This window comes from Marinitoga arctica (assembly GCF_054657315.1).
In genome coordinates this window covers 1-51,296 of the sequence record NZ_BAAHYY010000014.1, presented here as the reverse complement: position 1 = coordinate 51,296, position 51,296 = coordinate 1, and the positions used below count along the sequence as shown (strand labels likewise).

The following is a 51,296-nucleotide window of genomic DNA, read 5'->3' as shown; positions in this document are numbered from 1 at the left end:
AAAAAATATATATATTATTATATAAAATATTATTTAAAAAGTCAACAAATCGAAAAGCAAATTTAAATATATTTTTATTAAAAAATATCCACTATTAATAAATATAAATTTTTCAAATCATTGTTGCTTTTAATATCATCAAAGTATTTATAATTATCAATATGTACAAAATCTTTTCCATCATGAAATACAAGTTTCCATTCTTCAGGATAAGCATAATTACCATTTTCATATCTTTTCATATTTTCTTTTAATTGATTTAAAATAAAATCATCTTCAGAGACTTTATTTTCAAACCGATTTATCATATTTTTAGATGCTTCTTTTAAATTTTCATACATAATTATCAAATCATTGACAGTATCTTCAAACATCTTTTTTTCTTCTAAATAATTAATACATGAAGATATATTATGATTTCCATAACGTTTTGCATATTTTGAAGCTAATTCATAAGCTTGATCAGTGTCATTAGCAACAAGAATTAATCCGTAGGTATACATAAAACTCCTCCTTTATAAAAGTATAAATAAAAGCGGGGTATCCCCGCTTTTATTATATCACAACCATTCTCTTTCAAAGTACTCTGTATGCAATAAGTGATGAGCTTTTTCACTATTAGGTTTTCCAAGGAACTCATCGTATATTCTCTTAATAGATGGATTTTCATGTGATTTTCTAATTGGTTTATTTCTATCGATTTTATTTATTGCTTCTGTTCTTCTTTTGATCACATTAAAATCACCATGATGATAAGGTTGTCCGCCACCACCGACACAACCTCCTGGACATGCCATAACTTCAATCATGTGAACTTCAGTTTTTCCAGCTCTTATATCTTCTAATAATTTTCTAACATTACCTAATCCGTGAGCTACACCTACTTTTATTTTTGTTCCTTTTATATCAACTTCAGCAATTCTAACCCCTTCATATCCTCTTACTGCTTCAAAATCAACATTCCCTAATTCTTCACCAGTAATCCATTCATATGCAGTCCTCAAAGCAGCTTCAGCAACACCACCAGTTCTACCGAAAATATCAGCAGCACCAGTTGATTCTCCCAAAGGATTATCATATTCACCATCTGGAAGGTTTTGGAAATTAATCCCAGATTCTCTAATCATATCAGCTAACTCTCTTGTTGTAATAACATAATCAACATCTTGGTATCCAGAATCTCTTAATTCTTCTCTATTTGCTTCATACTTTTTAGCCAAACAAGGCATTATTGATACAACAACAATATCTTTAGGATCAATTCCAGCTTTTTGAGCATAATATGTTTTTGCTACAGCACCAAACATTTGTTGTGGTGATTTAGCTGAAGAAGGCATTTCTAAAAGTTCAGGGAATTGATGTTCTAGAAATTTTACCCAACCAGGGCAACAACTAGTTAACATTGGCATATATCCACCATTTTCTAATCTTTCTTTAAATTCATATGCTTCTTCCATAATAGTTAAGTCTGCTGCAAAATTTGTATCAAATATTTTATCAAATCCCAATACTCTTAAAGCTGAAACTAATTTGCCTGTGGATATTGTTCCAGGTTCATAGCCAAACTCTTCACCTATTGCAACCCTTACTGCAGGTGCTGTTTGGACAACAACGTGTTTTTTAGGATCTTCAATTGCATCCCATACTTGATCAATATAGGATCTTTCAACTAATGCTCCTGTAGGACATACTGCAACACATTGACCACAAAATGTACATGCTGTACTTTCCAATGTCCAGTCAAATGTTGGTTTTACTACAGCATTAAATCCTCTATCTACAGCTGATAAAACACCTACAGTTTGGAATTCATTACACATAGTTTCACATCTTCTACACATAACACATTTATTTGGATCTCTAATTATAGCTGCAGAAATATCTTTTTTATGTAAAGACATTTTTCCAAAATATGGATTATTATGAATATTTAATTCAGAAGCTAAATCTTGTAATTCGCATTCTCCATTTTTTGGACATTTCAAACAATCTTGTGGATGATCAGATAACAATAATTGTACTGCAGTTCTTCTAGCTTGAATAGCTCTTCTGGAATGAGTTTTAACAACTAATCCTTCTGAAACTGGGGTAGCACATGCTGGAGCCAAATTTCTTCTTCCTTCTACTTCAACCATACAAACTCTACATGAAGCAGGTTTATTTTCAATTCCTATATCATCTAATTTCATATAACATAAAGTTGGTACATATCCACCTATAGATTTTACAGCATCTAAAATAGTGTAATTTTCAGGCACTTCAACTTCTTTACAATTTATAGTAATTTTTGGCATATTCCTTCCTCCTCCCTATATCTTTTCTATAGCGCCAAATCTACATGTAGCATAACAAGCGCCACATTTAATACATACTTCTTGATCAATTTCGTGAGGATTTTTAATTGAACCACTAATTGCTTCAACTGGACATACTCTTGCACAAGCAGTACATCCTACACATTTTTCCTTATCTATTTTATAAGTAATTAAATTCTTACATACTCCAGCAGGACATGTTTTATCGAGTACGTGTGCTTCATATTCATCTTTAAAATAATGCATTGTAGATAAAATAGGATTAGGTGATGTTTGTCCTAAACCACATAGCGCAGAATCTTTTATAGTTTTTCCTAATGTTTGCATCCTTTCTAAATCTTCTAATGTTGCTCTACCTGAAGTTATTTTATCTAGTATTTCCAAAAGTCTAACATTACCAATTCTACATGGTGTACATTTTCCACAAGATTCTTCAACAGAAAACTCTAAATAAAATTTAGCAACATCAGGCATACAAGTGTTCTCATCCATTACTATCATTCCACCAGATCCCATCATAGAACCCAATGCTGTTAATGTATCAAAATCTATTGGAGTATCCAAATACTCTGCAGGAATACACCCACCTGAAGGACCCCCGGTTTGTACAGCTTTAAATTTTTTATTACCTCTTATTCCACCACCAATATCAAAAATTACTTCTCTTAATGTTGTTCCCATAGGAACTTCTACGAGACCAACATTATTAATTTTACCTGCTAAAGCGAACACTTTAGTTCCAGGGGATTTTTCAGTTCCTAAGCTTCTAAACCATTTTGCTCCTTTTAATATAATAGGTGCAACATTAGCAAAAGTTTCTACGTTATTAATAATTGTAGGTTTCCCCCATAATCCTTTATTTGCTGGGAAAGGAGGTTTCGTTCTAGGCTCTCCCCTATATCCTTCAATTGAAGCTAATAAAGCTGTTTCTTCACCACAAACAAATGCACCTGCACCCAATCTTATTTCTAAATCAAATGAAAAATCTGTTCCAAAAATATTATTACCTAATAATCCATATTCTTTAGCTTGTTTTATAGCGTTTTGCAACCTTTTAACAGCTAAAGGATATTCTGCTCTTATGTATACATATCCTTGATTTGCTCCAATAGCATATGCTGCAATTGCCATTCCTTCTATAACTGAATGCGGATCACCTTCTAATACTGATCTATCCATAAATGCACCTGGATCACCTTCATCAGCATTACATACAACGTATTTAGTATCACCAACTGCTTTTTGTGCAAAAGCCCATTTTAAGCCTGTAGGAAATCCTCCACCACCTCTTCCTCTTAGACCGGATTCTTTCATTTCTTCAACAACTTTTTCAGGAGTCATTGATAATGCTTTTGCCAATGCTTGGTATCCATCATTAGCTATATATTCATCTATATCATCAGGGTTAATTAAACCTGCATTTCTTAATGCAACCCTGATTTGCTTTTTATAAAAAGGCATTTTTTTAGATTCACCAATCTTTTCTTTTTCTGTTGGTTCAATATATAATAATCTTTCAACTTTTCTACCTTTTATAATATGTTCATTCACTAATTCTTCAACATCTTCTGGTGTTACTTTTACATAAAATGTATTATCTGGCAAGAATTTGACAATTGGTCCTTGTTCACAAAATCCAAAACAACCTGTTCTTACTACTTGAACTTCGTTATCCAAACCTTTTTCTTTTAAACTATGTTCTAAATTCTCTTTAATCAACTCACTTTTTGAAGAGGTACAACCTGTACCACCACATATCAAAACATGATATTTATATGATGACATTTCAATTCCCTCCTTAATCATTAATTGATTTATGTGTTTCTCCAATAATCGAATCTTGTAATAATTCACCATTTAAAATATGTTTTTCTATCAATTCTATAGCTTTTTCGCCATTAATTTTCCCATATAAAACTGGCTCTTTTCCAGGTTCAACAACTTCAACAGTTGGTTCAGCATGACAATATCCCATACATCCAGTTTGAATTACTCTAATATTTTCAATCCCTTTTTCTTCTATTGATTCTAATAATCTGTCGAATGTTTCTTTTGCACCTGCAGCTATTCCACAAGTTCCCATAGCTACTCTTAAGGTGATTATATTATCATTTTCAGCAATTTTTCTTAAGGATAATTTACTTTTAGCAGCCTCTTTTTGTTTTAATAAATCTTCTAAACTTCTAATTTTAGGCATAGTACCCCTCCTTAATCATTTTCCTTTTCTCTATATTCTTTTATCAATCTCTTTACATCTTTTGATGTTAACCTTCCATGTACTTCTTCACCTATCATAACAACTGGTGCTAATCCACATGCTCCAACACATCTTACAGCATGAATACTAAATAAACCATCTTCTGTTGTTTCATTTTCTTTTATTCCTAATTGTTTTTTGAATTCTTCTAATATATCCCCTGATCCTCTAACATAACATGCTGTACCTAAACAAACATTAATAGGATATTTTCCTTTAGGTTTCATAGTAAAAAAGTTATAAAATGTTACAACACCATAAACATCTGAAGCATGAACATCTAATTTTTTAGCTATTACTTTTTGAACCTCAATAGGCAAATAACCTATTATATCTTGTGCCTTATGCAAAACATGAATTAAATAACTTCTTTTAGTTATTTTGTCTTTATCTTTCAAGTTCAAGGAATCAATATATTCTTCTACCTGCTTGATTTTACTTTCAAGTTCTACGGACATTCCATTCCCTCCTTAAAAAAATTATATATATACATTTTTTATATATATTAAATATATAGATATTTTTTTTACAAATTGAAAATTTAAAAAGGATAATTTTTGTCCAAATTAGACACTTTTTTCACAAATTAACAAAGAAAATAAACAAATTTAACTTCATATAGATTATACAATAACTTAATTTAAGTTAAGATATGAAATATAACATTCTAGAAAAAAGATTATTAACTTTATATGAAATAACTTTTTTAAATAACCTTTAAGTTAATAAAAAATTAATAATCGGATATAGAAATTTACATATTAAAAAAAATTTTTTCAGGTTCTGTTATATATCCCATAAATATTATATCATAATAATTTGAATCTATATATGCAGCCTCTTTTCTTGTTCCTTCTTTTATGAATCCTAATTTTTCATATAAAGATATTGCATGAGGATTATTAGAAAATACCTCCAACTCCAATCTATGAATGACTGGAGTTTCAATACACCATGAAATATGGTTTTTTATCAAAGTTGTGGCAATCCCTTTGTTTCTAAAATCTTCCAAAACACTAACTCCTAGTTTAGCAGTTTTTTTAAGTCTTTCTCTGTGAATATTCCAATGTATGTCACAATTACCTATAATTTTATTTTCATATTTAGCTACTAAAATTCTTAACCCAAATAAATTTTTAGATAAATTAATAATACTTTCGAAATCTTTTACCGTTCTATTAAATTCTTTTAATTGAGTAGCTAATGTATTTGAATTTTCAAAAATTTCTTCATAAAAATTTACTAAATCAGAGGAATCATTTTTTTGAGGTTCTGTTATATATATTCCATAACCATTCAATTTATAAATATTAAATTTTTTCATTTTTATAAATTTATTATTTAATAAAAAATTAAATACATTCTTTTGATCTGAGAATACATTTATCATATAATCTTCATTAACAAAAAAAGATATATCATTAAGTAATTGAGATATTAAATTTAAATTTTCATTCTCAAGAAAAACAAATTCTACTATGTTATTTTTTAATATATATAAAGCTAAAATTTCATTGTTTTGCTTCAAATATCTTATAGTATAATTTTTTTTATAAAAATTTAGTAAATCCCAGATTGTAAAAGGTATAAGGGCTTTTTTTATTAATTTTAAAATCTTATATATCAATAAATTATTTATATTAAAATTTAAAAATGTTTTCTTCGGAGATTTATTTTTTTTCCCCTGCATTATATACAAACTACCTATATCATTCATATAAAACATTTCATTTTTCACTTCCGAAAAGAAATAAACATATCTTTTCGGAAGCATTTTTATCTGATTTAATATCATCACAAAATCTTCTTCTGTTGAGATTTTAAAAAATAAATCACCATAACTATTTTTATAAATATGTATCCCCCCTGAATTGAAATGCTTCAGCAATATCTTCAATTTCAATTTTAGAATGAGCTTTCAAATCAGCTATTGTTCTTGAAACTTTTAAAATTCTATTAATACCCCGACCTGTCATTTTAAATTTTTTCGCACCAGTTTTTAAAAATTCTTCAACTTTTTCATCTAAAAAGATATATTTTTTCACTTCTTTTTGCGAAAGTTTACCATTTAATTTACCTTGCCTTTTTATTTGTAATAAACTTGCACCTTTTACTCTTTCTTTTATTTTTTCAGATTTTTCTCCCTGAACATTATCAAACATTTCATCTAATTTTACTCTAGGTACATTTATTTTTATATCTATTCGATCACTAATCGGACCAGATATTTTTTTATTATAATTGGAAATTTGATTTAAAGAGCATGTACACTCATGTTCAGAATCACCATAAAACCCACACGGACAAGGATTTTGAGCTGCAATCAACATAAATTTTGCTGGATAAGTAGCTATTAATTTTGCCCTTGATATTGTGACTATACCATCTTCCATAGGTTGTCTTAACGCTTCTATTACATCTGTTCTAAATTCCGGAAATTCATCTAAAAATAAAACACCATTATTTGCTAAACTTACTTCACCTGGTTTAGAATCACTTCCACCACCTATTATAGAAGCTGTAGAAGCCGAATGATGAGGAGATCTAAATGGTCTTTTATTAATAATTTTATTTAAATAACCATATATAGAATAAATTTTTGTAGATTCTATAATTTCTTCACGAGTCATTTCTGGAAGAATTGATGGTATTCTTCTTGCTATCATTGTTTTCCCAGAACCAGGAGTTCCAGTCATTAATAAATTATGAAAACCCGCTGCTGCAATTTCTGCTGCCCTTTTGGCAAAAAACTGACCTTTTATTTCTGAAAAATCTAATTGATCTTCTTTTTCTTCATAAAAGTCTTTATTAGGATTTGCTTTATAATTTTTGTTTTCTTCAAAATTAAAAATTTTAATAATTTCTTTTAATTTTTCTATTACAAATACTTCATTATTTTCTATAAATATTGCTTCCTCTTCATTTTCTTTTGGTATTATAAATTTTGCATTTTTATTTTTATTAGCTATATCAAGTAATAGTAAAGTTATTCCAGGAATTCCCCTTATTTCCCCATTTAATCCTATTTCACCAAAAATATAATAATCATCTACTCTATAAGATATTTGTTTAGACGCAATTAAGATGGAAATAGCTATTGGTAAATCAAAATGTGTTCCTTGTTTTTTTATATTACTTGGTGCTAAATTTACAGTTACATTACCATTTGGAAAAGAAAAACCCGAATTTCTAATAGCACTGTAAACTCTTTTTTGACTTTCTAAAATAGCTGTATTAGGCATACCTACTATTTTAAAAATTTGTTGCGTAGCTTTTGAATTTATATCAACTTCAACAATTATAGGTTTTACTTCAAAACCTGATACATATGCACTGTTTACTTTTGAATATTTCACCACAATCCCCCTTATCAATCTTTGAATTAAGTGTTAAAATACTTTCTTATTATTTCTATAGTTTTATCAATATCGGATTTTTTTATCCAATAATGAGTAACAAATCTATATACATTATCATCAGGCGGATTAATTTTAATTCCGTTTTTTTCCAAAAACAAAACAAAGTCCTCATCATTAAAATCCTTATTTATCCTAAAAAAAACCATGTTTATCTCTACATTTTCAACAATTTCTATAAAATCAAATTCTAATAATCTTTTTTCTAAATACTTGGCATTTTCATGATCATCTTTTAATCTAAACCTCATCTTTTCTAAAGCAATAATACCAGCTGCTGCTAAAATACCAGCTTGTCTTAATCCTCCACCCATTATTTTTCTTTTTTTTCTTGCATTTTTAATAAAATCATTTGTTCCAACTAAAACTGATCCAACAGGGGCACATAATCCTTTCGATAAACAAAAACTTATTGAATCCGCATATTTAGCAATTTCTTTTGGATCCACACCTAATGCAACAGATGCATTAAAAATTCTAGCTCCGTCTAGATGAATAGGTACATTATACTTATCAGATATTTTTTTAATTTTTTCAAAATTATTTAAAGGAATAGCTCGTCCATTTGAATGAGCATTTTCCAATGCAATTAATCCAGTTTTTGGATAATGTATATCTTCAAATTTTCTAATCTTTTTTTCAACTTCAATTGGATCAAGTTTATCATGATCAGAATTAATAGTTCTTAACTGAACACCCGCAATTACCGAAGCTGCTCCTGCTTCATGTTGAACTATATGTGAATCATCACCTAAAATAACTTCGTCTCCCTTATTACAATGAGTAAAAAGGGCTAATTGATTACCAAAAGTTCCACTAGGTACAAATAAAGCATCCTCTTTACCTAAAATATTAGCAGCCAGTATTTCGAGTTTCCTTACTGTTGGATCATCACCATATACATCATCCCCAACCTCAGCTTCACACATAGCTTTACGCATTTCTTCTGTTGGTTGTGTTACTGTATCACTTCTTAAATCAATAAATTTCATAATAATCCCCCATTCATATAATTAATATTCTAAAATCAAATATTTTTTAATAGATTTTTTAACTTTATCAAATGTTTCTTCATCTTTTACCTCTATAGTATGAATATGAATGCCATCAGACAATTCTAATAATGGTGTTGCATTTGTAGTTTTTAATAAACTTATAAATTTAATAATATCTTCTTCTGTTTTAACATCTATTCTTCCTTTAATTTCACCATAAATTGGATGTTCAACAATTACATCCAATACTTTTCCACCAGCTTTTACAATTGAAATCAATTCATCCTCAATTTCATTTGAATTATGCTTGACTGCTATCATTTTTTGCAAACCTTCTTTTTTTTCTAATATATATCCATCTCTTGTGGAAATTATTTTATAACCTTCAGATTTTAATTTTGATATATATTGAATAATCATTTGACGACTTACACCAATTCTTTTTGCTAAATCTTTCCCTTTTATAGGATAATTAGATTGTTCTAAAATTTTAAAAATTTTATCTTTTTTCTCCATAATATCCCTCAATTTCTTCTTTTAATCCGTTAAGAAAACTTGTTACAATTTTATGTTTTTCGATAGCTATTTTTTTCCCTGTTTTGGTATGCATAAAATCTTTTAATTTAAGAATTTTTTTATGGAAATGAGCAATTCTTTCTTCAATTCCACCCCCACTTTTATGCATAAAAACCCTTGCTATTCCTATATAACCTAAAGCGTCTAATCTATCCGCATCTTGAAGAATTTTAGCTTCTAATGTTTTTGGTATAATTCCCTTACTAAATCTATGATTTTTAATACAATATGAAACTTCTTTATACTTTGGAAATCCGATACTAATTAAATATCTTTCTGCTATCTTTGCTCCTTCTAAAGCATGATCATCAATTTTACCTATTAATTCATCATGTCTTGCAATATCATGTAATAATGCAGATATTACAACAACTTCTATATCAGCATTTTCTTCTATAGCTATTTTTTCAGCATAATTTGTTACTCTTAAAATATGTCCCAAATCATGGGTTTCATCAAATACATTTGCTATTACATAGTTATAAATTATATTTATATATTCAGTAGTTTTTATCATTTTTAATCCTCCACTAATTGAATTAATGTAATTATATCATTTTACATAAATCAAATCAATTAAATATAGTAATAAAATTTATAATATTAATTTTTATTATCAAATTTAAAAATTATTATTTATTAAAGATTACAATTAAATAATTCGTAAAATTTACTTTTTTTATAATATATTTATGTTTCATTTTATTAAAGAAAGTTGTATAATGTTAATGAAACTTTTTTTCATGGGGGGGATAATTTGAGAATTCAAAAACATCCTATTTTAGAGTTTAAAAAAGGTAAAAAAGTAAAATTTTTATTTGAGAATGAAGAAGTATGGGGATATGAAGGCGAAACTATCGCAGCTGCTTTACATGCTCTTGGAATTTGGAATTATAGAAACGGATTAAAAACCGGTCGTCCAAGAGGGATATTTTGTGCAATAGGACATTGTTCATCTTGTTTAATGACTGTAAACGGCATACCTAACGTAAGAATCTGTGTAACACCTTTAAAAGCAGGAATGATAGTTAAAAAACAAAATCCAAAGGGTGATTTGATTGAAAAAGTATGATATTTTAATAATAGGTGGTGGACCTGCTGGTATAAGTGCTGCTTTAGCTGCTTCCAAACACAACTTAAATATCTCTCTGTTTGAAGAAAAAGAGAGTTTAGGAGGTCAGTTGATTAAACAAACTCATAAATTTTTTGGATCAAAAGATGAGTCAGCTGGCATAAGAGGAATATATATTGCAAATAAACTAATTAATGAAGTCAAAAATAATAAAAATATTGATTTATACTTAAATTCTATGGTTATGGGTTATTATGAAGATGGTGTAGTAACAGCATTAGTTAATGGAAAAATGAAAAAATTTTCCCCTAAAAAAATAATTATTGCTACTGGAGCTTTTGAAAAATCTTTATCTTTTGAAAATAATGACTTACCTGGAATATTTGGGGCAGGGGCTGTTCAAACACTAATGAATGTATATGGAATACTACCTGCTAAGGAAATATTAATGATAGGTTCTGGAAATATAGGGTTAATAGTTTCTTATCAATTAGCTCAAGCTGGCGTAAAAGTTAAAGGAATAGTAGAAATCTCTGAAAAAATAGGAGGATATTTAGTACATGCATCTAAAGTTAGAAGATTAGGAATTCCTATATATACACATCATGCTATAACAAAAGCTATAGGGACTAAAAAAGTTGAAGGTGCAATTATAGAAAATATTATAACTCATGAAAAGAAAGAAATAACTTGTGATGCTATATGTCTAGCTACAGGCTTAATGCCTCTCTCGGATATTATCAACCAAACAAAATGTGAAATGAAATATATTTCCGAACTAGGAGGACTTGTTCCTATCAGAAATGAAAATCTAAAAACTACTGTTGATAATATCTTTGTAGCAGGTGATGTTGCAGGAATAGAAGAAGCAACTGCAGCGATGTTAGAGGGCGAATTAGCAGGTTTATACGCCTCATACGAAATAACAAATAAATTCGATAATAAAATAAACTATATTAAAGAGAAATTGAATGAATTAAGGAAAACATCTTCAAAAGTGGTAAATGGATTAAAAAAATTAAATTTATATAAAAATTTAATTGTTGATAAACCAGAAGAATTAGGTCAATTACATAAAACAGGTGTACCTGAAGATGAAAAAATTGACAATTTATATAATACTAAAAAAAATAAATTTGCTGTCATTGAATGTTTTCAAAAAATTCCTTGCAATCCTTGTGTTTCAAGTTGCCCTACGAAAGCAATTACAATGGATAATTTAAACACTATTCCAAAACTGGATTATGATAAATGTATAGGATGTGGCAACTGTGTTGCTGTATGCCCTGGATTAGCTATTTTTGTTGTAGATAAAGAAAAAGAGAGTATTTTACTTCCATATGAATTTTATCCAATTCCAGAAAAAAATGAGTTTGTTGAAATACTTGACAGAAAAGGTAATGTATTAGAAAAAAATATAGTATTAAATGTTAAAAAAATGAAAGATAAAACAAATTTAGTAGAGATTAAAGTTTCAAATAAAAATCTTAAGCATTCACGCCACATAAAGGTGGTGAGATAATGGATGAAAGTAAAATTATTGTATGTAGATGTGAAGACATAACTTTGAAAGAAATTAAAGACTTAATAAAGCAAGGATTTACTTCAGTTGAAGAAATAAAAAGATTAACTAGAGCTGGTATGGGACCTTGTCAAGGAAAAACTTGTGGCCCACTAATCGCAAGAGAAATATCTAAAATAACAGGGAAAAACATTGACAAAGTATATTATCCTCATAATAGACCCCCCTTTGGTGGAATTTTTTTCAAGGAAATTGTAGGTGAAAAGGATGAAAAATAAAGCATCTGTTGTTATTATAGGCGGAGGAATAACAGGAGTTTCGATAGCATATAATCTTGCAAAAGCAGGAGTTAAAAATATAGTATTATTAGAGAAAAAATACTTAACTTATGGTGCTACAGGTAGATGCGGTGCAGGAGTTAGACAACAATGGGGAACAAGACAAAATTGCATTTTAGCAAAAGAAAGTGTAAAAATTTTTGAAAACATAAAAGATGAGTTAAGTGTTGATATTGATATTGAATTTAAGCAAAAAGGGTATCTTTTACTAGCGTTTACAGAAAAAGAATTGTCTCAATTCAAAAAAAATGTTAAATTGCAGAATTCTTTAGGTATAAAATCAAAGTTATTAACATCTAAGGAAGCCAAAAAAATTGTCCCGTTTTTAAATACCGAAAAATTATTGGGAGCTACATATTATGAGAAAGATGGACACGCTAATCCATTTTTAACTACTTTGGCTTATGCAAAGGCCGCAGAAAATTTGGGTGTTGAAATAAATAAAGGTGTTGAAGTTTTAGACATACTTCTAAAAGGGGGGAAAATAAAAGGAGTATATACTAATCGCGGATTTATAGAAACAGAAAAAGTAGTCAATGCTGCTGGAGGTTGGTCCGGCAAAATAGGTAAAATGATAGGTATTAATTTGCCTGTTTTTTCCGAAAGACATGAAATACTTGCAACTGAACCAGTTAATGAAATACTTGGTCCAATGGTGATGTCTTTTTCATATAATATATATTGTCAACAAACTCCTCATGGTTCATTTATTATGGGATATGGTCCTAAAGATCATTCAACAAGCACTAATAGCACATGGCAATTTTTAGAAAACATGGCTAAAAAAGTTACTAATTTATTACCGCCAACAAGAAATTTAAGAGTTATTAGGCAATGGGCTGGTTATTATAATATGTCTCCTGATCATCAACCTATAGTTAGTGCTTGTAACTTAATTGAAGGCTTTTATATGGCAATTGGTTTTAGTGGGCATGGATTTATGCTAGCTCCTGCAGTAGGTATTTTAATGAAAGATATTATATTAGGAAATAAATTAACATGGAATGTTATCCTTGATATAGGTAGATTTGAACGTAACGAGATTATAAAAGAACCATCAGTTGTTTAAAAGGAGGGAATTTTGATATGTTTAATAGTATTTTTATAATGGAAAGACCAAAAAATGAACCAATATTATCTTATGCTCCAGGTACAATAGAAAGAGAAGAATTAAAAGAAAAATTAAATGAATTATCTTCAAAAGAATTAGAAATTCCACTAATTATAGGAGGAAAAGAAATAAAAACAGGAAATTTAGGAAAATGTATAATACCACATGATCATAATCATGTATTGGCTCATTATCACATAGCTGGTGAAAAAGAAATTGAAATGGCTATTGAAAGTGCTTTAAAAGCAAAAAAAATATGGGAAAACTATTCATATATTGATAGAATATCAATATTTTTAAAAGCTGCAGAATTATTATCTACTACTTGGAGAAGTACATTAAACGCTGCAGCTATGCTTGATTTAGGAAAAAATGTATTTCAAGCTGAAATAGATTCTGCATGTGAATTAATTGATTTCTTTAGATTTAATTCATATTATGCCACTAAAATTTATACAGAACAACCTCAATCTTCAAAAGGGGTTTTAAATAGAATGGAATATAGATCTTTAGATGGATTTATATTTGCTGTTCCACCCTTTAATTTTGCTTCAATCTCTGGAAATTTACCTACTGCTCCTGCAATAATGGGTAATGTAGTGCTATGGAAACCAGCATCTTCAGCAGTTTATACTGCTTATCATATAATGAAATTATTGCAAGAAGCCGGATTACCAGATGGAGTTATAAACTTTATTCCAGGTCCAGGATCAAAAGTAGGAGAAATTATTTTTTCAAATCCTAATTTTGGTGGAGTACATTTTACTGGGTCAGTCAACACTTTTAATTCTATGTGGAAAAGTATTGGAAAAAATATAGATAATTATAATTCATATCCTAGAATTGTAGGTGAAACAGGAGGAAAGGATTTTGTTATAGCTCATTCAACAGCAAATAGAAATGCACTTATAACTGCTTTAATCAGAGGTGCTTTTGAATATCAAGGTCAAAAATGCTCTGCTGCTTCCAGAGCATACATTTCAAAAATAGTTTGGGAAGATATTAAAGAAGATCTTATAGAAACTACTAATAATTTAAAAATGGGAAGCCCGATTGATTTTTCCAATTTTATTAATGCTGTTATTGATAAACCTGCTTATAAAAAAATTACTGGATATATTGAATATGCTAGAGAAAATGCTCAAATATTAGCTGGTGGAGAATACGATGATTCTGTTGGTTATTTTATAAAACCAACAATAATATTAACTGACGACCCTCATTTTAAAACTATGGAAGAAGAAATATTTGGTCCTGTTTTAACAATATATATTTATGATGATGATAAATATGATCATATTTTAAAATTATGTGACTCTACATCTCCATATGGATTAACAGGAGCTATATTTGCTCAAGATAGAGAAGCCATTAGAAAAGCAGAAAAAATTCTTGTACATGCTGCAGGAAATTTTTATATTAATGACAAACCTACTGGAGCGGTTGTTGATCAACAACCATTTGGCGGTTCAAGAGGCTCAGGGACAAATGATAAAGCTGGCAGTTATTTAAATTTACTAAGATGGACATCAGCAAGATCTATTAAAGAGAATTTCAATCCACCAGAAAATTATACCTATCCATTTATGGAATAACTCCAGGGTTACCTGGAGTTATTTTATGAAAAATAAAATAGATATATTTATTTTAAAATATTGTAATATTGAAATTTTGTAATATACAAACTACCTATATAGGGAGGATCTGGATGGATAAAAATAATATGGATAACCGAATGTCTAAAATGAGAATGATACAAGAAAAACTATCAAATTTACCCCAAGGAATGATTTCTAATTCAGGAAGATATTGGTGTGCTACATGTAAAAAATTTTTTAGATTGGACGAACCAAAATGTCCTTATATGACAAATATGTGTATTAATACACCTATTGCTATTGAAAACTTGTCTGCAGAATTTCCAGAAGCAATTGAAAAGTTTGGATTGTATTATCCAAAATTACCACAAAAATTTATGGTAAATGTGATAACGTCATCAAATGATTTAGGAGAAAAATTTGCAAAATCATTTTTAGAATTTTTAAATGATTGGAACATAAATTATTTAAATCAACCTATACAAACTTTAAAAAGTTTTATATTATTATTATCCGGTTGTGAAACAGCTCAAAGAATAAATGAAAATGATATAGCATTTATTATAATGGATCCAGAAAAAATTTGGCATGATAAAATAATTTTAAAAAATATAGCAAATGATGGAATTAATTATTTAAAGAAAATCCTAAAAATAAGAAAAAACATAATAATAGATTTTATTAATATTTTTGGAGAAATGAATATAGGAAAATATTACTGTCAAAAATGTAATATGATGTTTGAATTTGGTAAGGAACGTGAAAAGATCGTATGCCCATTAATGCCTCAAAAATGTATGTTTGACCCAATAAATATTAAAAATACTTCTTTCAAATTTGAAGACTTAGAAAGAATGTAAAAAATTACTCCTGAAATATATAAAAAATTTATTGAAAACCTTGAATTTGAAAATGGAAAAGCTATTTTTGAAAAAATTTTAGAAAAGGATTGGGGATTAAAACTAGAGAATGAAAAAATATTAAAATATTTAGGAATAAAATAACGGGATGACCCCCGTTATTTTTAATTCTTCTACTAAGTAATTTTTATATATTCTAAATTTGTTCATATTAATTATATATATTGAATTATATCTTAATTACTATAAACTCCTAAAAAAGTTATAGAAATATTTCTTATTAAATATTTTTAAATATATAACATATGGTATAATTTTCATATGTCCTACAGTTTATATAAAATTTTTTAGGAGGTAAATATGATGAATGCACCCCCCATAGAAATTATTGAAATTATAAAAAACCCAATAAGAAAGGTTTGGAATACTTTTATTAATGAAAAAGGTTGGGATCCATGGTTTACTGATGGTATGAATATGGAATTAAAAAAAAATGGGAAAATTTATTTCAGATGGGAAAGATTGACATTTGGAGAAGTTGTTGAAGACAATGGTTATATTATAGAATTAATTGAAAAAAAGAAAATTTCATTTTGGTGGTATGAATATGAAAATGGATATAGAAGTAAAGTAGAAATGGATTTTTCTGAAGGTGAAAATGGAACATGGATAAAAATATTAGATTATACTCAAATATTTTCAATGGATGAATTAACAATAAAATATGCATGTGCCAAAGGCTGGGGTGAAATGATTACTTTGGCTAAAGCGTATATAGAAAAAAATTTAATTCTTATTTAAACATTATTGGAAGCTTCTTTTTATAAATAATAAAATTGTTTTCGTACGAAAATAATAAAGGAAATATTTTTACACCCTTTTGGTATGCTTCCTCCAATTTTAGCGAAAATTCTATATCAGTTTCGTAATTAGGAGAAAAATATTTTGCTTTTGAAAATATTAAAAAATATATATGTGATTTATATCCTTCTTCTTTTAATTCAATTAACTCATGTAAATGTTTTAAACCTCTTTTAGTAGGAGCATCAGGGAATTTTGCTACATTATTTTCCGATAAAGTGCAACCTTTTATTTCTATCCAAAGGTTATCATCTATCAAAAAATCTATTCTGCTGTTTTTGTATTTAACTTCTGCTCTTATGTTCTTATATTTTTTCTTTAATATTTTTTCAGCAATATATCTATGATACATAGAATTTATAAGAACGTAATCATCATTTTTTTTAGCTGCAATTAAATCATATTTTGTTTTTCTTTTTAAATTATTAACTTTTTTAATTAGTACCTCATTATTTTTATATAATAATTCTTTTAACCTTCCTGGATCATGAATATGCACATCTTCTATTTGATTATTAATTTTTATTTTTGCCAAGTATCTGTTTGTTCTTTCTAAGAATATACCTTTTTGTGTATCATTAATTTCAATAATTTTCATATTATCACCATAAATTATTTTTTTAGAACAAATATAAAAAAATTCTAAATTTAAATTATATCAAGTAATTATATCATATCCAATCCCTTTTAAAAAGGGATTGGATATGATAGTTATTTTAGATGATTTTCAATATATGTTTTAATATCCCCCATATATATTTCATATTTCTCAGTTAAATCTTTTAATTCAATATTCAAGTTTTCATTTTCAGAAATATTGAATTCTTTTAAAAATGCATTAAAGTCATCAATATTATCTTTTATTTCTTTCAAAGTAGTTTTGCCTCTAACAACAAATTCTGTAGTATTATGATCCTCTTCATTAATAGTTTCTTCATGAATTTCCGTAGCTATATTTGAAATATTTGAACTTTCAGTTGATTCATTCTGAGTTGGCCAATACCCACTAATCATATATGCTATAAATCCAGGTTTTGATTGTTTTACTATATCTCTAACAGTCATTTTCTCTATTCCTTCAATAGTTTTTAATTCTTCAATTGCTTCAAAATCCTTTCCTAAATAATTGACAAATTCTAAAATATTTCTGTCTATATATTCTATAAATATTCTGATACTTTCCGGTGAAACTACCTCTAATTCTTCATCCAGCCCTATCATCTCAGATAAATCTTTTAATTTTGCGGTTGTTATTATTGTTCTTGGTATATCAAAGGCTTTGTATAACTCTTCTTTAGAAACAGGATAATTATCTATAATTTCTTGTAATGTTGAAGAACCTCTTATATCACTTATACTATTATATGTTTTTATTCTTTCTGTAATAAAATTACCAGTAACATTTGCAACTAATATTACACCTAAAAATATTACAAGTACAGTAAATACATATACCCAATTATTAATTGTTTTTTTGCTTTTTTCAGGTTTTGATATTATTGGTCTTACTTTTAATGTTAATTTTCCAGGATCATTTACTGGGCATGCCTCAACACATTTCATACATCTTATACATTGCGGACTATTTATTGCATTTTTTCTGATACAACTATACCTAAAGGACATGATCTATCACATAAAGAACAATTTATACATGTATCTTTTCTTCTTTTAATATTTAATATACTAAAAGAATTAAATAATCCATTTATAGCACCTAAAGGACATGCATATCTACAAAATGGTCTTTCAATAAATAAGGAAAATCCAAGGGTTAATAGAACTGATATATAACCTGTAATAGCAATTTCATCAGTCCATATATTAAAAAGATTATAGTATGGATCATAAGGTTCAAAAATCAATTTACTCGTTCTTGCAGTTTGTATAATTATTACTGCTAAAACAAAATATTTTAAATATCTTAAAACCCTATCAACTTTAACTGGAACTTTATTATATTTATCTTTAAATAGTTTCTTTCCTAATTTTCCAAACCATTCTTGAACAGATCCCAAAGGACATATCCATCCACAAAAAGAAGATCCTGTAAATAATAACAATCCAAATAAGGCAAACAACATAATAAACACAGATTGATGTAATTTACTTACATAATCACCTGTTGAGAAAAACGTATAAAGATTCACAACTCCACCATATGGGCACAATGTATGTAGACTTGCAACTCCAAATAGCTCTAATCCAGGATTGTTTTCAACAAGATAATGTCCTATACTTACATAAATAACAAACGCTACAAAAATTATTTGTACAAAAAGCCAAAATTTTTGCAAAGAACGCACTTTCTTCATTTTACCACCTCCTTATCGTAATTGAGTAGATTATACATTGCATTCCTTAAAAAATACTTAAAAATATACTGTATATCTAAAAATTTATGCATATGAGAAGCAAAAAAATATTTTTTATAAAAATTTTTTAATTAAATTATGTTATAATTATGTATTTATAGTATAAATTTAACATTATAAAGAAAAATAAGGAGGGTTTTCATGGCTGATATAATTGACTACAAAATTATAGGAGATGACATGCAACTAGTAGAAATTAAACTTGATCCTGGCGAAGGAGTTAGAGCAGAGGCTGGCGCGATGATGTATATGGAAAATGATATTGAAATGCAAACACACACAGGTGGAGGTTTTTTCAAAGGTTTAAAAAGAATGTTTGTTGGAGAAAGTTTTTTTATAACAAATTTTATTAATACTGGTCATAATAAAAAACATGTAGCTTTTGGAGCTCCATATCCTGGAAAGGTTATCCCTATAGATTTAAAAAAATTTGGTGGGGAATTTATTTGTCAAAAAGATAGTTATTTATGTTCCGCTGTAGGGATTGAAATTGAAATAGCATTTACTAAAAAAATTGGCGCAGGTTTATTTGGTGGTGAAGGATTTATTTTAGAAAGACTTGTAGGAGATGGTTTAGCCTTTATCCATGCAGGAGGTATGATTATAGAAAAACAACTTTTACCCGGAGAATCTTTAAAAGTTGATACAGGATGTATTGTTGGGTTTTCTAACACAGTTGATTATGATATTCAATTCATTGGTGGATTTAAAAATGCTCTTTTTGGTGGTGAAGGAATGTTTTTAACTAAAGTTACAGGACCAGGTATCGTTTACTTACAAAGTCTTCCATTTTCTAGATTAGCTGATAGGATATATTCAGCATCCAGATTTTCAAATAAGGGTGAAACAAAAGGGATTGATGGTATTGGAGGAAATATTTTAGGTGGATTATTAGGCGGAGATAACAAATGGTAAAGATATTACTATTTTAAAAAAAGAACACCTATAGAACAATTATCTATAGGTGTTCTTTATCTCATCAACTATTTCATCATTTACCATACCATATATATTTAAATTCTTTTTTATTCTGTTTCTTATTTCTGTTGAGGATATTTCTATTAATGGTGAATTTAAAAATATATGTGGTAAGTTATAATTTTCGAATTTTAGTTTTTCTGAATATCTTTTATATACTACTAATGTAACTTCCTCCAATAATTCTTTCCATTTATACCATGTATGAAAATTAATAAGAGAATCTTCCCCTATTAACAAATATATTTCTTCATTATACTTACTTTTTATAAATTTTATTGTTTGATAAGTGTACGAAGGAATGGGTAATTTTTTTTCTATGTCAGAAACAATAAATCTTTCTTTAGGAAATGTTTTTTTACACCATTTTAATCTTAATTCATATTCAGCAATATCTTTTTCCTCCAACTTATGAGGAGGAATTACTGCAGGAATAATTAAAAACTTTGATGGTTTTAAATATTCATACGCATATTCAGCAATTATTCTATGTCCTATATGCGGAGGGTTAAATGAGCCACCAAAAATTACTATCATAATATCATCACTCCATATATTCAAATGCAAAATTCCCTAAATAAACCGTATCTCCTTCTTTTATTCCTATATTTTTTAACGTTTTTTCTAATCCGTTTTTTTCCAGAATTCCTAATACTTTTAATCTAGCATCTTTTTGGTCAATTGGATACCTTTTTAAAAGTAAATCAACATCTTTACCAGTTATTTCATACACACCTTCATCCCATTTAATAATTTCAAATCTTATTTTATTTGGTATTTCGACTTCAACTGGAGTAACTTTTATTTTTAACTTTTCAGGAGCATTTCTTAATGAGTTCATTATTTCTTTTTGTCTATCAATTCTCATTTCTTTAATATTATTCCATATTTCATTTAATAACAAATCAATATTATATTTAGTAGCAGCTGATATAGGTATTATTTTTTTATTTAATTTTTCCGATAATTTTTTTACTCTATTTTCTAATTCACCTTTTTCCAATAAATCGGCCTTATTTACAGCTATTATTTCCAATTTTTTTGATAATTCTGGTGAAAATTTATCTAATTCATTTCTAATGGTATGATAATCATCCAGAACACTTCTTCCCTCACTTTCAGAAATATCTAGCATATGTACTAAGCAATAACATCTTTCCACATGTTTTAAAAATTTATCCCCTAATCCTATACCTTCATGGGCACCTGGAACTAATCCTGGTATATCTGCTACAACAAAAGAATTTCCGTCTCCCATATTTACTACGCCAAGATTTGGAATTAATGTCGTAAAATGATAATTAGCAATTTTAGGCCTAGCATTTGATATTACAGAAATCAAAGTAGATTTTCCTACATTAGGATATCCTATAATCCCAACATCAGCCAATACTTTTAATTCTAATTTTAAAACTTTCGTTTCACCTTCTACACCTTTTTCTGCAATTGTAGGAGCTTGTACTCTAGAATTAACAAAGTGTATATTACCTCTTCCACCTTTTCCACCTCTAGCAACAACTACATATTGATTTGGATATTTTAAATCAGCTATTAATTCATTAGTTTCATTGTCATATACTAAAGTACCGACAGGAACTTTAATTATTAAATTTTTTCCATTTCTACCATGCATTTTTTTACCCTGACCATTTTTTCCATTTTCTGCTCTAAATTTTTTCTTAAATCTAAAATTTGTTAAAGTATTTAAATCCATTGTAGAAACTAATATAACATTACCACCATCTCCTCCATCTCCGCCATCTGGTCCTCCTTTAGGAACAAATTTTTCGCGTCTAAAACTTACTACTCCATCTCCACCTTTACCAGCAGATACGGTTATTATAGCTTCATCTATAAATATATTTTCACTCATTTTATCGCCTCCGTTTTGATTTTTTAATATTTTCGGTGTATAATATAATTCATGGAGGTGAAAATATGGCTATCATAAATGTAACAAAAAACTCCTTTTTAGTTGCCGAAAGGATACATTCTATTATACCAGAAAAATTCTCTCATTTTAAAAGGTTAAAAAAAGAACATCAAAATACAACAAGTTTAATTGATTTGACTTATGGAAAAAGTGTAAAATCAATAATATTTACTGATAGTGGCCATATGTTTTTATTAGCTCTTCCAGTTGAAAAACTATTTGAGAAATTAAGGAAGGTGAATGAACAGTGAGTATGCCTATACCTGTTGTAGTTGAGTCTACAGGGAGATATGAAAGAGCTTATGACATTTATTCAAGATTGTTAAAAGATAGGATTATATTTTTAGGATCAGATGTTAACGATTATGTATCAAATTTAGTAGTTGCACAACTTTTATTCCTAGAAGCACAAGATCCAGAAAAAGACATATATCTTTATATTAACAGTCCTGGCGGGTCTGTTACTGCTGGATTAGCAATGTATGACACTATGCAATATATAAAACCTGACGTCGCAACTATTTGTATTGGTCAAGCTGCTTCCATGGGCGCTGTATTATTAGCAGCCGGTGCTAAAGGAAAAAGATTTGCCTTACCAAACTCTAGGATTATGATTCATCAACCATGGGGTGGAGCACAAGGTACTGCTAAAGATGTTGAGATTCAGGTTCAAGAATTATTAAGAATCAAAAGGATGTTAAATAAAATTTTGAGTGACCATACTGGTCAAGATATAAAAATTATTGAAAAAGATACAGATAGAGACTATTTTATGTCAGCTGAAGAAGCATTAGAATATGGACTAATTGATAAAGTTATTACGAGTAGAAAAGAAATTAAATAATCAGGGCGCTAAGCGCCCTGATATATATATTTTTAATATTTTCATAATCAGGGTGCGAAAGCACCCTGATGTACTGGGAAGGTGATATTATCAAAAATGTTACTCCTATGATGAAACAATATTTAGAAATAAAAAATGAGTATAAAGATTGTTTATTATTATTTAGATTAGGAGACTTTTATGAAACATTTTTTGATGACGCAAAAATTACTAGTGAAGCACTCCAAATTACATTAACTCAAAGGAATGGTCATCCAATGGCCGGAATCCCCCATCACGCTTTAGATAATTATTTAAGAAAACTTTTAGAACAAGGATTTAAAGTCGCTATATGTGAACAGATTGAAGATCCCTCAACTGCTAAAGGTATAGTAAAAAGAGAAGTAACAAAAATCTATACTCCTGGTACTGTTGTAGAGGAAAATATGATCGATGAAAACAATAGATATTCATTATTAATATACTATATTAACAGTGCCTATATTTTTATTATATTTGATTTTAGTACAGGAGAATTATATATTGATACTTTTAAATTTTCAGATAATGAAATCTTAGATTTCATTTCTTCTTATTCTTTTGTACAAATTCTATTATCAAAAAATTTAAAAGAAATAAAAAATAAAATAAAAAACATTAATACTAATATTTATATAGAAGAACTTGATGAGTGGTATTTTAATAAAAATTTTGAAGATATTATTAAAGAAAGCTATGAAATCATAGATATTGACATTTTAAATCTGACCAATGATGAATTATCAGCATTAGGAGCTGTTTTTAAATATTTAGAAATTACCCAAAAACAAAAAATTACCCATTTTTCTTTCCCAAAAAGATTTAAAAATTCTAATAATATGATTTTAGACTCTACAACTATACTAAATTTGGGTTTATTACCAAACAAGGAAAATAAAGGAAAAACATTATATGATATTTTAAAATTCACAAAAACTTCTATGGGTTCAAGATTATTACAACAATGGATTGCAAAACCATTAACAGACAAAAATCTGATTGAAAAAAGACTTGATATTGTAGAAACTTTTAGAAACGATCTATTAATTATGGAAGAATTAAAAGAGTATTTAAGCTCAATAAGAGATATTGAAAGAATTTCCTCTAGAATTTCTCTCTTAAGAGCTACTCCAAAAGATTTAGTTGCATTAAGATTTTCTTTAGGAATTTTACCATATATTAATGAGTTACTCAATATGTTAGGAATTGACTTACTAGAGGAATTCCATGAATTAAAAGAATTATTAAATATTTCTATTACTGAAGAGCCTTCCGCGCAAGTCGGAACAGGAAGAGTTATAAAAAAAGGATTTAATAATGAATTGGATCAATATAGAGAAATATTTGAAAATTCTTCTATGTTTTTAAAAGAAATTGAAAAAAAAGAAAAGGAAAGAACTGGTATTCAAAAGTTAAAAGTAGCAAGAAATAAAATATATGGATTTTATATTGAAGTTACAAAAGCAAATATTGATAAAATACCTCAAAATTACATTAGAAAACAAACTCTAGTAAATTCTGAAAGATTTATAACTGAGGAATTAAAAGATTTAGAAGAAAAATATTCTATTGCCGAGAAAAAAATAGAAGAACTTGAAAAGAATATATATAATGTTTTGATACTTGAATTACAAAAGTATGTAAAAGAATTAAAAACATTATCTTCTAATATATCAGAAATTGATATATTAAGAGGTTTTGCTGAAGCATCAATAAAAAATAAATATGTTAGACCTATTTTTGTTGATAATAGATATTTAATAAAGAATGGACGTCATCCTGTAGTTGAACAATTTACCGATAATTTTACACCAAATAGTATTAAACTTGATAAAGAAAATAGATTTGTAGTACTAACTGGTCCAAATATGAGTGGCAAATCTACATACTTACGACAAATAGGAATTATTTCTATAATGGCTCAAATCGGATCTTATGTACCTGCAGAATATGTTGAATTACCAATATTAAAAAATATTTTTACGCGAATTGGTGCGAAAGACGATGTTGTAAGTGGGAAATCCACATTTTTAGTTGAAATGTCTGAAGTATCTTCTATTTTAAATAATGCTGATGAAAATAGCTTAATATTACTAGATGAGGTTGGGAGAGGTACGGGTACCATTGATGGCATCAGTGTTGCATGGGCTACATCTGAATATATATATCAAGTTTTAAAATCATATACAATTTTTGCTACTCATTATATGGAATTGACAATGCTCAATGACTTTTATGATGGAATTATTAATAAAAGAGTAAAGGTTTTAGAAACTGAGTCTGGTATAATATTTTTACATAAAATTGAAGATGGAATTAGTGATAAAAGCTATGGAATTGAGGTTGCAAAATTAGCTGGTATTCCAAATGAGGTTGTTTTAAGAGCTAAAGAAGTTATGGAAGAAATTTCTAACAAAACTGAATTTGAAAACAAGTTAAAAAGCATGAAAAAAATTAAACAGAAAAAATTTAGCAAAAATAAGAATCAACTAAAACTTTTTTAATTCTATGATATAATATTTATGATTTATTTTTTATAAATATTCAAATATTTAATTTTTAATACAGAAAGGGGATTTCTAAATGTTTAACGATAGAATAGAAATTTTAAGAGAAAAAATGATAGAAAAAAACTTAGATGCTTATTTAATTATTAACATTGAAAGCTCATCAAAACCATCCTCTTATTATTTAACAGGTTTTAGTGGCTCATTTTCAATAATTTTTGTTACTAAAAATAATGTTGAGTTTTTAACCGATGGGAGATATGTTGAACAAGCTGAAAAACAAACTGGCATTAAACCAAAAATTTTCAAAACTAAATTATCTGAAGAACTTAAAAGTCTTATTAAATTACCTAAAAAAGCTAAAATAGGTTTTGAATCAAATACCGTTTCATCAAATATATATTTAAATGTGTTGAAAAATTTTGAAAATTATGAATTCATTAGCGCAGATGAAATAATCCTTGAAATGAGAAGATGTAAAAATAAAGATGAAATAAGTTTTATTAAGAAAGCCGCAGAAATAGCTGAAAAAGCTTTACAGGAAACTTTAGATTCTTTCACTATTGGAATGACAGAAAAAACTTTTGCTGCAAAATTAGAATATAATATGAAATTATTTGGTGCAGATAATTATGCTTTTGAAACTATAGTTGCTTCAGGTCCAAGAGGAGCATTACCACATGGTATTGCTTCTGAAAAGAAAATAGAAAAAGGAGATTTGATTGTAATTGATTTTGGTGCTTACGCAAATGGTTATAATTCGGATATTACAAGGACAATAGCTGTAGGAGAAATTTCCAGAAAACAAAGTGAAGTATACGAATTAGTTTTGAAAGCTCAAAAAGCAGCAATAAATGCTGCAAAGTCTGGAATGAAGTATAGTGATTTAGACAAAATTGCCCGAGATATTATTTCAGAAGGTGGTTATGGTGATTATTTTACCCACAGTTTAGGTCATGGTTTAGGATTAGAAGTTCATGAAACTCCAAGAGTTTCTAAATTATCTTCCTCTATTTCTCAAGTTGGAGATGTTATAACAATAGAACCTGGAATATATATACCTGGTGAATTTGGTGTAAGAATAGAGGATGATATATTAATTACAGAAAATGGCTGTGAAATTCTAACTTCTTTTGATAAAAATTTAATTATTCTATAAATATAATATAACAATAGGAGGAATGAAAAATGGTTGTCGTTGGTGATTTAAAAAAAGGTATGATTATCTTAATTGATGGTGAATTATATAGAGTTTTAGGTATGCAAAAACATTTCACAGGTAGAGGCAGTGGAATTATAAAAACTAAATTAAAAAATATAAAAACTGGATATGTTGTTGATAAAAATTTTAATTCTGGAGAAAAGGTTGAAGAAGCCGCCTTAGATTATAGACCTGCCGAATATTTATATCACGATGGAGATAATTATGTGTTCATGGATTTAAATACTTATGAACAATATTTATTATCAGAAGATGATGTAGCTGAAGCAAAAGATTTTTTAATAGATAATTTGGAAGTTACTTTAACATTTTATGATGAAAAACCTGTAGGTATTGTTTTGCCAACTGTTGTTGTTTTAGAAGTAAAAGAAACAGAACCTAATTTTAAAGGAGATACAGCTTCAGGTGGTGGAAAACCTGCTATTCTAGAAACAGGTTTAAAAACTACTGTTCCATTCTTTGTTGAAGTAGGACAAAAGGTTAAAATTGATACTAGAACTGGTGAGTATATTGAAAGAGCTTAATACCGAAAGGAGGGGAAATATGGCCATAAATGAACATAACCAATTTGGCGAGCTATCTTTTACAGATAGTGCTTTAAAAGAATTGGCCATGAAATCTTATCAATTATTTTTCAAAGAATATGTTACTGAACTGGATTTAAGTGAAAAAGATATTTCAAAAATGGTTAAAATTGTTGAAAATGATGATGAAACAATTTCAGTTTATATTAAAACAAAAGCAAAATATGGTGTAAGTATTATAAAATTCGCTAAAGACTTACAAGAATTTCTAAAATCCGAAGTTGAGAAAATGACAGAAGTTCCTATAAGAAATATCGATATTGTTTTAGACGGTTTAGTGGTTTCTCCGTCCGAGGAAACTATTGAAGAAATAGAAAAAATTCCTGAAACAGAAGAAAAAAACGTAGAAACTGATCAACAAGATATGACTGAAGAAGATAACGGGAGTGTTTGAAATTGATTTCAAAAAGACGTAAACTTAGGGAAGCTATTTTAGAAAGTACTTTTCAACTGGATTTTAATAATAATATCCAATATAATGAAATATTAAATTTTTTGAGGAACCTTTTAAAGGAAAAAAAGGTTCCTCAAAACCTCATAGAAGAATCTACATTATATTTAGAAAACATTTTCTATAATAAAAAAGATTATGATAATTTAATAAAAAAATATTTACTAAATTGGGATTTTGAAAGAGTTGCTAATATAGAAAAATCTATATTGAGATTAGCTATATATGAATTAAAAAACAGAAATGATATCCCTCCAAAAGTTATTTTAGATGAAGCTGTTGAATTATCAAAAAAATATTCAAGCGATAAAAGTGCCAAATTTATTAATGGAATATTAGATAGACTCGCTAAAGAAGAATTTAATAGATTATGAGGTGATTACATGTATGAAAAACCTTTATTTCATGCAATCCGAAAAATGGATTATGAGCAGTTATATAAATTTTCACAAAAAATAAGAAATTATATTTATGAAACGGTAACAAAAAATACAGGACATTTATCTTCAAATTTAGGGACAGTTGAATTAACTTTAGCATTATATAGAGTATTTGACCCAAAAGAAGATATTATTATATGGGATACCAGCCATCAAGCCTATATTCATAAATTGCTAACAGGCAGATGGCATTCTTTTTCTACTTTAAGACAAAAAAATGGTATTAGCGGATTTACAAATATATTTGAAAGTGAATACGATTATTTTGGTGCAGGACATGCAGGAACATCTGTTGCAGCTGCACTTGGCTATGAATTAGGTTACAAAAAAAAAGGTATTGATAAAAATGTGATAGCTATATTTGGAGACGGTGCAATGACAAGCGGTATGATTTTAGAATCTTTAAATCAATTAAAATCTGTAAATTCAAAGATAAAAATAATATTATTGAATAACGAAATGTCAATTTCCCCTAATGTAGGGGCATTAGCAAAATTATTAAATAAAGTAAGAATATCAAACGATTATTTTAATTTCAAAGAAAAACTTAAAGGATCATTGGAAAGTACAGAAGTTGGACACGATATTGAAAATGCTTTAAAAAAATTAAAAGACGGTATAAAACACACTGTATACAATAATGCTTTAGGAATGTTCGAAGACATGGGCATTAAATATTATGGTCCTGTTGACGGACATAATATTAGAGAATTGGAAAAATATATGGAATTTATAAAAAACTATAAAGACGGACCCTGCATTTTACACTTAAAAACAATTAAAGGTAAAGGAATGGAATTTGCTGAAAAAAATCCAACTAAATATCATGGTGTGAGTCCTAAAAAAAATGATATTCTTTCATATTCTAAAGTCGTTGGATATACATTAAATCATATAGCCAAAAAACATGAATTTGTAGCTTTTACAGCTGCTATGGAAGAGGGTACAGGCCTAAATATTTTAAAAAAAGATTTCCCCGAAAAAGTTATTGATTTAGGTATTACCGAACCTTCAATTGTTACAGCAGCAGGTGCAACAAGATTGGCCGGAATATTTACTGTGGTAGATATTTACTCTTCATTTATGCAAAGAGCATATGATTCTATTATCCATGATATTGCATTACAAAAAATACCCGTATTATTTTTATTGGATAGAGCTGGTGTTGTAGGCGAAGACGGCCCAACTCATCATGGCGTATTTGATATTTCATATTTAAGACTAATTCCTGGAGTTGAAATTTTAACTCCTTTGAATGCACAAGATTTAGCAAATATGATTTTCACTTCTTTTGAAAAAGGATTAGAAAAACCAACTTTTATTAGATTTCCACGTGGCGGAGAACCCATAAATATAGATGTTATATTATCTAATTTAAACATAGTTGATAAATCTTGGAAAACAATTAAAAAATCTAATTCTAAAAATATTATTTTTGTAGTAGGCCAGTTAGTCGAGGAATATAAAGAATTATGGAAAGATTTAAATGCTACTATTATTGGCGTAAGAAATATTAAAAATTTTGATAATCATATACTTGATTTATATATTAAAAACAATATGAAAATTATTACAATAGAGGAAAATTCTTTAAAAGGTGGTTTTAACGAAGAAATCAAATCATATATCATAAATAATAAAATTAAATGTGAATTCTATGCCTTTGGAATAAAGGACGACTTTGTTCCCCAAGGTTCTAGAAAAGATTTATTAGAAGAGTATATATTAAATCCGAAAAATTTAAGAAATATAATTTTATCTAAGGACAAGGTTAGATAAAAGAAAGGAGAGATAGATAAATGAAAAAACTTTTTATAACTTTATTTTTTGTTATTTTAACATCTATTGGTTTATCTTTTAATCTAATGACTTTTGGAATGTACGGAGTTACCTCTTCTTCTACATCATTAGATATTCAAGATTGGGATAGTTCTTTTAAGGATTATGATTATTATTCATTAAAAATTGCTATTATGTATCCCGCAGAAGATTCTCCAGAAATGTTATTTGGACCTTATTTTGGATATACTGTTTATGATAATATTACTCAAACTCAATTAAAAGATTTAAATGCTATTATTGAAAATACTGGTTACGAATTAGGTATTATAACTTTATATAATACTGATTTTTTATTTAACACTAAATTTAATGTTATGGCTTTAGGTGGAATTCATACTGAAGATCAATTTCAATCTTTATCCTCATCAATAAATATTAATTTAGGCATATCTTATAAAATTTATTCCTTAAATGTTTATGGTTTTGCTGGATATGAATCAAGATATTATACAACTGATAATAAAATGGTTACGATAAATTATTTTCCTTTCTCGATTGGTGTGGAGGTGCTTTTTTAATTAATGAATCAAAAAACATATAAAAATTTAGAAATTTATAAAATATTAAATCTTATTACAAAATATGCTTATTCAGAATATGGGAAAAGATATATAATAAATAATTTTAATTATATTACAGATTATGATATTTTAAAAAAAGAGTATACAATTTTAGAAGAATATATCGACTTTGTTATAAAAAATGGGAATTTTGATTTAAGGGGTATTCCTATTATATATAATGAAATAAATAAAATTAATAATAACGTATATTTATCTCCCATTGAATACAAAAAAATTTCTGATTTTTTATCTCAGGTTAGTAATTTTTTTACTGAATATTCTCCATTATTAAAAAATTATCCAAATTTAGAAAAAACTATTTACTCTATACCAGATACTTCTAATCTCATTAATTTAATTGAAAAATCTATAGATAAAGATGGAAATATAAAGGACTCTGCTAGTGATATACTACGACAAATAAGAAGAAAAATTGAAACTATTAAAAAAAATTTAAATTCTTCATTGAAAAGAATTATTTCAAAATATCATAGATATGTTTCTTTAGAACAACCTACTTTAAAAAACAATAGATACTGTATAGTAGTGCGTTCTGAACATAAAAATAAAATAAATGGTACTATTATTTCTTATTCAGATACAGGTGTTTCAGTTTATATCGAACCTTATGAAACAGGAAAATTAAATTCTGAATTATCCGATCTTATTGCTTCAGAAAAAGCTGAAATTTCAAGAATATTAGGAAAAATATTTCTTGAATCAAGTAAAAATTTATACAATATAAAAAAAACTATCAAAATTATAGAATATATTGATGGTTTAAATGCTAAAAATAGATACGCAAAAGAAAATAATTACGTATTTTCTATACCTTCTTTAAAAGATAAAAATCTATATTTAGATGGAGTTAGACATCCATTAATAGAAAAAGATAAAGTCGTATCAGTAACATTAAAACTCCCTGAAAATAAATATGGAATGATAATCACTGGTCCTAATACTGGCGGAAAGACCGTCGCTTTAAAGTCTGTTGGATTGAGTGTAATTTTTTCTCATTCAGCATTTCCTATTCCTGCACATAATGCGAAAATACCTTTTTTTGAAAAAGTATATACTGATATCGGAGATGAACAAAGTATTGAACAAACATTAAGTACTTTTTCTGCTCATTTAAAAAATATTAAGGAAATTCTTGATAATACCAATGAAAAATCTTTAATTTTAATTGATGAATTAGGGACTGGGACTGATCCTATAGAAGGTTCTGCATTAGCTTTAGCAATTATAGAAAAACTAATAAAATTAAAGACAAAATTTTTCGTTACATCTCATTTATCTGCAGTGAAAGCTTTTTCTATTGAAAATAATTATTTACTTTCTGCCTCTATGGGATTTGATAAAGAATCTCTTTCACCTACTTATAGATTATTGATAGGTGTTCCTGGAGCATCCCATGCTATAGATATTGCTGAAAAACTATCCCTTCCAGAAGATGTTCTTATTAGCGCAAATAATTTTTTAAGCAAAGAACAAATTTTTGATGAAAAAATAATTCAAAATCTTACTCAAATTTATGAAGATTTAGAAAAAGAAAAAGAAAAACACAGAATCAAACATAAAGAGGTTGTATTGCTAAAACAAGATTTAGAAGAAAAATTAGAAAAACTCAAAAAAAAGGAAATTGATCATTTAGATAGCGAAATAAAAAAATATAAAGAATATTTAAAAGATTTAAAAAAAGAAATTGATCATTATATCAACATATTAAAAAATGAAAAAGATATTAATAAAATTAGAAATTTAAGCAAAAAAGTTGAAAATAAAAAATACGAAATTGATAATATAAAAATTAAAAAAAGTAAAAATATAAAACAAAATTTATCAGTTGGAGATATTGTCAATATTTCTGGTGAAAAGGCAAAAATAGTAAAAATAAAAGAGGATAATATTTTAGTAAAATTTATTGATAAACCATTTGAATTAAGTGTTTCAATAAATGATATAAATTTTAAAAAAGAAAAAAAGAAAAAAAGTAATATTAAAAATCACAGTATACCTATAATAAAAAATATTAAAAATGAAATAGATATTCGAGGGCTAACTGTAGATGAGGCTTTGCCAGAAATAGATAAATTTATTTCTGATTTATTAGCCTCTAATCTTAATAGTGGATACATAATTCACGGAAAGGGTACTGGAAAATTAGCTTTAGGTATTTGGAATTATTTAAGAAAAAATAAGAGAATAAAATCATTTAGATTGGGGAATGATAAAGAAGGGGGAACAGGTGTTACCTTTGTGGAGGTGTAACATGTTTTCATTAGATATAGGTACAAGATTTATTGTAGGTGTAATTTCTGAAATGAATGAAAATTCTGAAATAATAATAAAAGACATTGCAATAAAAGAACATGAAGATAGAGCTATGCTTGATGGTCAAATTCATGATGTCACTAAAGTCTCAAAAGGAGTTAACAAAGTAATTGAACAATTAAAAGAAAGAAATAGTAACATTAAAAATGTTGCTGTTGCTTTAGCTGGTAGATTTTTAGAAACGACTATTGGTGAATATGAAAAAAATGTATCAGAATATAACTATATTGATCAAAATATAGTTAAAGAGCTCGAATTAGAAGCAGTTAAAAATGCTGTAGAAAACTTAGACATAAACAAAAATTTTTATTGTGTAGGATATTCCGTACTTTATTATGAAATAGATGGAGAATGGATAAAAAAACTTGAAGGTCAAAAAGGTAATATTGCTAAAGTGAAAGTTATTGCTGCTTTTTTACCAAAAAATGTTGTAGATGCTATGCTAGCTGTTTTAGAATTAAATAACCTAGAACCAGTTCACATCACTTTAGAACCAATTGCAGCAATGAATTTAATAGTTCCAGAAGATTTAAGAACATTAAATATAGCTATGGTTGATGTAGGAGCTGGTACAAGCGATATCGCTATTTCAAAAGACGGTACTATTATAGGTTATGGTATGGTTCCGATGGCTGGCGATGAAATTTCTGAAGCTATTTCAAAAGAATTATTAGTAGATTTTAAAACAGCAGAACGTTTAAAAAGAAGTCTTAATAATGAAAATACTGATATTTTGAAATATAAAGATATCCTGGATTTTGAACACGAAATAACAAAAGAAGAAATATTAAAAATAATCGATCCTATAATTGACGAAATAACTAAAAAAATAGCTGAAAAAATAATTGAATTAAATGGAAAACCTCCAATAGCTGTTATGGTTGTTGGCGGAGGAGGGAAGGTTCCTAATTTCATAGATAAATTATCTTTAAAATTAAAACTTTCCAGAAATCGAATTACTTTAAAAGATATTAAAAATGTTGATTATGTTAAATTTGAAAGCAAAAATTTGACTATTGAAGGTAGCGAATTTATTACGCCTATTGGAATAGCTTATGTTGCACATAAAAATGAAGGAAATGTTTTCGCACGTGTTTTAGTTAATGATACACCAATAAATATGATGTTAGTTGGTGGAAATATTTCTGTTCTTCAAGTATTATTACAAGCTGGTTTTTCAATAAATGATCTGGTTGGAAAACCTGCTCCAGCATTATCTTATGAATTAAATGACGAATTAAAATTTATTCCTGGTGAAAAAGGGAAAGAAGCTTTAATTAAAATTAATGGAATAAAATCAAAATTAAATTCTCCAATAAAACCTGGAGATATTATAGAAGTTGGTTCTCCTGAAGATGGAAAAATTAAAAAAGTATATCTTAAAGAACTAATTAAACCTTATAATATTTTTATTGATGGCAAATTGTATAAAATTTACCCCAGAATTATAAAAAATGATTTAGAATCTACTTTAAATGAAGAATTACAAGATGGAGATAAAATATATACTAAAAATCCTTTTGTAAAAAACATTAAATTAGAAAATACTATTGTAAAATTTTCAATTAATAACAATTTTTACGAAATTCCTGTGGGAAAAATTCTCATTAGAGATGGGGAAATATTAAATGACTACGATGAACTTCACGATGGAGATATTTTAAATACTAAAATTTTAGAAACCCCAATAATAAAAGACTTTATCCAATTAAAACCAGAAAAATTTATTACAGTATCTTTAAATGGAGAAAATATTACTATTCCAGTTGAAGAAATAGTTATAAAGGATAAAAATAATAAAATTGATATAAATAGTAAAGTATATAATGATATGCATTTAAAAGTTGAAAAGGTTGAAAAAGATATCAGATTATTAGATTTATTTTTACACATTGATTTTGATATATCAAATTTTACCAAATATAGGATATATATAAATGAAAAGGAAATTTATAGTTTTAATGAAAAGATAAATAATGGCGATATAATAAGGATGGAGTTTGAATGATTAAAGGTATTGGAATTGATATTGTTGAAATAAAAAGAATTTCATCAGGTATAGAAAGAAAAATTTTAAGTGAAAAAGAAGTAGAATTATTAAATAAATTCAATGGAGAAAATAGAAAAAAAGAATTTATAGCTGGAAGATTTTCAGTGAAAGAGGCTTTAATTAAAGCTTTCGGAAAATTTATTCCATATAAAAAAATAAGTATTCTTAATGATGAAAAAGGAAAACCCTATTTGGATAAAAATTCTTTGGATTATTTAAAGAATAGATTTGGGAATTACATCATTCATATTTCTATATCTCATGAAAAAAATTATGCTGTTTCTATTTCTATAATTGAAGAGGTATAATTAAATATGTACTTTGAAGTGTTATTAAAAAAACTAAAAGCGTAAATATTATAGAAGAAAATTAGTAAATAGGAGGAAACCATGGTTCCAGAAAATATAAAAAAAGAATATGAAGAGTTAAAAAAATCTATTGAAAAATATAATTATTATTATTATGTATTAAATAATCCTTTAATATCAGATGCTGATTATGATAAATTATTTAATAAACTTATAAAGTTAGAAAAAAAATATCCAGAATTAAAAACGCCTGATTCTCCAAGCTATAGAGTTGGAGGATATATTATTTCTGAATTCAAGACCGTTGAACATACAATTCCAATGCTAAGCTTAGACAATACATATAACGAACAAGATATTTTAGAATTTCATGAAAGAATTAAAAAAATTTTAAATAAAGAAAATATTAAATATAATTGTGAATTGAAAATTGATGGTATTTCTATTTCTTTAAGATATAAAAACGGGATACTATCTCAAGCTATTACCAGAGGAAACGGTATTACAGGAGATGATGTAACAGAAAATGTAAAAACTATTAGAAGTATTCCTTTAAGATTAAATGAAAACATTGATATTGAAGTTCGTGGAGAAATATTCATGCCTAAAAAAGAATTCCTTAGAATTAATAAAAATAGGGAAGAAGATGGTTTACCAGTATTCGCAAATCCAAGAAATGCTACTGCAGGTACTATAAAATCTCTTGATACAAGAGAAGTTTCAAAAAGACATTTGGATTCTTTTATGTATTATATACTTCATCCTGAAAATTATAATTTAAAAACTCAGAACGATGCCTTGGAATATTTAAGAAAACTTGGATTTAAAATAAATACTCATACAAAACTAGCTCAAAATATTAACGAAGTAATAGAATATTGGAAATATTGGATAGAGCATAAAAAAGAGTTAGATTATGATATTGATGGAACTGTAATAAAGGTAAATTCATTTGAAGAACAATTAAGATTAGGTAATACTGCTCGTTCTCCAAGATGGGCTATTGCTTTTAAGTTTCCCGCTGAACAAGCAATTACAAAAATTAAGGATATTATATTACAAGTTGGAAGTACTGGTATAATTACTCCTGTGGCAGTTTTTGAGCCTGTATTCTTAGAAGGTTCTACTGTTCAGAGAGCTAGCTTGCATAATTTTGAATATGTTAAAGAAAGAGATATTAGAATCAATGATTATGTAAAAATAGAAAAAGCTGGAGGAATTATTCCTCAAGTAGTTACTGTATTATTTGAAAAGAGAAATGGTAAAGAAATAATAATAAAAGAACCTGACATATGTCCTGTTTGTGGTGGAAAAGTTGGAAAACTTAACCCTAATGAAGTTGCAATTAGATGTTTAAATCCATTATGTAAAGCAAAATTAAAAAGAAATTTAGAAGTTTGGGTGTCAAGAGATGCTATGAATATACAAGGGTTAGGACCAAAACTAATCGATAGAATTGTAGAAGCAAGATTAATAGAAAAGATATCTGATTTATACAAACTAGACCATTTCAAACTTGCATCTCTTGGTCACGGTATTGGACCAAAAATGATAAGTAAAATATTACAACAAATAGAAAACTCTAAAAAACGAGGATTGGATAAAGTATTATACGCTTTAGGTATTCCTAATGTTGGTAAAAAGATAGCAAAAGATTTAGCAAAAAAATTTAAAAATATAAATAGTTTGATAAATGCTGAATATGATGAATTGATTGCAATTGATGGTATTGGCTCTGATATTGCCCAACAAATTTATGATTTTTTTAAAAATGAAAAGGTTAAAAAAATCATAAATGAACTAAAAGAACTAGGTATTGCTTTAACTTATCATTCTAATGAAAAAGATGGTATATTTAAAAATATGCTTATATGCGTTACAGGAGAACTTGAAAAAATGACTAGAGGACAGTTTAAAGAATTTATTGAAAATAACGGCGGAACTTTTAAAGATTCTGTAACAAAAAAACTTGATTTACTAGTTGTTGGGAAAAATCCAGGTAGTAAATTAGAAAAAGCAAAAAAGTTTAATATTAAAATTTTAACTGAAGAAGAATTTTTTAATATATATAAAGCACAATAGGAAGAACGCAGAAGCGTTCTTCCTATTCCAAAAAGAGGGTATAAATAGGTGTGTTATTTCTTGCTGGATAACACTTCTACAATATCACCAACTGTTTTGATTTTTTCTAACTCAGAATCATCGATTGATATTCCTAATTCATTCTCAAAGTCCATTGTTAAATCCACTAATTCCAATGAATCTAAATCTAAATCATCTGTCAAACTAGCATTTTCAGTAATTTTTTCTTTTTCCACACTTAAGCTTTCAGACATGATTTCTACCACTTTTTCAAATAATTCTTTTTTCTCCATATAAATACCTCCTTAGCTTAGTTTTCAAATAATTCTTTTATTATATCTTCTACTTTTTGAATTTTATTTATCTTAGATACTGCTCCTCCACAAAATACAAATCCATTTTCTATATCACCAATAGCTGCACTATATAATGCTTTTGCTATACAATAAGGTGCATTCTTAAAATCACAAGTTTTAATACAATGATATTTACATTCGAATGGCTTTTTTTCACCTTTTTCTACTGATTCTATAAATTTATTTTTTATTGCTCTTCCTGGTAAACCTACAGGACTTTTTATTATAGTAATATCCTTATCTCTAGCATTAATAATTGCATTTTTAAAATTTATATCAGCGTCACACTCTTCCGTAGCTATAAATCTTGTACCTAATTGAACTCCATCTGCTCCAAGTTCTAACATTTTATTTACATCGTTTTTTGAATATAATCCACCACCAGCTATAAGTTGGATTTTTTTTCCATATTTATTTTCTACTTCTAATAAATATTCTTTTATTATAGGAATATTGATTTCTAATTTTCTATTTGTTGAATAAATTTCATCTTTTTTATAACCTAAATGCCCTCCAGCTAATGGTCCTTCTAATACAAAAGCATCAGGTATATAATTATATTTTGTAAACCATCTTTTTACTATTATTTGAGCAGCTTTAAGTGATGAAATAATAGGAACTAGTTTTGTCTTACTATTTTCAGTAATAAAAGAAGGTAAATTTAATGGTAACCCCGCTCCTGAAAAAATTATATCTATACCTTCATCAATAGCTGTTTTAACCATATCTGCATAATTAGTAAGAGCCACCATTATGTTTACACCAATTATACCTTTTGTTTTTTTTCTAGCGCTTCTTATATATTGTCTAAGACTTTCAATACTAGCTGTTTTATAATTTTTTATATTTGAGAAAAAACCTATCCCTGCTGTTCCAATAACGCCTATTCCTCCGCTATTAGCTACAGCAGAAGCTAATCCGTCTAATGAAATACCAACTGCCATACCTCCTTGAACAATTGGATATTTAGCAATTAAATTTCCTATCTTTAATTTTTTAAAAATACCTATCACCTCACTATTTTAAAAAAATGACCATCGGTCATTAATAGTTAAAAAAATAAAGTTTGAAAAAATTTATTGATTTTATTGATTTTTCAAACTTTTTTCCATAAATTCAATATAAAAATCTAAAATTTCTGAGGCAGGAAAATCCTCATCCCAATTTTCATATAATTTTTTTCTTAGCTCAAATTGCTGAACAACACCAATAGTTTGTAGCCACAATAACATTGCCATTTTGTCTATATCCATATCATTTCTAATAGAACCATCATTAATTCCCTTTAAAATTAATAATTTTAAAATATCAAATATTTTTTCACTCTTTTCATAAGAATTTATAACAGTGGGTTCTTCAGCATCTAAATCAGCTTTTTCTGTTTCATATTTGATAATGAAACTATAATATTCTGGATATTCTCTATAAAATTTAATATACACTCTTCCCATATCCAAAACTTTATCCAATCCGGTTTTTGAATATTTTATATTAGCTTTTATTAAATTTTCTAAAATATTAAGACCATCTAATACTAAAGAAAAAAACAAATCCTTTTTACTGGAAAAATATAAGTAAAGAGTACCTTTTGCCACTTTAGATTTTTTGGCAATCTCATTCATTGATGTATTTTCATACCCTTTTTCAAAAAATATTTTTTTTGCAACATTCTTTATTTTCATTTTCTTTTTTAGAACTTTTTCTTTATTATGCTCTTCATTAGACATAAAAAACCCCTTTATTGACCATTGGTCATTTTTTTCTTTTAGATTATAGCATTTTTTTATTTTTTTGTCAATAAGAAAATTAAAATATAAGTTATTGTAAATAAGTTGTTTTTATCTTATTAACATTATAAAAAAAGAAAAGATTTTTATCGTTAATGATGAATATTTCCTTTTGAAACAAAAACTGGAACACTTTGGTTATTTTTCATGAAACAGTTTTCATGATAATATTTTATTACCGAAAATTTTAAAGAGGAGGGTGAATTATGAAATCTTTTTGGAAAAAGTATTTTATTATTTTTGTTTTGGTTATTTTATCAATCTCTTTGTTTAGTGAAACTTTTAAACGTGAGGAATCATTCTTTTTTGGGGGTGGGCTATGGAATGCTCCTTCAAACTGGAATCCTTTAACACCATGGGCTGCTGTTCCTGGAACAGTTGGTGGTGTTTATGAAACATTATTTGCTTATGATCCATTAAATAATGAGTTTATTCCATGGTTGGCTGAAAAAGGTTATTGGAAAGATGATAATCATTATTATTTAAAATTAAGAGAAAATTTAACTTGGACCGATGGAAAACCATTAACTGCAGATGATGTTATTTTTACTTTTGAAATTGCAAAAATGAATACTGGCATTACCTATTCATCTTTATGGAATTGGATGGATAAAATAAAAAAAATTAGTAATAATGAATTGGTTTTTGAATTTTCTGATCCTAGATATCATGAATGGGATTTCCAATTATATCAGATATCAATTATACCAAAACATATTTGGAGTAAATATCCTATAAATGACGTTGTATCCTTAGCTAACGAAAATCCAATTGGCTCTGGAATGTATTTAGCCTATGATAAAACGGATGATAGAATGATTTTTAAAAGAAATGATAATTGGTGGGGAAAAGATATATTTGGTTTACCAGCACCAAAATATTTAATCGAATTAAAAATATTTTCTAATAATGTTGCTTTAGGAATGCTTATGAAAGGTGAATTAGATGTAAGTAATTTCTTCTTACCTGGTGTCCCGTCTGTAAAAAATATTTATGGTATAAAAACATGGTTTGAAAAAGCCCCTTATATGTTATCTGATAACACCGCTCTTCTCTTTTTAAACACAACAAAAAAACCTATGAATGATCCAAATTTCAGAAAAGCAGTAGCTTACTCTATTAATGTATCTCCAATTATTAGAAGAGTTTTTGAATTTCAAGTAGAACCAGCAAATTCTTTAGGATTTTTACCAATTAATTCATGGACGAAATATTATGATGAAGATTTAGTTAAAAAATATGGCTTTAGCTATAGTCCTGCTATGGCAAACAAAATTTTAGATGAAGCAGGTTATAAAGACATTGACAACGATGGTTATAGAGAAGGTCCTGATGGTAAAAAAAATGATTTAACTATTATTGTACCTTTTGGTTGGACTGATTGGATGGAATCTATTAAAATCATATCAGCTGATTTAGAAAAAGTCGGAATTAAAGCAGAACCTAAATTCCCAGATTACGGAAAATATTCAGAAGATATGTATTCAGCTAATTTTGATATGTTGATAAATAATTTTAATAGCAATGTATCTTCAACACCTTGGACATATTTTAATTGGTTATTTGAATCAACACAAGTAAATAATGAGAAAGAATATGGTGGAAATTGGGGAAGATATAAAAATCAAGAATTATTTGATTTAGTTAACGAATTTAACAAAACTAAAGACGAAACAAAAGCAAAAGATATAGCTTCAAAAATTGAAAGAATATTTTTAGAAGAAATGCCTGTTATACCGCTTTGGTATAATGGAATGTGGTTTCAAGCAAGTGAAAGATACTGGACAAATTACCCTGATGAAAATAATCCTTATGCATGGCCTGCTTTATGGGGAGGAAGATGGCAGATTGGTGGAAACATGATGCTATTAAATTTAAAACCAGTTAAATAAATTTCAGCTCCAACTCAAATGAGTTGGAGCTTATAATTAAACAGGAGGTTTGATATGGGTAAATATTTAAGAAAGAAAATTTTAATTTATTTAATAACCTTCTTTGTAGCAGTTTCTATAGACTGGGCTATTCCAAGATTTATGCCTGGAAATCCTGTTTCTTTATTATTATCAAGATTTGCAGGTCTTCCTGAAACAACAGAAAAATTAAATACTTATTTCATTCAAGCTTTTGGATTAGATCAGCCTTTATGGAAACAATATATAAATTTTTGGATTTCTCTATTCAAAGGTGATCTAGGAGTAAGCGTTTTTTTATACCCAAAAAAAGTTGTTGATATTATTAAAGGATCAATAATATATGATATTGTATTGCTTGTACCAGCTATATTATTAAGTTGGCTTGTGGGAAATAAATTAGGTGCTTTAGCGGCCATAAACAAAAAAACAGACAATTCCATTATTCCTGTTTTCTTTTTCTTAACTTCTTCTCCATATTTTTGGATGGCCATGCTAATGGCATGGTTTCTAGGTTTTGTGATACCTATTTTCCCTCTTTCAGGTGCATATAGTTATACGATGACACCTTCGTTTTCCATAACATTTATTTTAGATTTTTTATATCATTTAGCTTTACCCTTTATTTCTTTGTTTCTTGTAATGCTCGGCGGATGGGCAATTGGTATGAGGAATATGATAATTTATGAAATGGGATCTAATTATTCTAAATATATGGAGGCATTGGGTGCTTCTGATAAATTAATAAGAAAATATGCTTATAGAAATGCTATTTTACCACAAATAACAGGATTAGCTTTACAATTAGGTACAATTATTTTGGGATCATTAACTACGCAAAGCGTATTTTCATATCCAGGTTTAGGTTTTTTATTACTTCAAGCTATACAAAATCAAGATTATTTCTTAATTCAAGGAATATTTCTTGTTATTGTAATAATGGTTTTGTTAGGAAATTTCATTGTAGATATTATATATGTTTTTGTTGATCCAAGAATAAGATTTTCTTATACGGAGGGTGTTTGACATGAAGTTTAATATAAAAAATAATGAATTTTTATATTTCTCTCTACGAAATAAAAAAGTGGTATTTGGAATTACAATGTTTCTTATACTTCTTCTACTAGGTATAATAGGTCCTTATTTTTCAAAATATAATCCTTTAGAATATGCAGGACCAGGTTATATGCCACCAAATAAAGATTTTTGGTTGGGAACAAATATTTTTGGTCAAGATCTTTTTACTCAAATTGTTTATGGTTTAAGAAGTTCTTATTTTGTGGGTTTTTTTGGTGGAACATTAGCTACTTTAATAGGATTATTCATCGGTTTTTTATCAGGATACAAAGGAAAATGGATAGATGAAGGTTTAATGATGATAACAAATATAATGTTAGTTATTCCTACTTTAGCTGTATTGATAATTATCTCTGCATATTTATCTTTTAGAGGTATGGTTTTTGAAAGTATTATAATTGGATTAACTAATTGGCCTTGGAGTGCAAGAGCAGTTAGATCTTTAACAATGTCAATAAAAAACAAAGAATTTGTAAATCTTTCGAGAATTTCCTCTTTACCAACAAAAAAAATTATAATAGAAGATATTGCTTCTAATATGTTTTCCTATATTTTTATGGTTTATATACTACAATTTGGTGGCGCTGTATTATCAGCTGTAACTTTAGATTTTATTGGACTTGGCCCAACAAAAGGAATTTCATTAGGACTAATTATGCAAATAGCAAGAGATTGGAATGCTGTTCAACTAGGAATGTGGTGGTGGGCAATTATTCCTGGATTATTAATAACTCTTTTAGTAACTTCACTATATTTTATTAATACTGGCTTAGACGAAGTATTCAACCCTAAGTTACGGGAGATGTGATATGATGAATGAAATTTTAAGCGTAAAAAATCTAAAAATATATTATAGAACCTTAAAAGGTTTTGTAAAATCTTTAGATGATATAAGTTTTTCTATATATGAGGGTGAAATTTTAGGTATTGCTGGTGAATCTGGTTGTGGAAAAAGTACATTAGGTAATAGTTTAATTTTACGAAAACCACCTATGAATTATATTTCTGGAGAGGCTAATCTAAATGGCACTAATATAATGAATTTATCAAAAAAGCAAATGAATAATATAAGATATAAAAACATCTCAATAATACCCCAATATGCTATGGATGCTTTTAGTCCCACTAAAAAAATTAAAACCTTTATATCAGATTTAGTGAAAGAACATGGTATTACACCTAATGATAAATTTTTTAATAAAGTAAAAAAAAGAATGGAATTAGTTAATTTAGATCCAAATGTTATTGAAAAATTTTCTGTAGAATTATCTGGTGGAATGAAACAAAGAGTTATTATGGTAATTTCCACTTTGCTAGATCCGGATTTACTAATAGCTGATGAAGTAACATCCGCATTAGACGTTAGTTCTCAAAGATTCGTTTGCGATACACTTTTGAAATTTAGAGATATGAGAATTATAAAATCAATGATGTTTATAACTCATGATATTGGTGTACTAAACCAAATTGCTGATAGAATAATGGTTATGTACGCTGGAAAAATTGCTGAAATAGGTAAAACTGAAGATATATTAAATAACCCAAAACATCCTTATACAAAAGCTCTTATAAACTCTATCCCCAAAAAAGATGTTAGAATCACAGAAAAAAAATTAAAAAGTATTAATGGAGCACCACCAAACCTTTTAAATATTGAAGATGGTTGTAGGTTTAGATTTAGATGTCCTATTGCTAATGAAAAATGTTTATCAAATCCGCCTATTAAAAATTATAATAATGGACATATTGTATCTTGTTGGAATGTAGGTGATGAAAATGAGTAATATATATATGTCATTAAAAAATATAACAAAAGAATTTGATACAGACTTTTTTGGTAAAAAGAAGTTTAAAGCTGTAAATAATGTTTCTTTTGATATAAAAAAAGGTGAAATTATCTCTTTAATTGGGGAAAGCGGCAGTGGAAAAACCACAGTTGGAAAAATGATTTTAAAATTGATAAAACCAACAGACGGAAATATTTTTTTAGAAGGACAAAACATTTGGGAATTGAAAAATAATAAAGAATATTATAAAAATGTTCAATCTATATTTCAAGATCCGTTTTCTTCTTTTAATACATTATTTAAAGTTGATAGAGTTTTTAATATTATATTTAATGAATTTTTCCCAAATGAAAAAAACAGAATTGAAAAAATAGAAAAAGTTATTTTTCAAGTTGGAATGAATCCCAAAAACATTTTAGGTAAATACCCTCATCAATTAAGTGGCGGTCAATTACAAAGATTACTTATAGCAAGAGCATTATTAATGAAAGTAAAAATATTAGTTGCAGATGAATTGATAAGTATGTTAGATGCATCAACAAGAATTGATGTTTTAAACTTACTATCAGATATTAGAAAGGAAACGAAAATGTCAATAGTTTTTATTACACATGATTTATCTTTGGGTTATTACTTAAGCGATAAAACGTTAATAATGTATAAGGGAAATATTGTTGAAAAGGGAGATACAGAAAAAGTTTATAATAATCCTCAACATCCATATACAAAAATGCTTTTAAATTCTATTCCAAAAATTGATGAAAAATGGTCAAAAGAAGATAATTTTGTACCTGAAACAGTTGAAATAGAAGTAAAAAAATATTATTTTCAGAATAAAAACAGTAAAAAAGAGTACATTGAGGTAGAAAAAAATCATTTTGTGAAAGTGAGGGAATAATATGAAAAGAAAAGATTTTCCTAAAAATTTCTTATTTGGTGTTGCCACAGCTGCTTATCAAATAGAAGGTGGAAAAAACGATAGAAGTTTATCAATATGGGATGATTTTTCACACACTCCCGGAAAAGTATTAAATAATGATAATGGGGATATTGCTTGCGATCATTATAATAGATATGAAGAAGATATTGAGATAATGAAAAATTTAGGAATAAATGCATATAGATTTTCTATATCCTGGCCAAGAGTTATGGAAGATGGTATTAAACCTAATAAAAAAGGAATTGATTTTTATCAAAAATTAGTAGATAAACTTTTAGAAAATAGAATTACCCCATTTATTACATTGTATCATTGGGATTTACCTCTCTATTTATATAAAGAAAAAAATGGATGGTTAAATCCTGATATTGCTAATTATTTCCAAGATTATGCCTCACTTATGTTTATGAAATTAGGGGATAGAGTTAAAAATTGGATCACTTTAAATGAACCATGGTGCTCAGCTTTTTTGGGATACTTTACAGGGGAACATGCTCCAGGACATAAAAGTTTCCAAGAATCATTTTATGTAGCACATAATCTGCTAAGATCTCATGGTAAAGCGGTTATTGCATTTAGAGATTTAATAAAAAATGGTAAAATAGGTATTACAAATGTTGTTTCTAAAGTAGAATCAGCTACCAATAACCCAAAAGATATAAATGCATCAAAATTGGTTGATCAATTTATTAATGGATGGTATCATGATCCTATTATTTTTGGCAAATATCCAGAAGAGGCTGTTATTGCTTTAAAAAATATGAATATCAATATTCCAGAGAATGATTTCGATATAATTTCTCAAAAAATAGATTTTCTAGGTGTAAATTATTATTCAAGAAATTTAATAGCTTATGATGAAAATCATCCTTTGAAATTTAAACACGTTGAAGGAACTCTCGAAAAAACAGATATGGGTTGGGAAATATATCCTCAAGGTTTATATGATATGTTAATTAAGTTTAATGAAAAATATAAATTGCCTTTATATGTAACAGAAAATGGCATGGCTGGCCCTGATAAATTAAAAAATGGACGTGTTAATGATAAATATAGAATAAAATATTTAAATGATCATTTTGAAAAAGCTTTAGAAGCTATAAACGATGGCGTAGATTTAAGAGGATATTTTGTATGGTCTTTAATGGATAATTTTGAATGGTCATTTGGGTATTCAAAAAGATTCGGTATAGTATATATTGATTATATTACACAAAAAAGATATTTAAAAGATAGTGCTATATGGTATAAAAACTTTTTATTAGAGGAGGAATAAAATGATCAGATTTAATAAAGATTTTCTATTTGGAATTTCTATGTCTGGCTTCCAATTTGAAATGGGGGGAAAAAATATTGACAGCAATACTGATTGGTTTAAATGGACCCATGATAAAAGAATTTTAAATGCTGGTTTGGTAAGCGGAGATTTCCCAGAAAACGGATCAAATTATTGGGAATTATATAGAACAGATAATGAATATATGAAAAAACTAGGATTGGATATAGTAAGAATTGGAATTGAATGGTCTAGAATTTTCCCATCTTCTACTTTTAATGTTAATGTCGATTATTTAGAAAAAAATGGGGATATAATAAATATAGATATATCTTTAAATACTATTAAAGAACTTAAAAAAATAGCTAACATTAATGCCCTTAATCATTATAAAAATATTATTTCCGACTTAAAAGAAAAAGGTATTAGGGTTATGATTGATCTAAATCATTTTTCATTACCTCTTTGGATTCATGATCCTATAAATGTAAATATATATCACAAAGGACCTTGGGGTTGGATAGATAAAAATACTATAATTGAGTTTTCTAAATATGCAGCTTTCTTAGCATATGAATTAAATAATTTAGTAGACTATTGGTCAACTATGAATGAGCCACAAATAGTATCATCGTTAGGATATCTGCAACCATTATCTGGATTCCCTCCGTCAATAATTAACGAAAAATATTATAAATTAGCTCAAAAAAAACAAGCTGAAGCACATTGTAGAGCTTATGATATAATGAAAAAATTTACCGATAAACCTATAGGATTTATATATTCGTTCACATGGGTTGATCCAGAGCGGCAAGAAGATGAAAGTATTGTAGAAAAAGCTAAGTTTTTTAACAATTATCACTTTACAGATATGGTTATAAAAGGAGAAATCGATTTTGATTTAAATGGTAAAGTAAAATTCAGAGAAGATATGAAAGAAAAATTTGATTTCATTGGTATAAATTATTATACTAGGACAGTTGTAAAAGAAATTGATAATACATGGACAGTTGTTGAAGGATATGGGTATTCATGCAATGGTAAAATTTCCAAGTCAGGAAAACCTGTTACAGATATGGAATGGGAAGTTTACCCTGAAGGTATTAAAAAAATTATACTGGAAATCAAAGAACGTTATAATAATCCACTCATGATTATAACTGAAAATGGTGTAGCAAGCAATGGAGACATACAACCGTATTTTATTGTTTCACATTTAATGAAAATCAATGAAGCTATAAACTTAGGAGCAAATGTTAAAGGATATATGTATTGGTCAATTATTGATAATTATGAATGGCCAAAAGGTTTTTCTAAACGCTTTGGTTTAATACATATAGATTTTAAAACGAAAAAAAGAACTTTAAGACCTGCTTTTTTTGTATATAATGATATTATAAAAAATAGAGGAATACCTGATTATTTAAAAAATTACATGTTTTATCCTTTTAATTTAGAATAATAAATTAAAAACAATGGAGGTGGTTGTCATGCCATCGCTTAGAGAAATTTCTAAAAAAATCGGAGTTTCAATTTCCACTATATCTAGAGTTATAAATGGTTATGATAACGTTTCAGAAAAAACACGAAATAAAGTTTTAAAAGCTTTAAAAGAATATCATTACCAACTACCTCAAATTGAAAAAAGAAAATTGCATTATTTAGTGGGTATATTAGTTCCCAATTTGTGGGGTAATCATTATAATATAATTTCCGAAGCAATTGCATCAGAATTAACCAAATATGGTTATGATAGTTTTGTAACATCTACATATCAATTATTAAACAAAGAAATTGAAATACTAGAACAATTTTTTTCAAGAAGAGCTGACGGCGTAATTGTATGCACTACAAAAAATGATGATGCACATATTGAAAAACTTGTAAAATCGGCTATTCCTGTTGTGGCTGTTGATAGAATGGAAAGTGAAATCAAAGTAGATACCGTTGGAATTGATAATTATCATTCTTCATATATGGGTATAAAATATCTTTTTAAAAAAGGACATAAAAATATTTTATTTGTTCAAGGAGATAAAGAAATTTACTCAGCTAGAATTAGAAAAAAAGCTGTACTTGATTTCTCAAAAAAATATAACATAAATTTAAAAATTTTAGAATCAAATTTTGAATTTGATGGAGGTTATAAACCTGTTAAAGAATACCTAATAAGAAACAAAAAAGATTTTACAGCTATATTTTTTTCAAATGACCAAATGGCTTTAGGTGGTATGAAAGCTATTTATGAATCAGGATATGTAATACCTGAAGATATTTCAATTTTAGGATTTGATGATGATAAATATTCAAAATACCTTTATCCATCCTTAACGACAATAAGACAACCTAGAGACGATATGGGAAAAATAGCTGCTCAACTAATTATAGATAGAATCACAGGAAAAGGCAGCAAAGTAAAAAGAAAAATATTATTACCAACTGAAATTATTGAACGAAATAGCGTTAAACAAATAAACTGACTCCATCTCGAGTCAGTTTATTTGTTTTTCATTAAACTTTAATTTTCATATGATATAATAAGAATGAAAGGAGTGATTTTATGGAATTAAAACTAAAATTAACAGATGATCTTAAAAAATACATGAAAGAAAAAAATACAAAGGCATTAAATGCAATTAAGTTATTAAAAGCGGAAATTAAAAAAAATGAGGTAGAAAAACAAAGAGAATTGAAAGGTGATGAAATTATTTCTTTAATTAGAAAACAAATAAAAATGAGACAAGATTCAATCTCTCAGTATGAAGCTGCAGGAAGAACTGATCTAGTTGAAGAGGAAAAATATGAATTAAATATATTAAAGGAGTATTTACCTCTTGAAATGTCTGATGAAGATTTAGAAAAAATAATAAAAAGAATTATAGCAGAATTGGGCGAAAATGCAAAATTTGGTCAGGTTATGGGAAAAGCTATGAAGGAATTAAAAGGAAGCGTTGATGGAAATAGAGTAAATGCTATTGTAAAAAAATTGTTGGGATAAGATATGAAAAAATTGTTTATATTTATATTTTTAATTTTTGTTATAATGAATTTTTCACAAATTAAAATTCAAAAAGAAAATATTTTATTAATTGAAAACTCAAATTCATGGATTGTCGAGAATATAGTTAATGAATTTGAGTCTAAACTTTTATATTCTTATAACGTTTATAGAAATAATGATAAATTAGATAATAATTTCAAATTTGGTTTAAAATTAGAATTTTCTGAAGATTCTTCTAAAAATAGTATTAGAATTTTAGCTACCTTTGATGGAACAAAATTAGACTTATCTGAAAAGATTAAGGATAATAGCGATTGGGTAAACAAATTTACTACACAAGTTCTTGAAAAAATATCATTTATAAGGCTTTTTAATAGTCAAACATGGAATTTTTTACAATTAACGTATTGGGATGGTATCGATGAATATCCATACCTTTCTTCTGATAGAAAGAAATTTATATTTATCTCTGACAGATATGACGGAAATAGAGATATTTGGGGATATGATTTAGAAAAAAATAAATATATAAACATACCTTTAAAATTTTCTTCTGAATATTTTCCAAATATAACAGAAGATGGATCTTATATTTTTCAAAGTTCATTTTATGGAAAATGGGATGTATTAATATATGATCCAGAAAAAGAAAAAATAAAAAGAGTATCGGATGATTCTTATAATGCTTATACTCCATATTATTATAATAATTATATTTATTTTTCTGCCGAAGAAAGAAACGGTGAAAGCTGGACTGAAATTTATAAATATAATATAAAAAATGAAAAAATTGAAAAAATCACTTCATTAAAAAATACATTTAAATTTAGACCTACATTGTTGAAAAATAATATAATATTTCAAATTATTAATCCTAAAAACGGCCAAAATGATATATCTATGTTTAAAGATAACGAAATAGTTCCGATAATAAATTCAGAATTAAATGAAGTTGATCCTTTTGGATTTAAAAATTACGTTGCATATTCTAAATTAAAAAATGGTTATTATAGAATAACATTATATAATTTAGAAACGAAAGAAGAAAATCCCTTATCATTGGATTTTTCTGATGATGCATTTTATCCTTTTGTTTATAGTAATATGGTATTTTTTTCATTATATTATAAAAACGGAGAGCCTGATATATTTGTTATCAGACTCCCTTAAATTATTTTTTTATAACTTTTTCTAATTCAATTTTCTCTTTTGCGCTTAATATTTTTTCTACATCTATTAAAAAAATCATACCATCATCCATTTTAATAATTCCACTAATATATTCTGCTTGTGTACCTCCTACATCTGGTGCTTCTTCTAATTGTTCTTGTTTTACGTTTATAACTTCTTTAACTTCATCAACTATAAGCCCAAACTTCTTTTCTCCAATTTTAACAACTAAAATTTTAGCTTTATTAATATCTTCAAATTGCGGATATTTAAACTTTACTCTTAAATTAATAATAGGCAATACACCATCTCTAAAATTAACAATACCTTCAATAAAATCTGAAGCTTCTGGAATTTTTGTTGTCTTTTGGTATTCTATCACTGTATCAACATGATTGATATCTATTGCGAATCTTTCATCTTCAATCCTAAAACTAACAGCTTTTAATTCAATAGACATGTTTTCCCCTCCTTTTGCTTTTATTATATTATATCATAATTAGTTTTATTTTAAAACTCACAAAATAAATAAAATTATTG

Annotated in this window: 50 protein-coding genes; 31 read left to right on the top strand and 19 right to left on the bottom strand. The window is 27.2% G+C overall.

All coding sequences use genetic code 11. The features are described 5' to 3' along the window. Positions 1-77 precede the first annotated feature (77 nt). From ACYQ44_RS05445 to ACYQ44_RS05400, 10 genes are all read right to left on the bottom strand, one after another. The gene (locus ACYQ44_RS05445) at positions 78-503 is read right to left on the bottom strand and encodes a hypothetical protein (protein WP_459995798.1); all 426 of its coding nucleotides are present in this window, start codon (positions 501-503) and stop codon (positions 78-80) included. Positions 504-560: 57 nt separating this feature from the next. Next, positions 561-2,294, bottom strand: coding sequence for an NADH-dependent [FeFe] hydrogenase, group A6 (locus tag ACYQ44_RS05440; protein WP_459995797.1), 1,734 nt, complete (start codon positions 2,292-2,294; stop codon positions 561-563). A gap of 15 nt (positions 2,295-2,309) precedes the next feature. Further along, entirely contained in the window at positions 2,310-4,100 is a 1,791-nt protein-coding gene (nuoF, locus tag ACYQ44_RS05435) for an NADH-quinone oxidoreductase subunit NuoF (RefSeq protein ID WP_459995795.1), read from the bottom strand. A 13-nt stretch (positions 4,101-4,113) separates the two neighbouring features. After that, a complete protein-coding gene (locus ACYQ44_RS05430; RefSeq protein ID WP_459995793.1) occupies positions 4,114-4,512 on the bottom strand; it encodes a (2Fe-2S) ferredoxin domain-containing protein in 399 nt (132 codons plus the stop codon). A gap of 11 nt (positions 4,513-4,523) precedes the next feature. After that, the gene (locus tag ACYQ44_RS05425) at positions 4,524-5,030 is read right to left on the bottom strand and encodes an NADH-quinone oxidoreductase subunit NuoE family protein (protein ID WP_459995791.1); all 507 of its coding nucleotides are present in this window, start codon (positions 5,028-5,030) and stop codon (positions 4,524-4,526) included. 296 nt (positions 5,031-5,326) lie between these two features. Beyond that, complete coding sequence (locus ACYQ44_RS05420) at positions 5,327-6,367, bottom strand: GNAT family N-acetyltransferase (RefSeq protein ID WP_459995790.1); 1,041 nt, start codon at positions 6,365-6,367, stop codon at positions 5,327-5,329. A 52-nt stretch (positions 6,368-6,419) separates the two neighbouring features. Then, positions 6,420-7,928 carry a YifB family Mg chelatase-like AAA ATPase gene (locus ACYQ44_RS05415; protein ID WP_459995789.1) on the bottom strand — a complete coding sequence of 503 codons (1,509 nt, stop codon included), beginning with the start codon at positions 7,926-7,928 and terminating at the stop codon, positions 6,420-6,422. 26 nt (positions 7,929-7,954) lie between these two features. Further along, on the bottom strand, positions 7,955-8,980 hold the full coding sequence (gene ltaE / locus ACYQ44_RS05410; RefSeq protein ID WP_459995788.1) for a low-specificity L-threonine aldolase: 1,026 nt from the start codon (positions 8,978-8,980) through the stop codon (positions 7,955-7,957). Positions 8,981-9,001: 21 nt separating this feature from the next. Next, positions 9,002-9,499: a 3H domain-containing protein gene (locus ACYQ44_RS05405; protein ID WP_459995787.1), complete on the bottom strand. Its 498-nt coding sequence runs from the start codon at positions 9,497-9,499 to the stop codon at positions 9,002-9,004. Beyond that, positions 9,483-10,076 carry an HD domain-containing protein gene (locus ACYQ44_RS05400; RefSeq protein ID WP_459995785.1) on the bottom strand — a complete coding sequence of 198 codons (594 nt, stop codon included), beginning with the start codon at positions 10,074-10,076 and terminating at the stop codon, positions 9,483-9,485. Before ACYQ44_RS05400 ends, ACYQ44_RS05405 begins: the two co-directional genes overlap by 17 nt. 240 nt (positions 10,077-10,316) lie before the next feature. On the opposite strand from ACYQ44_RS05400, the gene ACYQ44_RS05395 reads away from it, so the two are divergent. The 7 genes from ACYQ44_RS05395 (at position 10,317) to ACYQ44_RS05365 (ending at position 16,861) form a co-directional block, all read left to right on the top strand. Then, positions 10,317-10,631, top strand: coding sequence for a (2Fe-2S)-binding protein (locus tag ACYQ44_RS05395; protein WP_459995783.1), 315 nt, complete (start codon positions 10,317-10,319; stop codon positions 10,629-10,631). Then, positions 10,618-12,153, top strand: coding sequence for an FAD-dependent oxidoreductase (locus ACYQ44_RS05390; protein WP_459995782.1), 1,536 nt, complete (start codon positions 10,618-10,620; stop codon positions 12,151-12,153). The genes ACYQ44_RS05395 and ACYQ44_RS05390 overlap by 14 nt, the downstream gene beginning before the upstream one ends. Beyond that, positions 12,153-12,431: a (2Fe-2S)-binding protein gene (locus tag ACYQ44_RS05385; protein WP_459995780.1), complete on the top strand. Its 279-nt coding sequence runs from the start codon at positions 12,153-12,155 to the stop codon at positions 12,429-12,431. Before ACYQ44_RS05390 ends, ACYQ44_RS05385 begins: the two co-directional genes overlap by 1 nt. Then, positions 12,421-13,560, top strand: a complete 1,140-nt coding sequence (locus ACYQ44_RS05380) for an NAD(P)/FAD-dependent oxidoreductase (protein ID WP_459995778.1) — start codon at positions 12,421-12,423, stop codon at positions 13,558-13,560. The genes ACYQ44_RS05385 and ACYQ44_RS05380 overlap by 11 nt, the downstream gene beginning before the upstream one ends. Positions 13,561-13,577: 17 nt before the next feature. Continuing rightward, positions 13,578-15,197 (top strand): L-glutamate gamma-semialdehyde dehydrogenase, encoded by a 1,620-nt coding sequence (gene pruA, locus ACYQ44_RS05375; protein WP_459995777.1) that lies wholly within the window; start codon positions 13,578-13,580, stop codon positions 15,195-15,197. A 113-nt stretch (positions 15,198-15,310) separates the two neighbouring features. Continuing rightward, positions 15,311-16,060 carry a hypothetical protein gene (locus ACYQ44_RS05370; protein ID WP_459995775.1) on the top strand — a complete coding sequence of 250 codons (750 nt, stop codon included), beginning with the start codon at positions 15,311-15,313 and terminating at the stop codon, positions 16,058-16,060. 360 nt (positions 16,061-16,420) lie between these two features. Continuing rightward, positions 16,421-16,861, top strand: a complete 441-nt coding sequence (locus ACYQ44_RS05365) for an SRPBCC family protein (protein ID WP_459995774.1) — start codon at positions 16,421-16,423, stop codon at positions 16,859-16,861. Here ACYQ44_RS05365 and sfsA read toward each other — a convergent pair. From sfsA to ACYQ44_RS05350, 3 genes are all read right to left on the bottom strand, one after another. Then, complete coding sequence (gene sfsA, locus ACYQ44_RS05360) at positions 16,854-17,519, bottom strand: DNA/RNA nuclease SfsA (RefSeq protein ID WP_459995773.1); 666 nt, start codon at positions 17,517-17,519, stop codon at positions 16,854-16,856. The two genes, ACYQ44_RS05365 and sfsA, sit on opposite strands and share 8 nt — an antisense overlap. Before the next feature lie 113 nt (positions 17,520-17,632). After that, positions 17,633-18,484, bottom strand: coding sequence for a hypothetical protein (locus ACYQ44_RS05355; protein WP_459995772.1), 852 nt, complete (start codon positions 18,482-18,484; stop codon positions 17,633-17,635). Positions 18,485-18,507: 23 nt separating this feature from the next. Then, positions 18,508-19,236: a 4Fe-4S binding protein gene (locus ACYQ44_RS05350; protein WP_459995771.1), complete on the bottom strand. Its 729-nt coding sequence runs from the start codon at positions 19,234-19,236 to the stop codon at positions 18,508-18,510. Positions 19,237-19,437: 201 nt separating this feature from the next. Here ACYQ44_RS05350 and ACYQ44_RS05345 point away from each other — a divergent pair, with 201 nt between their 5' ends. After that, complete coding sequence (locus ACYQ44_RS05345) at positions 19,438-20,211, top strand: TIGR00266 family protein (protein ID WP_459995770.1); 774 nt, start codon at positions 19,438-19,440, stop codon at positions 20,209-20,211. Positions 20,212-20,250: 39 nt separating this feature from the next. Here ACYQ44_RS05345 and nadD read toward each other — a convergent pair whose 3' ends face one another. Next, a complete protein-coding gene (nadD, locus tag ACYQ44_RS05340) occupies positions 20,251-20,811 on the bottom strand; it encodes a nicotinate (nicotinamide) nucleotide adenylyltransferase (RefSeq protein WP_459995768.1) in 561 nt (186 codons plus the stop codon). A gap of 7 nt (positions 20,812-20,818) precedes the next feature. Beyond that, entirely contained in the window at positions 20,819-22,147 is a 1,329-nt protein-coding gene (gene obgE, locus ACYQ44_RS05335; RefSeq protein ID WP_459995766.1) for a GTPase ObgE, read from the bottom strand. 65 nt (positions 22,148-22,212) lie between these two features. Between obgE and ACYQ44_RS05330 the strand changes: the two genes are divergently transcribed. The 13 genes from ACYQ44_RS05330 to ligA all read left to right on the top strand — a co-directional run bounded on the left by ACYQ44_RS05330 (position 22,213) and on the right by ligA (position 37,452). Further along, the gene (locus ACYQ44_RS05330; RefSeq protein ID WP_459995765.1) at positions 22,213-22,458 is read left to right on the top strand and encodes an extracellular matrix/biofilm biosynthesis regulator RemA family protein; all 246 of its coding nucleotides are present in this window, start codon (positions 22,213-22,215) and stop codon (positions 22,456-22,458) included. A 2-nt stretch (positions 22,459-22,460) separates the two neighbouring features. Continuing rightward, on the top strand, positions 22,461-23,051 hold the full coding sequence (gene clpP, locus ACYQ44_RS05325) for an ATP-dependent Clp endopeptidase proteolytic subunit ClpP (protein ID WP_459995802.1): 591 nt from the start codon (positions 22,461-22,463) through the stop codon (positions 23,049-23,051). A 68-nt stretch (positions 23,052-23,119) separates the two neighbouring features. Beyond that, the gene (mutS, locus tag ACYQ44_RS05320) at positions 23,120-25,573 is read left to right on the top strand and encodes a DNA mismatch repair protein MutS (RefSeq protein WP_459995764.1); all 2,454 of its coding nucleotides are present in this window, start codon (positions 23,120-23,122) and stop codon (positions 25,571-25,573) included. 79 nt (positions 25,574-25,652) lie between these two features. Next, positions 25,653-26,735: a M24 family metallopeptidase gene (locus ACYQ44_RS05315; RefSeq protein ID WP_459995762.1), complete on the top strand. Its 1,083-nt coding sequence runs from the start codon at positions 25,653-25,655 to the stop codon at positions 26,733-26,735. A gap of 29 nt (positions 26,736-26,764) precedes the next feature. Then, positions 26,765-27,322 carry an elongation factor P gene (gene efp / locus ACYQ44_RS05310; protein WP_459995761.1) on the top strand — a complete coding sequence of 186 codons (558 nt, stop codon included), beginning with the start codon at positions 26,765-26,767 and terminating at the stop codon, positions 27,320-27,322. 19 nt (positions 27,323-27,341) lie between these two features. Beyond that, the gene (locus ACYQ44_RS05305) at positions 27,342-27,776 is read left to right on the top strand and encodes an Asp23/Gls24 family envelope stress response protein (RefSeq protein WP_459995760.1); all 435 of its coding nucleotides are present in this window, start codon (positions 27,342-27,344) and stop codon (positions 27,774-27,776) included. Between the two features lie 2 nt (positions 27,777-27,778). Next, entirely contained in the window at positions 27,779-28,207 is a 429-nt protein-coding gene (gene nusB, locus ACYQ44_RS05300; protein ID WP_459995758.1) for a transcription antitermination factor NusB, read from the top strand. A gap of 9 nt (positions 28,208-28,216) precedes the next feature. Further along, positions 28,217-30,052, top strand: a complete 1,836-nt coding sequence (gene dxs / locus ACYQ44_RS05295; protein WP_459995756.1) for a 1-deoxy-D-xylulose-5-phosphate synthase — start codon at positions 28,217-28,219, stop codon at positions 30,050-30,052. Positions 30,053-30,072: 20 nt separating this feature from the next. Continuing rightward, a complete protein-coding gene (locus tag ACYQ44_RS05290; RefSeq protein WP_459995755.1) occupies positions 30,073-30,633 on the top strand; it encodes a hypothetical protein in 561 nt (186 codons plus the stop codon). Positions 30,634-30,636: 3 nt separating this feature from the next. Beyond that, positions 30,637-32,949, top strand: a complete 2,313-nt coding sequence (locus ACYQ44_RS05285; RefSeq protein WP_459995753.1) for an endonuclease MutS2 — start codon at positions 30,637-30,639, stop codon at positions 32,947-32,949. Position 32,950: 1 nt separating this feature from the next. Continuing rightward, positions 32,951-35,020 carry a cell division protein FtsA gene (locus ACYQ44_RS05280; RefSeq protein ID WP_459995752.1) on the top strand — a complete coding sequence of 690 codons (2,070 nt, stop codon included), beginning with the start codon at positions 32,951-32,953 and terminating at the stop codon, positions 35,018-35,020. Next, positions 35,017-35,370: a holo-ACP synthase gene (gene acpS / locus ACYQ44_RS05275; RefSeq protein ID WP_459995751.1), complete on the top strand. Its 354-nt coding sequence runs from the start codon at positions 35,017-35,019 to the stop codon at positions 35,368-35,370. The genes ACYQ44_RS05280 and acpS overlap by 4 nt, the downstream gene beginning before the upstream one ends. A gap of 81 nt (positions 35,371-35,451) precedes the next feature. Beyond that, complete coding sequence (gene ligA, locus ACYQ44_RS05270) at positions 35,452-37,452, top strand: NAD-dependent DNA ligase LigA (RefSeq protein WP_459995749.1); 2,001 nt, start codon at positions 35,452-35,454, stop codon at positions 37,450-37,452. 53 nt (positions 37,453-37,505) lie between these two features. On the opposite strand, the gene ACYQ44_RS05265 is transcribed toward ligA, so the two are convergent. From ACYQ44_RS05265 to ACYQ44_RS05255, 3 genes are all read right to left on the bottom strand, one after another. Further along, the gene (locus tag ACYQ44_RS05265; protein WP_459995748.1) at positions 37,506-37,745 is read right to left on the bottom strand and encodes an acyl carrier protein; all 240 of its coding nucleotides are present in this window, start codon (positions 37,743-37,745) and stop codon (positions 37,506-37,508) included. A 17-nt stretch (positions 37,746-37,762) separates the two neighbouring features. Continuing rightward, complete coding sequence (locus ACYQ44_RS05260) at positions 37,763-38,812, bottom strand: NAD(P)H-dependent flavin oxidoreductase (protein WP_459995801.1); 1,050 nt, start codon at positions 38,810-38,812, stop codon at positions 37,763-37,765. Between the two features lie 81 nt (positions 38,813-38,893). Beyond that, positions 38,894-39,535 carry a TetR/AcrR family transcriptional regulator gene (locus tag ACYQ44_RS05255; protein WP_459995746.1) on the bottom strand — a complete coding sequence of 214 codons (642 nt, stop codon included), beginning with the start codon at positions 39,533-39,535 and terminating at the stop codon, positions 38,894-38,896. A 266-nt stretch (positions 39,536-39,801) separates the two neighbouring features. Between ACYQ44_RS05255 and ACYQ44_RS05250 the strand changes: the two genes are divergently transcribed. The 10 genes from ACYQ44_RS05250 (at position 39,802) to ACYQ44_RS05205 (ending at position 50,756) form a co-directional block, all read left to right on the top strand. Continuing rightward, positions 39,802-41,487 (top strand): ABC transporter substrate-binding protein, encoded by a 1,686-nt coding sequence (locus tag ACYQ44_RS05250; protein ID WP_459995745.1) that lies wholly within the window; start codon positions 39,802-39,804, stop codon positions 41,485-41,487. A gap of 54 nt (positions 41,488-41,541) precedes the next feature. Then, a complete protein-coding gene (locus ACYQ44_RS05245; RefSeq protein WP_459995743.1) occupies positions 41,542-42,531 on the top strand; it encodes an ABC transporter permease in 990 nt (329 codons plus the stop codon). 1 nt (position 42,532) lies between these two features. Beyond that, positions 42,533-43,390, top strand: a complete 858-nt coding sequence (locus tag ACYQ44_RS05240) for an ABC transporter permease (protein ID WP_459995741.1) — start codon at positions 42,533-42,535, stop codon at positions 43,388-43,390. Positions 43,391-43,394: 4 nt separating this feature from the next. After that, positions 43,395-44,366, top strand: coding sequence for an ABC transporter ATP-binding protein (locus ACYQ44_RS05235; RefSeq protein ID WP_459995799.1), 972 nt, complete (start codon positions 43,395-43,397; stop codon positions 44,364-44,366). Further along, positions 44,359-45,267, top strand: a complete 909-nt coding sequence (locus ACYQ44_RS05230; RefSeq protein ID WP_459995740.1) for an ABC transporter ATP-binding protein — start codon at positions 44,359-44,361, stop codon at positions 45,265-45,267. The genes ACYQ44_RS05235 and ACYQ44_RS05230 overlap by 8 nt, the downstream gene beginning before the upstream one ends. A 1-nt stretch (position 45,268) precedes the next feature. Further along, positions 45,269-46,585, top strand: a complete 1,317-nt coding sequence (locus tag ACYQ44_RS05225) for a GH1 family beta-glucosidase (protein ID WP_459995737.1) — start codon at positions 45,269-45,271, stop codon at positions 46,583-46,585. A gap of 1 nt (position 46,586) precedes the next feature. Beyond that, positions 46,587-48,047, top strand: coding sequence for a beta-galactosidase BgaS (gene bgaS, locus ACYQ44_RS05220; RefSeq protein ID WP_459995736.1), 1,461 nt, complete (start codon positions 46,587-46,589; stop codon positions 48,045-48,047). Between the two features lie 28 nt (positions 48,048-48,075). Further along, positions 48,076-49,065, top strand: a complete 990-nt coding sequence (locus tag ACYQ44_RS05215; RefSeq protein ID WP_459995735.1) for a LacI family DNA-binding transcriptional regulator — start codon at positions 48,076-48,078, stop codon at positions 49,063-49,065. A gap of 80 nt (positions 49,066-49,145) precedes the next feature. Next, complete coding sequence (locus ACYQ44_RS05210) at positions 49,146-49,583, top strand: GatB/YqeY domain-containing protein (protein ID WP_459995733.1); 438 nt, start codon at positions 49,146-49,148, stop codon at positions 49,581-49,583. Positions 49,584-49,586: 3 nt separating this feature from the next. Next, positions 49,587-50,756 (top strand): TolB family protein, encoded by a 1,170-nt coding sequence (locus tag ACYQ44_RS05205; RefSeq protein ID WP_459995731.1) that lies wholly within the window; start codon positions 49,587-49,589, stop codon positions 50,754-50,756. 1 nt (position 50,757) lies between these two features. Here ACYQ44_RS05205 and ACYQ44_RS05200 read toward each other — a convergent pair whose 3' ends face one another. Next, positions 50,758-51,216, bottom strand: coding sequence for a chemotaxis protein CheW (locus ACYQ44_RS05200; protein WP_459995730.1), 459 nt, complete (start codon positions 51,214-51,216; stop codon positions 50,758-50,760). Positions 51,217-51,296 lie beyond the last annotated feature (80 nt).

Coding starts and splice junctions, on each gene's coding strand:
- ACYQ44_RS05445 (WP_459995798.1), bottom strand. CDS start 503: ATGTATACCTACGGATTAATTCTTGTTGCTAATGACACTGATCAAGCT.
- ACYQ44_RS05440 (WP_459995797.1), bottom strand. CDS start 2,294: ATGCCAAAAATTACTATAAATTGTAAAGAAGTTGAAGTGCCTGAAAAT.
- nuoF (WP_459995795.1), bottom strand. CDS start 4,100: ATGTCATCATATAAATATCATGTTTTGATATGTGGTGGTACAGGTTGT.
- ACYQ44_RS05430 (WP_459995793.1), bottom strand. CDS start 4,512: ATGCCTAAAATTAGAAGTTTAGAAGATTTATTAAAACAAAAAGAGGCT.
- ACYQ44_RS05425 (WP_459995791.1), bottom strand. CDS start 5,030: ATGTCCGTAGAACTTGAAAGTAAAATCAAGCAGGTAGAAGAATATATT.
- ACYQ44_RS05420 (WP_459995790.1), bottom strand. CDS start 6,367: ATGATATTAAATCAGATAAAAATGCTTCCGAAAAGATATGTTTATTTC.
- ltaE (WP_459995788.1), bottom strand. CDS start 8,980: ATGAAATTTATTGATTTAAGAAGTGATACAGTAACACAACCAACAGAA.
- ACYQ44_RS05405 (WP_459995787.1), bottom strand. CDS start 9,499: ATGGAGAAAAAAGATAAAATTTTTAAAATTTTAGAACAATCTAATTAT.
- ACYQ44_RS05400 (WP_459995785.1), bottom strand. CDS start 10,076: ATGATAAAAACTACTGAATATATAAATATAATTTATAACTATGTAATA.
- ACYQ44_RS05385 (WP_459995780.1), top strand. CDS start 12,153: ATGGATGAAAGTAAAATTATTGTATGTAGATGTGAAGACATAACTTTG.
- ACYQ44_RS05380 (WP_459995778.1), top strand. CDS start 12,421: ATGAAAAATAAAGCATCTGTTGTTATTATAGGCGGAGGAATAACAGGA.
- pruA (WP_459995777.1), top strand. CDS start 13,578: ATGTTTAATAGTATTTTTATAATGGAAAGACCAAAAAATGAACCAATA.
- ACYQ44_RS05370 (WP_459995775.1), top strand. CDS start 15,311: ATGGATAAAAATAATATGGATAACCGAATGTCTAAAATGAGAATGATA.
- ACYQ44_RS05365 (WP_459995774.1), top strand. CDS start 16,421: ATGATGAATGCACCCCCCATAGAAATTATTGAAATTATAAAAAACCCA.
- sfsA (WP_459995773.1), bottom strand. CDS start 17,519: ATGAAAATTATTGAAATTAATGATACACAAAAAGGTATATTCTTAGAA.
- ACYQ44_RS05355 (WP_459995772.1), bottom strand. CDS start 18,484: ATGAAATGTGTTGAGGCATGCCCAGTAAATGATCCTGGAAAATTAACA.
- ACYQ44_RS05350 (WP_459995771.1), bottom strand. CDS start 19,236: ATGAAGAAAGTGCGTTCTTTGCAAAAATTTTGGCTTTTTGTACAAATA.
- ACYQ44_RS05345 (WP_459995770.1), top strand. CDS start 19,438: ATGGCTGATATAATTGACTACAAAATTATAGGAGATGACATGCAACTA.
- nadD (WP_459995768.1), bottom strand. CDS start 20,811: ATGATAGTAATTTTTGGTGGCTCATTTAACCCTCCGCATATAGGACAT.
- obgE (WP_459995766.1), bottom strand. CDS start 22,147: ATGAGTGAAAATATATTTATAGATGAAGCTATAATAACCGTATCTGCT.
- ACYQ44_RS05330 (WP_459995765.1), top strand. CDS start 22,213: ATGGCTATCATAAATGTAACAAAAAACTCCTTTTTAGTTGCCGAAAGG.
- clpP (WP_459995802.1), top strand. CDS start 22,461: ATGCCTATACCTGTTGTAGTTGAGTCTACAGGGAGATATGAAAGAGCT.
- mutS (WP_459995764.1), top strand. CDS start 23,120: ATGTACTGGGAAGGTGATATTATCAAAAATGTTACTCCTATGATGAAA.
- ACYQ44_RS05315 (WP_459995762.1), top strand. CDS start 25,653: ATGTTTAACGATAGAATAGAAATTTTAAGAGAAAAAATGATAGAAAAA.
- efp (WP_459995761.1), top strand. CDS start 26,765: ATGGTTGTCGTTGGTGATTTAAAAAAAGGTATGATTATCTTAATTGAT.
- ACYQ44_RS05305 (WP_459995760.1), top strand. CDS start 27,342: ATGGCCATAAATGAACATAACCAATTTGGCGAGCTATCTTTTACAGAT.
- dxs (WP_459995756.1), top strand. CDS start 28,217: ATGTATGAAAAACCTTTATTTCATGCAATCCGAAAAATGGATTATGAG.
- ACYQ44_RS05290 (WP_459995755.1), top strand. CDS start 30,073: ATGAAAAAACTTTTTATAACTTTATTTTTTGTTATTTTAACATCTATT.
- ACYQ44_RS05285 (WP_459995753.1), top strand. CDS start 30,637: ATGAATCAAAAAACATATAAAAATTTAGAAATTTATAAAATATTAAAT.
- ACYQ44_RS05280 (WP_459995752.1), top strand. CDS start 32,951: ATGTTTTCATTAGATATAGGTACAAGATTTATTGTAGGTGTAATTTCT.
- acpS (WP_459995751.1), top strand. CDS start 35,017: ATGATTAAAGGTATTGGAATTGATATTGTTGAAATAAAAAGAATTTCA.
- ligA (WP_459995749.1), top strand. CDS start 35,452: ATGGTTCCAGAAAATATAAAAAAAGAATATGAAGAGTTAAAAAAATCT.
- ACYQ44_RS05265 (WP_459995748.1), bottom strand. CDS start 37,745: ATGGAGAAAAAAGAATTATTTGAAAAAGTGGTAGAAATCATGTCTGAA.
- ACYQ44_RS05255 (WP_459995746.1), bottom strand. CDS start 39,535: ATGTCTAATGAAGAGCATAATAAAGAAAAAGTTCTAAAAAAGAAAATG.
- ACYQ44_RS05250 (WP_459995745.1), top strand. CDS start 39,802: ATGAAATCTTTTTGGAAAAAGTATTTTATTATTTTTGTTTTGGTTATT.
- ACYQ44_RS05245 (WP_459995743.1), top strand. CDS start 41,542: ATGGGTAAATATTTAAGAAAGAAAATTTTAATTTATTTAATAACCTTC.
- ACYQ44_RS05240 (WP_459995741.1), top strand. CDS start 42,533: ATGAAGTTTAATATAAAAAATAATGAATTTTTATATTTCTCTCTACGA.
- ACYQ44_RS05235 (WP_459995799.1), top strand. CDS start 43,395: ATGAATGAAATTTTAAGCGTAAAAAATCTAAAAATATATTATAGAACC.
- ACYQ44_RS05230 (WP_459995740.1), top strand. CDS start 44,359: ATGAGTAATATATATATGTCATTAAAAAATATAACAAAAGAATTTGAT.
- ACYQ44_RS05225 (WP_459995737.1), top strand. CDS start 45,269: ATGAAAAGAAAAGATTTTCCTAAAAATTTCTTATTTGGTGTTGCCACA.
- bgaS (WP_459995736.1), top strand. CDS start 46,587: ATGATCAGATTTAATAAAGATTTTCTATTTGGAATTTCTATGTCTGGC.
- ACYQ44_RS05215 (WP_459995735.1), top strand. CDS start 48,076: ATGCCATCGCTTAGAGAAATTTCTAAAAAAATCGGAGTTTCAATTTCC.
- ACYQ44_RS05210 (WP_459995733.1), top strand. CDS start 49,146: ATGGAATTAAAACTAAAATTAACAGATGATCTTAAAAAATACATGAAA.
- ACYQ44_RS05205 (WP_459995731.1), top strand. CDS start 49,587: ATGAAAAAATTGTTTATATTTATATTTTTAATTTTTGTTATAATGAAT.
- ACYQ44_RS05200 (WP_459995730.1), bottom strand. CDS start 51,216: ATGTCTATTGAATTAAAAGCTGTTAGTTTTAGGATTGAAGATGAAAGA.